The sequence below is a fragment of the Humibacter ginsengisoli genome (assembly GCF_054780095.1).
Genome location: NZ_BAAGWZ010000001.1, coordinates 57,672 through 115,342, shown reverse-complemented (window position 1 = coordinate 115,342; position 57,671 = coordinate 57,672). Strand labels below are relative to the sequence as shown.

Sequence of the window (57,671 nt, the reverse complement as noted above, 5' to 3'; positions counted from 1 at the left end):
GAACGGTCGACGGCGGCATCTCGATCCTCAGCGTCTGCCGCGCCGCGTCCACCGTGGGCTTGATCGTTGCGACGGACTGCGTCAGCAGCGCCGAGAGGTCGATCGGCTCGATGCGAAGCGCCAGCTCGTTCGTGCTCGTGCTCAGCAGGTCCCGGATGAGCGTGAGCATCTGCGTCGCGCTTCGCTGGATGTTCCTGAACTCCTTCGCGAAGCCGAGCGAGTCGACGTCGTAGCCGTCGTCGATCAGGTCCATGTAGCCGACGATCGAGGTCAGTGGTGTTCGCAGTTCGTGCGAGACGGTGGCCAGATACTCCTCCCGGATCTCGATCGCGTTGGCCAGGTCGGTCACGTCGTAAGTGACGACTGCCGAACCGAGTCGTTCACCGTTCGAGCGCGTGATCGAATGCGCCTCGGTGACGATGGCCCGCTGCTCGCCCCGGGGATCGCCCACCCAGTAGATGAGCCCGCGCTGATCGCCCTCGAGCGTCTCCGAGATGATGTTCTTGTCCTGCTTCACGCGCGTGCGTCGATCGGATGCGTACACGTGCTCGCTCCGGCCCGTCGCCGGGTCGAATCCCGTCAGCCCCAGCAGCCGTTCGACCATGCGGTTGTGCAGAACCGGATGGTTCTCCGTGTCGTAGAAGAGAACTCCCACGTTGACGGCATCCGCGATCGACCGCACGACCACGCTCAGGTCGCCCATCTCGTCCACGAGCTTCTTCAGCTTCGCCGAGGTTTCTTGCAGCTCCTGTTCGTTGCGCTCCTGGCGGTCACGCATCCACAACTCGAAGGCGGCACGGCCGATCTGGGTGGCGATCCACGACACGATGAACCGTTCGAGCGAAGTGCGCGCCGGCTGCGCCGCATCGTCGGCAAGGAGCAGCGCACCCGTTCCGTAGTTCTCGAACTCGATGGGTACGAGCATCACGCGCCGAGTGCGCCGGTCGAAGAGGTCGCGAACGAGGTTGGAATCCTCCTCGCTCACCAGATCGATGATGGGCTTCTCGCGCGGCCACCCCGGCGCCGGCGCCGAAGACGCCGACTCGGTCGCACGGCGTGCGGCGAAAGCGGCCACCCGCTCGAACAGATCGGGCGAGTCCCCGCCAGGCGACCTCCACAGAAGCGGGGTCGCTGAGCCGTCTCGGTCATCCGGGTCGGCCGGGATCACGACGGCCGCCGCATGCACGTTGAGAACGCGCCGCGCCCCAACGGTCACCCGCTCCGCCAGCTCGGCGATCGATTCGGCGGTGTGAACCTCCCACATGAGCCCGATGGTCTCGCTGCGAAGGCGATCGGCATCCAGCGACCGGACTCGTTTGCGCTCGGATCGCTCTCTCAAGAGCGCGATGCGCGACGCGAGCTCCTGCGGAACCCGCTCGAGGAGCACGTAGTCGCGGTCGACCGCAGAGACCACGGACTCACGGTCGATCCGGTCGATCGACTCCGCCACCGACAACACCGGGCCACGGATGTCGGCACCCATCCCGACCTCGATCGTGACCGCCGCACCGAGATCGGCGACGGCCACGGCCGAGCGCACCGTCTCGGCGCACGATAGGCAGTCGACGACGACCGTCACGCTCGGCGCCGCCCCGGCTCCGGAGTGCTCCGCCGCAGGCTCGCTGCGCACGATTGTCTCAGACATCATCCACGCTCCTCTCCGAGCGTCGCCCACGCGATCGCCCTCAAGCGTTTCACCGCTCCTTGAGCCGGGTGGCAGCGACGTCCGTGCCCCCGAGCCGCAGCGTCACCTCAAGTCTCGCACGGAGCTCTCTACTCTCCTGAGGCACTCTTGAGCAAGGCATGCGGCCAATCGGTGGGCGGGCGGGGCAGACTGACTGTGTTCCCGCAAGAGAACGACCGATTGGAAGGCTCTCCCACCCGAATGGGACAGCCGGCGGACGATCGATTATGGGGGCGCCTTCAACCCGAATGAAGGCGCCCCCTCTCCCCCGGTCTGAGACGTGCCTCAACCCGAATGCGGCCCGAAGACCAATGGGCGCGTCGTAACGACAACAGTATGGAGAACTACAGGCTATCTGCCCGAGCCGGTAGTTCACCACATAACGGCGAATCTCGCGCGTTTCGTCGTGCCCCAAAGTGGGGGCGAGCGGCAAACGATTTCCAGGCATACCTATGACCGGCGCACTGCCGCCAGGCGGTATCCGACGCCCCGCACCGTCTCGATGAGGTACGGAGAAGCCGGATTGTCCGCGAGCTTCTTACGCAGGTTCCCGATGTGGACTTCGACCCCACGTCGATCGGCGTCCCCCACGTACGGGTTCGTGACGTAACCGTCTCCGCGCAACAATCGCGCCAGGTCGTCCTTGCTCCGAACATTGCGACCGGAGGTCAGGAGCGCGTGCAGCAGCTCGAACTCACTGCGGGTGAGCTCGAGCTCAGTGCCTTCCCTCATCACGATCCGGGTGTCCGGATCGAGCACGACGCCGTTGTGCTCGAGTACGGCGCCTCCGGCGGACTCTGAGGCATCCATCGCTCCGCCGCCTCCGGCGCGCGCATGCGGGTGTGCGCCTACGGATGGCTGACCATCCGGCAACTCGACGATGCGCGGTCTGCGCAGCATCGCCTCAGCACGAGCGCGCAGCTCGCGCGGCCGGAACGGTTTCAGCACGTAGTCGTCAGCTCCGACGCCGAGCCCCTGGAGCGCATCGATCTCCTCGTCGCGCGCGGTGACCATCATGATGTACGCGCTGCTGATCGCCCTGATGCGTTTCGCCGTCTCGAAGCCGTCGATACCGGGCATGGCGACATCCACCGTCACGAGAACCGGCTGGCGCTCGGCCACCCGGGCGACGCCGTCCATCCCGTTCGAGACGGCGATCACCTCGAGCCCCATCTGTTCCAGCACGGTGCCGATCAGTTCGCGGATGACGGCGTCGTCTTCGATGACGACGGCGCATTCCCTCTGGACCGCTCCCATGCGCATTCCCCCTCGACCGCTCCCATGGTCGGAAGCGTAGCAACCGCTCGGCATCGATCCGCGTGACGAGCCTTTTTCATCAATACGCGCTGAACCGACCGGTCCACGCCTATTCTGGTATTTCGATGACACAGGCGCGGGGGGCAGCACGGCGAGAGGAGATCGTACTCGCCGCTGCCGAGGAGTTCGATGAACTCGGATACGCCGCCTCGTCGCTGTCGAGCATCGCCGCCCGGTTGGACCGGACCAAGGGTGCGATGAGCTACCACTTCTCGGCCAAGGAGCAGCTCGCACGCGAACTCGTGGTGCGCCACAACGGTCTGTGGGACGACGTGCTGGACCGCATCAAAGCCGATGGCCTCCTCGGGCTCGAGGCGATGGTGCTGCTCTCGTTCATCGTCGCCACTCGGTTCCGCGACGATGTACTGGTGCGTGCGGCTGTTCGTCTGCAACACGACGCCGGCCTGCGCGATGTCGACCTGCCGACCCCGTTCGTGGGCTGGACGAAGATCACCCTCGATCTTCTGACGGAAGCCGGTGCATCCGTCACCCTTCCATCTGGCCTCGACCTGCCGGGCGCCGCGGAAGTGCTCGTCGAAGCCTTCACCGGGCTCCAGCAGGTGGCGCATCGCCTCACCGGTGCCAGAGACATCCACGCCCGCGTGGAGCGGTACTGGCTGCTCATCCTGCCCGGTCTGGGAATCGCGAACCCGGACCAACTCGTCACCCGGTTGCGCGCCGAATCACAGCACTACTGAGGTGCAGGTGCACTGAGCGCGTCCAGGCATAGGCCTCGCGGCAGCTTGTCGTGGCTACCCCTCGGGTTGGGGACTTTGCAATCCTTCAGACGCGCGTCTAGATTGGGGAGTCTCAGCCCGAGGAGAAGGATCGTCGCATGGTCAGCCAGCCGATGCCGCATGAGCGGCCCACGCCCACGACGCGTTCGCGGGTTTCCGGATCCGACCGGCCGGCCGTGGCGCGGTGAGCCCTGGCATCCACCGGAGTGCGGTCGTCATCGAAGACGACGATGAGATCCGGAACCTCGTCTCAGCGGTGCTCGAACGCGCCGACCTGTATGTCGTCGCGGCGGCCAACGGGCTCGACGGGCTCGCCGCAGTGCGCGCGGCGCATCCGGTGGTCGTGACCGTGGACCTGCGGATGCCCGGCATCGGCGGAGTCGAGACCATCCGTCGCATCCGGGCGATCAGCGACGCGCTCATCGTAGTGCTGAGCGCGGTCACCGCGCGGCATGAGGAGGAGGCGAGCCTGCACGCCGGCGCAGATGTCTATATGGTCAAGCCGTTCCGCCCGCGCGATTTGCAGCGACGCATCGACGAGCGCCTGCGCTCCCTGTCCGACGCCTGACACTCGGTCTGAAGCCCCTCAGGCCGGCAGCGGCCGCACGAGCTCCTCGAGCGAGTCGAACCTGCCGTCCTCCGCGAGCTGGGCGAACAGGAACACCTCCTGGCGAAACATCCCGCCGTCGCGCTGAGTCACGAGGATCACGTGCCGCTCTGCGTACGCCGATCCCTGCGACACCTCGTCGAGCACGGTGATCTCGACGTGGTCGACGTGGGGACGCAGCCGCGTCATCTGATCGGCGAAGGCCGCGCGATCGATCCACTCGCCGTTCGTGCTCTGACGATAAGAGTCGGTGAAATGGCGAGCGAGGACATCCTCGACAGAGACGGCCTGGTCGGCAAGCAGTTCTTTCAGCGCTGCAGCGATCGATGCCATACGGGTCCTTCACGATCGATTGGGGGCAGTAGAGATCACCGTATCGCGCCTCGGGGCCCTTCGATCAGCAAGGTTGGCGCTGGATCGCCGCAGAAACGAGGCCCATCGGTTCAGCTGCGCGGTGCGAGCGGCTGCTCGATCGGCATGACGGGCCAGTCACGCTCGGCCGCCACCTCGAGCATGACCGGGTCGGACCCTACGACGACCGGATTGCCCACGCGTTCCAGCAGGGACAGGTCGCTGGAGTGATCTCCATAGCCCCAGCTCGACGTCGCTTCATCAGCGGATGCGAGGTACTCCTCGACCACGCGGCTCTTGTCGTCGCCGATCATCGCCTGACTGATCTCGCCCGTGAAGCGCCCGTCGAGCACTTCGAGTTCCGTGCAGTACAGACGCTCGACCCCGAGGTCGGCGGCCAGCGGCTCCAACGGTGCCGCGAACGATCCCGAGACGAGCACGACGTGATCGCCGGCATCCTGATGCTCCCGAAGTCGCTGGAGCACGTTCGCCCGGTAGAAGTCCGGATGAGCTGATGCCTCGGCATACCACGTGCGGCCTGCCTCACGTACCCGCTCCGCAGGCTGACCGCCCCAGATGCTGAAGTAGAGGCGGTTGAACTCCGCCCGGTCCAGTTGCACCACCTTGGCGGCAAGCGCGCGGAGATCGTCTTGCGAGATCATCGACGGCACCAGACCCCGGTAGTACAGCAGGAACGACTCCAGGGTGCGCACCGAGACCAGCGTCTCGTCGACGTCGAAGAAGGCCACGGCTCGGGGAGATGGCACTGAAGATCAACCTTTCATCTCGTAGAGAACGTTCGTGATGGCCGCTTCATCTTGCATGACGGCGGCGACATCGTCGATGCTCTTGATCGCACCGTAGTTGTTCAGGATGATCGCGTACGCGATCCGATGGCCGTTGCGAGCATCCACGTAGCCGGCAAGGTTCTGGGCGACGAGCGCGCCGTCGGTGACGGTCGTTCCCGTCTTGCCGTATACGTGCCCCTTCGCCGCAAGGTCGCGGCCCGTCTCGGCGAGTGAACCATCCACGCCGAGCAGCGGCAGCGCTTGCCGGTAGGGGTCGGCAACGGATGTCTTGCTCATGTATCTCAGCATGTCGACGATCGCCCTAGGTGTCGCCTTGCTGTCCGGGCTGCCGCTACCGTTCGTCGGAAAGTCGAACGATGTGCCTGGGATACCGTCGTGGATCAGCGCGCGGCGCTCGGCGGCGAGCGCGCCCTTGATCGTCTTCTGCCCCTTCGTCAGCCCGTACTGCGTGAGCGCGAGGTTGGCGCCGAGGTTGAGGCTGACCTTCAGGATCAGCTTCGCCTGGTCCGCGTACTGCGGCGAGATGTAGGAGGCGACTCGTTTGCTCGCTGCGTAGTGAGACGACGCCGGCAGGTCCGCAGTGGGGTTGGCCTCCACCGCCGGCGCTGCGACCGTCACACCCGCCTGCTGGAGCGACTGGACGAACGCCGATCGCGCGAAGCTCTCCGGGTCGTCCATGCGGAACGTGCCCACGAACTGGTGGTCGCCGGACAGCGGCGCCTTGTAGTCGACGGGAATCGTCCCCGACAGCGTTCCGGTGCACGAAGGCGTTCCCACACAGTTCACGACGCCCTTGACCGAGCTACCGTTCGGCGTCTTCCCCTCCGGGATCGCCACGGTCGCGTCCGTTCCGGCAGCGGTCGTCATCACGGTACCGGTGACCGCGAACGCCGGGGTCTTGGGCCGGTAGTCGATGGTGGCGGGCTGGCCGGGCTGAGTGGGCGTGATGGTCACGTCGAGCATGTTCTCGTTCAGCATCGTCGGCGTGATCAGGAGCTGCTGATTGGGTACGCGATACGGGGTGAAGAGCCGATCGTCGACAGCGACGTCGCCGTCGATCTTCGTGATCCCGGATGCCTTGACCTGCTTCGCCAGGTCGTTCAAGGCGGTCAGCGGGTCTTGCGGTGTGAGGATGCCCGTGCCCAGGTTGTTCGCGTCGTTGTGGTCGAACGGCGTGTACGCGATGCCTCCGTCTGCTGTGCGGCGACCGCCGAGAGTGAGGTCTCCTGCGCCCACGAAGACGAGGTCGCCGTGCAGCACGCCGGACGTGTCGACGGTTCCGTCGCGGTAGACGCCTGTGGTCGTCGTGTGATCGGCTCCCAGCGTGTCGAGCGCGAGGCCCACCGAGAACAGCTTGCGGGTCGAACCCGTGAACGCGAGCTTGTCGGCACTCTGTTCGGCGACCGCCGCGCCCGTCGTGAGGTCCACCGCCAGCATGCTCCAACTGCCGTTGGCGTACGCCGGCTTGTCCATGATCTTCTTGATCGCCGCGGGCAGGCCCACCGGGGTCGGCGTGGCCGGAGAAGGAGCGGTGCATCCTGTCACCACGAGCACCGCCGCGACGGCTGAGGCCATCGCCAGCGGACGAGCACTCCGCGGCATCACGGCACCTCCCGTTCTGCGCAGGCCACCCACCCCCGCTGAAGAGGTGAGAGAACGTGTGCAGCCGAAGCCTAGCCCCGCCGGTCTGGACCGCCTGACCCTCCAATGGGTGGTTTTCGATGCCGTAACCCCTATCCCCGGTGGCCTGCCCGAGCGTAGTGTTCCGCTGGGCCGTCGCGACGGGAGCGGCGGCGGGACAAGGGAGCACCCATGAAGCGCAGATCGCTCGTCTCAATCACGCTCGCCATCGCTGGAGCCGCCGCCCTCGCGGTCTCGGCGTCGGCGCCGGCGCTTGCGGCCACACCGAGCACGGCCAGCCCCAGTACGAACTGGGTGTACACCGTCCATCCGTTCGTCGAGAAGGCCGGGCTGCCCGCCAGCGCGATCAAGCCGTCGCTGACACCGGCGGACTGCCTCGCGCAGTCGGAAGGCGCCGTCGCCTGCCAGACGCCGCAGAGCATCCGCGCCGCCTATGACATTCCGGCGACGATCGACGGAACCGCGGCCGGCACCGGGCAGACCATCGTCATCGTCGACGCTTTCGGAAGCCCGACCGTGCAGTCCGACCTCGCGACGTTCTCGCAGTCCTTCGGGCTCCCTGCGCCCGACCTGACCGTCTACTACCCCGGCGGCAAGCCGACGTGGAACGGTCGCGGCACGCAGACCGGCTGGGCCGAGGAGACCTCCCTCGACGTGCAGTGGGCGCATGCGGTCGCGCCGGGCGCGAAGATCGCGCTCGTCGTGGCGGCGAACGACCACGGAGCCTCCATCGACAACGCGGTGCGGTACGCGGTGGACAACCACCTCGGCAACGTGCTGTCGATGAGCTACGGCGAAGCGGACAACCTCATCGCCTCGCCGCACGCCAACAACGGGCAGACGACGCAGGCGCAGAAGTCGTTCGTGAAGGCGGCCGCTGAGGGCATGTCGCTGTTCGCCTCATCCGGTGACGACGGCTCGGACAACGGCGCGGGCTACGCGAACTTCGGGTATCCGGCATCCGACCCGAACGTGACCGCGGTCGGCGGCACGAACCTGTGGGCCGGCAGCGGCCTCGACCTGCCGCGCGAGACCGTGTGGGGCGACTACGCCAGTTGCCCGCTGTCGTGTGCATTCGGCGTCATCGGCGAGACAGGCGGCGCGCAGAGCCTCTTCCTCGCCAAGGGCGGATCGGACGTCGCCTACAACGCCAGTGTGTACACGGGCGTGCTCACCTACCTCGGGTTCCTGGGCGGCGACAACAACGGGTTCTACTACTTCGGTGGAACCTCGGCCGGTTCCCCGCAGTGGGCGGCGCTGACGGCGGACGTCATCCAGGCGACCGGTCACTCGGTCGGCAACGTCGGTCAGCAGGCATCCGCGTGGGCATCGAAGGGTCTGCTGCACGATGTGACCCAGGGCAGCAACTCGACGGCCACGTTCAGCGGCGGCTACTCCGGTGCGACCGGATGGGACCGGCCGACGGGATGGGGCACCCCCGACGTGGGAGCGATCATCAGCGCCTTGCAGTGATCCTGCTCGGCTGAGACGCAGCGCGGCCCCGGTGTTCTTCGGATGCCGGGGCCGCGCCTCTGCGCGGACTTCACTGCTGACCCGTCGGCTAGGGCGCCCCGCCGCGGTAGCGTCGGACTACGTGCGGTTCCGCTGAGAGGGGTCGTCATGATGACGGATGTTCCCGTGTCCACGCTGGTCGAGCTGGTCGGAGCGGACGTGGTCTCTCTCGATCCCGACGTGCTTGCACGGTACCGCTGGGACAACGCGGAGGAGAGCGACGCCCAGACCCCGCTGGCCGTTGCACGGCCGCGCGACGCCGGCCAGGTGCAGGAGATCGTGCGGTGGGCGAGTCGCAACCGCGTGCCGGTCGTGCCGCGCGGAGCGGGCAGCGGCCTCTCCGGCGGTGCCGAGGGTCTCGGCGGCGCCGTCACGATCAGCATGGAGCGGATGCGCGCCATCCAGATCGATCCGCGTGCCCATACGGCGACCGTCGAGCCGGGATTGTTCAACGCGGAGGTGAAGGCCGCGGCCGCCGAGTACGGGCTCTGGTACCCGCCCGACCCGTCGTCGTTCGAGATCTGCTCGATCGGCGGCAACATCGCGACGAACGCCGGCGGTCTGTGCTGCGTCAAGTACGGCGTGACCACCGACTACGTGCTCGGCCTCGACGTCGTGCTCGCCGACGGCACCCTCGTGAGGCTGGGCGGGCCGCAGATCAAGGACACCGCCGGGCTGTCGCTCGTCAAGCTGTTCGTCGGCAGCGAGGGGACGCTCGGCATCGTGACCCGCGCGATCCTGCGTCTCGTACCGGCTCGTGGCGAGCCGTCGACACTCGTGGCCACCTTCGATTCGGTCGAGAACGCCACAGAAGCGGTCGTGGCCATCCGTCAGGTCATCCGCCCGGCGATGCTGGAGTTCATGGACCGCGAATCGACCTGCGCGGTCTGCGACTACTCCGGCGAAGACCTGGACCGGGATGCCGCGGCGATGCTGATCATCCAGTCGGATGCTCCGGAGCCGGTGCGCTCGCAGGAGATCGCACGTATGGATGAGATCTGCCGCGCACACGCGCCCATCCTCACGCACGTGTGCTCGGTCGCGGAGGAGGGCGAGAGGTATGCGGCGGCGCGGCGTGCGGTGTTCCCTGCGCTGGCTGCACACGGCAAGCTCATGTACGGGGACGTCGGAGTGCAGATCCCCCTCCTCCCGCAGCTAGTGAACGGCATCACCGAGATCGGCCGGCGCCACGGCATGGACGTCTCGGTGTGCGCGCACGCCGGCGACGGCAACACGCATCCCAATGTCGTCTTCGATCCCGATGAGCCCGGAGCTGAGGAGCGCGCGACCACAGTGTTCCGCCAGATCATGGACCTCGCCATCTCGCTCGGCGGCACGATCACGGGCGAGCACGGCGTCGGCCGGGCGAAGCGCGACTCGCTTCCCGATCAGCTCGGGCCTGACGTCATGCTGCTCACCCGGCGCATCAAGGACGCGCTCGACCCGGACGGGATATTGAACCCCGGCGTAATGATCTAGGCGGTTTTGCTCGGTGCCTCGGCGCCAGGAACGCGAAGCTGGCCGTATCGCTCCATGCGGTGCCAGCGCAGATGCATGCCGGCGACCGCGGTGAAGACGGACTGGATGACGACCAGGTACATCAGCTGCCGGTACACGACCTGCTGGAGCGGCAGAGTCCAGAGCGGGCGAAGCGACTCACGGTCCATCCGGAACGCGTAAGCGGCCATCGTCAGCTGCACGGCGAGGAAGCCGAGCCAGACCAGGGCGACCCGCACCGGGTCGAGGAAGACCAGGCCGTACAGCGCGAAGACATCCACGACGGGAGCGAACAGCGGAAGCAGCACCTGGAGCACGAGAAGGTAGGTGAGGCCGCGCCGGCCCAGCTTTCCGGCCGCACCTCGTTGCAGCAGCGCTCCGCGGTGCTTCCACATCGCCTGCAAGGTGCCGTAGCACCAGCGGTAGCGCTGCTTCCAGAGCGCGCCGATGCTGGCCGGTGCCTCGGTCCAGGCGAGTGCGTTGTCTTGATAGACCACCCGCCAGCCGTCCCTGCATAACGACATCGTGAGGTCCGTGTCTTCGGCAAGCGTGTCGTCGCTGACGCCGCCGACCCTGGTGAGCGCTTCGCGACGGAAGGCGCCGATCGCGCCAGGCACTGTCGGCATGCACTCGGCGACGTCGAACAGCCGGCGGTCGAGGTTGAAGCCGACGACGTATTCGATGTGCTGCCAGGCACCGAGCACGCCTCGCCGGTTGGCGACCTTCGTGTTGCCCGAGACAGCCCCGACCTCGCGCTTCGCCAGCGGCTGAATGAGCTTGGTGACGGTGTCCGGTTCGAAGACGGTGTCGCCGTCGACCATGACGATGATGTCGTTGCTGGATGCCGCGATGCCGGTGTTGAGTGCTGCCGGCTTGCCGCCGTTCGGACGGCGGATGACCCTGACACCGGGAAGGGCGAGTGCCTCGACGATGTCGGCCGTGCCGTCCGTCGATCCGTCGTCGACGACGATGATCTCGACCGGATGCCGTGAGCCGGCGATGGAGCGCACCGCCGCCTCGATCCCGAGCGCTTCGTTGTACGCCGGCACGATGACCGTCACGAGCTCGGTCAACGGCGGTTCCGTGGCGACGCCGTGTTGGTGGCGTCCTGCACGAGCGCGCCGGTGATGCCGTGAGGCGACGGCGACCACGAGGACGGCGCGAGCGAAGGTCACGATCCCGGCCACGATCAGGGCGATGCTCAGGAAGCCGCCCAGGAAGTCGGCCGCCTGCAGGGCCCAGACGAGCGCGGCGTCGGCCGTCCGCTGAAGGGGAGGAACGGTAGCCATGGTTCGAAGATCGAGCGCGTCGCCCACCGAGGTGACTCGCAGCTTCTGACCGGCCCACGTCGTGAGCGCGGAGTTCAGGGCGGCCACCGTCTGGGACCGGTCACCACCGCCGTCGTGCATGAGCACGACGTGTCCCTTCGCGCCGGGCGCCGTTACGGCGCGCGCGATCGCCCTGGCGCCCGGCCGCTCCCAGTCCTTGCTATCCAGGGAGGACAGCACCGTGATGTACCCGTCGTTCCCGGTGGACTGCATGACTTTCCAGCTGGCGTTGTCGACCGCCGCATTGCTCGCGCTGTACGGCGGACGCAGCAGCACGCTCGTTCGCCCTGTGATCCCGGCGACGACATCCTGATCGCCCGTGATCTCCAGCTGGCGCCGCCAGGCCGGTGCCGTGTCCAGATTCACGTGGGTCAGCGTGTGGATGCCGATCTCGTTGCCGTCGGCCAGGATCTGCCGGATCAGGTCGGGGTGCTGGAGCGCGGCAGAGCCGACCACGAAGAACGTGGCGTGGGCGTGATGGGCACGAAGCGCCGCGAGGATCTTCGGCGTCCACGTGGGGTCCGGCCCGTCGTCGAACGTCAGCGCGATGGAGTTGCGCGGCGGGCTAGCGGTGCGCACGTGGTCGCCCCGCGTGTCGACCACCGGCCCGCCCTTCAGAACCGAGGCCGGAACCGCAGACGCATCCCCTGCCGCAACGGCGGCGTCGTTGCTGATGCCGGAGAGGTGGTTCAGGTACCCCTGCGCGATGAGCCCGCTGGCGAGAATCAGCATCGACAGGCCGAGGATTACCCAGTGGATGCGTGGATGTCGAGCGTGAGCCGTTCGTCTCATCGATGCGGAGGCGGCGTCGGGTGCGTGGTCGGCCTGGGAGCGGACCCGCTCTGCCCGTGCGTGGGCGAGGCACTCGGGCTCGGCGACGGCGAGGACGATGTCTGCGGAGCGGGTGTGGCCGGGGCGATCGGTGCGGTGACCGACACCGGCGCCGCTGCACCACCGGCATCCGCCGAGCCGGAACCGCCGCCCGCTGACGGTGCTGAAGGCGGCGCCGAGTTCTTCGGTACGGGGCCGCCAGGGGCCGGCGTGCGTGTCGGTGCCGCCGCCGGGGCATGACCGATCAGTCCGCTCGGGAAGCCCGGGATCGAGAGACGAGGACCGATCCCCACGCCGAGCACAAGCAGTGCCACGACGACGAGTGCGCCACTTCCGAGCGCGACTGCGACGACCCGAAGAAGCCTGAGCCTGCGGCCGGTGGGGTCCACGAAGACAGGAGCAGTCCGCCCCTTTCGCTCACGAAGACTTTCCCGCCGCATCGTGTCCGATAGCCTAAACCACCCCCTCTCTGGGGGCACTGGGAAGAGGATGCGCGCATCCGCAGGGCCGAGCGCTGACAGGAACGGCTGCGCCGGCGCATCCCGAACCCCGATGTCATGATTGAGGCGATGAGCGGCGCGAGGTATCTGTTCGCCGCGGTGCCGCTTCGACTGGCAAGTGCCGGGACGGCTGCCGCGCTTCCCGTTCTAGCGGTGCAGCAGGTGCACAGCGTCGCGATCGGTGGCGGACTCGTCGCCGCCTCGCTCGCCCCAAGCGTGCTCGCCGCTCCGATCGCCGGTGTCTTGCTCGACCGAAGCAGGCATCCCACTCGGCTCATGGTGCTGTCCGGATTCGTCACCGCCGTCGCGTTCACCATCGCCGCCTTCCTCGGCGTGCTGCCGACATCCGTCGTCGCCATCGCCCTCATCGTGGCCGGCGCCGTCACCCCGTTCTTCATGGGCGGGATGTCGAGCTTCGTCACGGATGCCATCCCCGGCCGCCCCGAACGAGCGTTCGGCACCGACGCGCTCGCCTACAACATCGGCAGCGTCGCCGGACCCGCCATCGCCGCTGCTGCGATCACCGTCGGCTCCGGCCGGGTCTCGATGCTCGCCCTCGCCGGGATCGCCGTCATCGGCATGATCGCTTGCGTGCTGTTGCGGCTTTCCCCGCACCCGGAGCACCCCGATCGGCCCAGCGTGTTCCGTGAGATCGCGCGGGGCTCCCGCTTCATCGCCACCCATCGACCGCTCGCCGTCGTGACCTGGTCGGGCACGCTCAATCAACTCGGCCAGGGGGCATTGCCGATCGCCGCGGTCGGGATCGCCGTCGCGACCACGCGGAACGAGAGCGACGCCGCCTGGATCGTCACCTCCTTCGCGATCGGCGCTCTCCTCGGCTCGCTCGCGGTGACCATGCGGCCGATCCACCGCATGCCCGCCGCCACGGTCATGGCCGTGGCAGCCGTCGTGACCGGGCTGCTGACGATCGTGGCCGCGATCGTGCCCGGGCTGCCCGGTGCCATCGTGCTCATCGGCGTCTCAGGGATCGCGACGGGACCCGGCGTCGCCGCGATGCTTCTGCTTCGAACGAAACACAGCCCGCGACCCCTTCGCTCGCAGGTCTTCACCGTGGCCGCGGGGCTGCGCGCCACCGCCGCCGCCGTCGGCGCCGGTCTCGCGGGACTCGTGGCATCCGGTGCGGCCGGACTGCTGCTGGCTCTGATCGGTGCCAGCTGGATCGCGTCCGCCGTCATCCTCGCCGCCTACCCACGGCCGACGGTGGCTGCCGACGGCGCCTCGGACGACGCCGTGATCTGACAGCAGAACGACCCGGCGGGCACGTCATCCACTAAGGGTCGGAGGCAGGTGCAACGCTCTGATCGTGAAATGCTGCTGCCCCGGATGCGACGACCAGGCGGTCGCCGACGCTCCCGTGCCGCTCTGCCCGGCGCATCTCGCAGCGGCCGGCGACTTCTCCGGGCGGCTCTTCGGCGTGGAGGACGTGCTGCCCTCCCCGTGCCTCGCGTGCGGATCCCGAGTCGGCATCCGCTACGGCTCCGGCCTGATCTGCGCCGTCTGCGAGTGGAGGTACGGGACGGTGCCGGATGACGAACTGCCACCGCCACGGGTGGAGGTGGTCTACTACATCAGGTTCGACGACCGCATGAAGATCGGCACCACCGCGAACCTCGGTCAGCGCATGCGGCAGCTGTGGCACGACGAGCTCGTGGCGCTGGAGCTCGGCGGACGGGCCAAGGAACGCCAGCGACACGAGCAGTTCGCGCAGTGGCGGCTGGGCACCAGTGAGTGGTTCAGCCTGGCGCCAGCGCTTCTCGACCATGTGCGTGCGCTGAGCGCTGGCGTGGACGATCCGTGGGCGCTGCACGCGAGATGGATGAGCGAAGCGATCGCCGCGCGGGCGTGAGCAGTCGGGCCGATTCGGCCAAGCGCCGCGACCGCGCAAAATGTAATAAGCACGAACATTTATAGGATAATCTTGCCGCGAGGAGGGAAGGCGATGCAGGCATCCGGCTCTCCCTCCGACCCGATCGGGGAGCCCGGGATCCCGCGGCGATTCGCGGCGCTGCGCAACCGGGACTCTCGCCCGTACCTCTTCACATCCGGCCTGTCGATGATGGCCGACAACACCGAGCACGTGATCACGTACTGGGTGCTCTGGCAGACTTTCCACTCCCCCGCCCTGGTCGGCTTTCAGGTGATCAGCCACTGGTTGCCGTTCCTGCTGTTGTCGGTGTGGACGGGCACACTGGCGGAGAAGTACGACTGTCGCAAGCTCATCCAGGTGGCACAGGGCCTGTTCATGCTCGTCTCCGCCCTCTGGGGTGTGCTGTTCCTCACCGGGACGCTGCAGGTGTGGGAGGCCTGTGTGCTGCTCGTGCTGCACGGGATGGCCGGCTCGATCTGGGGGCCCGCCGAGCAGCTCATGCTCCACGACTTCGTGGACCGCAACGAGCTGCCGAGCGCGGTGCGTCTCAACGCCACGTTCCAGAGCCTGGGCATCCTCTTCGGGCCTGTCGTAGGCTCCGCCCTACTGCTCTGGCTCGGTCCCACCGGCGGCATCTTCGTGAACGTCCTGCTCTATTTGCCGATGACCATCCTGATGTGGCGCACCCGGTTCACCGGCCACATTCGGGATGCCGGACTGATCGAAAGCGCGCCGCGAGTACGTTTCAGAGACACGTTCACGGTGCTTCGCCGCATCCGTTCGAACCACATGATCGTGGGAATGATCATCATCTCCGGCCTCACGGCCGTGACGATCGGGAACGCTCTGCCGTCGTCGATGCCCGCCTTCGCCTCGCGACTCGGCACCGGCTCGGGAGGCGGCCTGACCTACGGCATGCTGCTGTTCGCGATGGGCTTCGGCGGCGTCGCAGGCGGATTCCTGCTCGAGGCCACGGGAATCATGCGGCCGTCCGTGCGTACCGCGGTCATCTCCACCGTCGTCTTCGGCGGAGCGACCCTCGTTCTCGCCTTGACCAGCAACTACGCTCTGGCACTCGCCTCGCTCGTAGTGGCCGGATGCGGCGAGATCGCCTCACTCTCGATCACGCAGAGCGTCGTGCAGCTGCAGGCACCGCCCGGCGAACGCGGTCGGACACTGGGCGTGTACAGCATGTTCGCTTCCGGGCTGCGCACGGGCGGCGGCGTCACCCTCGGTGTGCTCGGCGTGCTGATCGGCGTCATCCCCACGATCGGTGTCTTCTCGGCCGTGCTCACGGTCGGCGCTCTCGGCGCCTGGTGGATCGCGGCGCGGCCGGCCGCATCGAAGCGGCAGACCGGCGCGTAGCTCACTGACCGGCTCCCCGCGCCGGTCCTCCGCCTGAACTGCACTCGGCGCCCGCCGGCACGACGAGCGCGTCGACCCGGATGACCACATCCTTTCCACTCGGGGCGAATTCGAACCCGATGGAATTGTCTTGCTTCTGCGGAGGGCGCTCGAAGACGGCCGACACTCCGTCGGTACTGGTCAGCGTCCCATCGAACACCAGACCGGCGACCGGGTGCGCCGTGAGCCACGCCTTGGCCGCATCCGCATCAGGCGCGGCCACCGACCACCATTTGGTTGCCGACACCAGCCAGTCGCACGCGACTTCCTCCGCGGGCTCCTTCGGGCCGGATGCCGGTGCCGCGTCGAGAACGCGCGCGCCCTGTGGTGGCGTGACCGAGTCGATCCACTTCTGCGCGAGCGCAACCGCGTCGGGATCGGGCGGCGGGGTGCCGGTGGCGAAGGGGATGGTGCCGGGGACGGTCGTCGCCACAACGGCCGGCGAGGATGCGGTCACCTCCGGACCGCCGGGATTGACTGTGCCCGTGCACCCGGCGAGCGCGACGACGCATGCGACGCCGGCGACGCTGAGAAGCGCCCTCTTTCGCGTGCCGATTCGCATCATCCCTCCCCGCGAATGCTCGCACACTCGAGCCAGCGGGCGCGGCTCAATCGAGCCGGCGGCTCAACTCTTTCGCGTCAGCTTGTAGTGGAGACGCACTGCGGTCGTCGAACGGAAGCGCAGGGTGTGGTCTGTTCTCACGACGCCCTCGTCGTCCAAGTAGAGGTGGAACTTCTCGTGCAACGGGACGCGCGCCGCATGCGTTCGACCGTTCTTCTCGACCGCGATGTACGCGCCGTCCGACCCGAAGGGACCGGGCAGCGAGTTCAACTCGAGCCCGCCATCTGACAATGCGCGTGGGCGCAGGAAGACCTGGACGTTGCCGGACTCGAGCGGAAAGCTGACGTGCACGCTGGGCTGCTCGGTGCCGGGCAAGGTTGTCGTCCGGTAGTAGCCGCTGTAGACGTAGGCGCCGGTGGATCGAAGAGTGCGGATCCACCCTGCTCCGTGCTGCCTTCCATCCGGCGCCACGATCGCCGCGACTTCGCTGTCCATGCCGAGCGCGACATCCAGGGGGCGTGTCGGAATCGTCAGCTGTCGTACCCGCCGACCGAAGTACCGGGCGACGAGATCTCCCGCGGGTCGCATGAAGGGGTTCCATTGCGTCCAGACCTCCATCCGCCACTGCGCCGTGTGCTCGTAGAAGTCGCGGATCTCAGGATGCACCTCCCTCGCGTCGAACGTGGGCCCGTCGAGCGCAGAGAAGTCGGGGAGCAGGCCGGCTTCCTCGTCGCCGCGCCGGACTGATGCGCCGACCGCGTCTGCGGCATCCGTCAGCCAGTCGTCACCGACTACCGAACGCCTGTGCATCGGAGCATCGAGCCAGCGATCGACGTCGAGGTGGACGCGTCGGCCCGTGACGCGCCAGTACGTACGAGTCGCGCGATCGACGTACGACATCAGCTCGGCCATGGAAGCCCCAGCCTTTCTGGTCTTCAGCCGAGACGGTAGACCGAGACGTGGCTGTGCGACTCGGCCGTGAACGGCCCCCGATTCCAGTCCGCCCAACGGGACTCCAGGTGGAACCCGGCCAATCGCGCCATGAGGTCGAGCTCGCTCGGCCAGATGTACCGATGCGGCGTGCGGAAGACCTCCGCCTGCCGCCCTCCGTCGACGTCTGCCTCGAAGTGAAAGTGATGCGACACCACTCGCTGCTGGAGCACATCCACCGTGTCGACGAGTAGGTAGCCCGGCTCGCTGACTTCGACCGTCCCGCCGTGCCCCAGCGGCAGCGCGCGCAGCTGGGGGACCCAGAGTTCGATCACGAAGCATCCACCCGGCCGCAAGTGACGTGCGGCGTTCTTGAAGCACTCGACCTGCTCCTCTTGCGTCAACAGGTTGGAGATGGTGTTGAAGACGAGGTAGGCCAGGGCGAAACCGGTGCCCGCGGATGCCGTCGCCATGTCGCCGAGCACGACGGGAATCCGGTCTTCGCCGACCTTCTCGCGAAGACGGGCGACCATCGCTTGCGACAGCTCGATTCCGGATACCGCAACACCGGACTCAGCCAGAGGAATGGCGACGCGCCCAGTGCCGATGGCGAACTCCACGGCGCGGCCGCGTGCCGCCAGCTCGTTCAGCACCTCAACCGTCGGCCCGAGAACCTCCGGGCTGAACATGCCCTCGCCAGGGGTGTCGTAGCTCTGCGCCGCATGCGCATCCCAGAGCTGTTGCTGATCGACCACTACGCCATCCTGGCTTGCGCTGACGAGGGGTGCAATCAGAACGAACGGGCAGGCGACGGCTCTCGATCAGGCAGGGACAAACCTGGCACCGTCGGTGCACGGCGGTGCCAGGGCGGTGTTACTTGAGCTATCAGCCTGTCGCGAGCAACGCATCCAGTCGGTCGAGCTGTTGCGACCATCCGGGCTCGAGGCCGGCAAGCATCGGGGCGGCCGATTGATCAGCCTCGCTCACGCGGATGGCAAGATGGACCGTTGTCTCGGAGCTGCCTTCCAACTCCACGTCAATCTCGACGCGGAACAGTGCGCGACCTTGGTCGTCCAGCGGAGAAAGCTCGAACCTCAACCGCTTCTCTGTCTCGACCTCCTGCACTGAGCCAGCGGATGCATACATGGAGCCGTCCGCTTCACGCAGTACGAGTTGAACGGCTGCTCCCGTCGTCGGTTGGATCGCGCACCGCACCACCTCGAAGTGTCGAGGCGCCCACCATCGCTGGGCAACGCCTGCATCGGTCCAGGCGGCCCAGACGGCCGCGACTGGAGCATGAATGCGTCGCTCGAGCTTGATATCCGCCGTCAACGCCGCACCGGTGCCGGAATGCTTTTGAGCATCGGCCACGCTCGTTGCGTAGGCGACGAGCGTCCGATCGTCCTCGGTCTCGGTACCCATCCGGTCGAACCACGTGGCGAGGTGCCGCAGAGCGTGCCTGTTGAGGCTGGCAAGCCTGCGACGCCCCAGCCGCTGCACCCTGACCACCCCCACCGATTCGAGGGCTTGCAGGTGCTTCGTGGTCTGAGGCTGCAGTGCGCCGAGCGCGGCGGCCACTTCGCCCACCGTTCGTGGCCCGTCCGCAAGCAGCGTGACGATGCGATACCGGGTCGGCTCACCGATCGTCGCGAAGATTTGTTGCGCGTCCACATCCCCTCCCCCGGCAGAATAGTGGTGATTGACATATTCGTCGCGACGAATATATTCTCTCTCGTGTCGCCTCATCAACCGACTGCCGGGCTCCGGCATCCACGACAGGAGATCATCGTGAAGACCATCGAACGCACCGTTTCTGCGCGGCCCGAGACGATTTGGCAGCTCTGGACCACATCCGACGGCATTTCACACTGGTGGGCACCGGATGGCTTTCGCACCGACGTCGACAGCCTCGACCTGGCACCTGGAGGCGAGCTCGTCTACACAATGACCGCGGAGGCGCCTGACCAGGTCGCCTTCCTCGAGCAGAACGGCTTGCCGCTCAGCACTCGATCGCGCAAGTTCTTCACCGAGCTCGAGCCACCGAAGCGGATCGCCTACCGCTCCATCATCGACTTCGTTCCGAACCATGAGCCGTACGAGCAGCTCACGGTTGTGGACCTCGAGCCTGCCGGAGCGGGCACGCGGATCGTCATGCAGGTAGAGGAAATGCACGACGACGTCTGGACGGAACGCCTCCTCGCCGGCCGAGCGAACGAGTTGGCGAACCTTGCCCGTCTGGTCGATTGACGAATCCGCCCTTACAACGACCCGGGCACGCGAGCGCTGTCACCGGCCGCGCTTAAGGTGCGTGGTGTGGCGGAACCGGTGGATCAGTGGTGGGCGAGGCGGCAGTTCTCGCGCGGCACGGAGGTGCCGTATCCCGTCGGGACATATCGGGAGGCGTGGGCATCCTTTCCTGCGTTGATCCGCCAGTACCACCCGGATCTGAACGGCGGATTCACCTTGTCCCAGATCCCTCCCGCGGCGGAGGTGCTGCTGCAATGGCAGTGCGAGGCCGGCCACATCTTCGTGGCGACACCCAGCGAGCAGCGCGACCGGCCCGGGCAGCGGCGCCGGCGTTCCGCGTGGTGCCCCGAGTGCACGCGGCTGGCGGTCTCGCGTGCGAATCCACGACTGAGTGTCGTTCGGGATGCGCCGATCGGGAGTCCGACTCCGTCGCCACGGTCTGCGCGAACGCGTCGGCCAGCCCGTCGAATCTGTGACAAGACGCCGGCGCTCCCTGCAGGAACACCGTTTGCCAGCGACTGTGCCCCGAAACCGGCGTCGGCGGTCGAAACCGAGTTGCGTGCGGGTCTCGAGGCGCGACTTGCGTTGACGACCGGCCTGAACGCCATCCGCATCGCCCGACCGTTCTTCGACCATGTGGAGGTGTGGCCCGACATCCTGTTACCCGAACTGCGCGTGGCGCTCGAGTACGACAGCACCGGCCGGCACGGGCTCGAGCACGTCGGCAAGCGGCAGCAGGTCGACGAGCGCAAGGATCGCGCTGTGCGCTCGTCGGGATGGGAGGTGGTGCGCGTGCGGACCGGTCGCCTTCCCGCGCTCGGAGCGCACGACATCATCGCATCGGGTCTGACTAAGAACACCTACGTGCGGATCATCGATGAACTCCGCGCGATCCGCGGTTCGCTGTTCGTCGACGCCTACCTGCGTTGACGTGACCGAACCCCGCCGCCGGACGCATTGAGGTCGCCCCGCCGAAGGCGAGGTCCCGGGTCGTGGGGGCTACTCGTGTTCGGGCAGCAGCGGAGCGGACAGGCCCGGATCGCGCCCGAGGTGCGCGGCCCTGGACACCGAGGTTGCTCCGAAGCGGTCCCGCACTGCGTCGACCACCGTGTCGAGACGGGATCCGTCACCCCAGTCGATCGGCAGCTCCGGTTGGATGCTGTCGGCGTAGCCGAGGTGCGACAACGAGATGCCGATGAGGGTGATGCCGCGTTGCTCGACCACCGGCCGGGCCGCGGCGAGCAGGCCTTGCGCGACCGTGAGCAGCACCGCGGTGCGATCCGTGGGCGAGCGGAGCGTACGCGACCTGGTGGCTTTCGCGTAGTCGCCGTAACGCAAACGCAGCACGACGGTACGGCACATCCGGTCTTTGTCGCGCAGCCGGCGAGCGAGCCGATCGACGATCTGCGTGAGGATGAGCCCGAGTTCCTCGGCGGTGCGAGGACGCGTGCCGAGCGCCCGTTGCGATCCGATGGACCCACGGTGCCGCGTCGTGTCGACCGGACGCGGATCCCTCAACCGGGCCAGCGCGTGCACGTGCGCGCCGACCGCCTTGCCCAGCGCCCTTCGAGCGGTGTCCTCTTCCAGCTCGGCCAGCTGGCCGACGGTGTGAACGCCGAGCCGGTGCAGCTTCTCTGCCGTGACGGCGCCGACTCCCCACAACCGCTCGACCGGCAACGGAAGTAGGAATTCCTCCTCACGATCGGGTTGGACAACGAGGAGCCCGTCGGGCTTGCTCACCGCGCTGGCGACCTTCGCAAGGAACTTCGTACGCGCCACCCCGACCGAAATCGCGAGCCCCACCTCGGAGCGAACCCGTTCCCGCAGGCGCACCGCGATCTGCTCCGGTGTGCCGGCTATGCGTCGAAGACCGCCCACCTCCAGGAACGCCTCATCGATGGAGAGACCCTCGACAAGGGGCGTCGTGTCACGGAAGATCGCGAACACGTCCTTGCTCGCTGCGGAATAGGCATCCATACGCGGCGGCACCACGACGGCATCCGGGCACAGGTCGCGCGCCTGACGCCCGCCCATCGCGGTGCGCACGCCGCGCGCCTTCGCCTCGTAGCTGGCCGCCAGCACGACTCCGCCACCGACGATGACCGGCCGTCCGCGCAGCTGCGGGGCATCGCGCTGCTCGACGGAGGCGTAGAACGCGTCCAGGTCGGCGTGCAGCACGGTTGCTTCGCCACGCATGCCAGCCTCCTCGCGCTCGTAGGTTTGTTCGAATCATCGCACGCGCGGCTGACATCTCCCAGGGCTAGCTCATCGTGGAGCGGATCGCTCCCCTTCGGCGTACGGGGCCAGTACGCCGGCGAGCGCTGCTGTGTACGGCGTCTCCACACCTGATTCAGCTCCCATTCGGATGACCGAGCCGGCAAGCCAGGGAAGCTCGAGCCGATGGCCATGCTGCAGATCGTGGAGCATCGACGAACTCATCTGCGGCGGCAAGGTGTCGCAGAACTCGAGCTGCTGCTCGGCGAAGTCGCCTGGAAGCTTCGCTCCGGCGGCGCCTCCCACCGCCGTCGCCTCCGCGAGCACCTCGTACAGCACCTGACGAGCATCCGGGTTGTCGCGAAGCACGCCGATCGGCTGACGTGCGGCGCTTGTCACCGTGGAGAGACCGACGAGGAAGACGAACTTGCGCCACAGCACGCTTGTGATGTCGTGGCTCAGCTCGGTCTCGATTCCGGCACCGCGGAAGGCGTCGAGGATCTGTTCGGATCGAGGGCTCTGCCGCCCGTCGTATTCGCCGAACACGATCCGCGCGAGCGCTCCGGTGTGACGGATCACGCCGGGCGCCTCGATCGACGCCGAGATGTAACAGGCGCCGCCGAGGATGCTTTCTCTCGGCAGGTACCGGCCGAGCGTCTCATCTTTCTGCACGCCGTTCTGGAGAGAGATCACGGCGGCACCGCTCGCCGCAAGAGGCACGAGGCGCTGAGCGATGTCGTCGGTGTCCCAGAGCTTGACCGCGATGAGCACCAGGTCGGCATCGTGGACCTGGCCGAGATCGTCGGTCGCGCGAACGTCGGTGAGAACTCTCGGGGCGAGCTCGCTTTCGACTCGGAGCCCATGGGCACGCATGGCGGCCAGGTGGTCGCCTCTGGCGATGAACACGACATCCTGCCCGCCGGCCGCGAGCTGAGCCCCGAAATAGCCGCCCACTCCCCCGGCTCCCACGACGACGATCTTCACGTGATTGCTCCTCTCGCCTCAGCGCGGTTGGTCGTCGGCAGAAGCAGGTCGAGCTGGAACCCGGCATCGGTGCGCTGAGCCTGGACCGTGCCGCCGTGCGCCTCGACGATTCCGCGCACGATGGCCAGCCCGAGGCCCGCTCCGGCCGGTGTGCGACCTTCCGAGTCGTGGGTGCGCGCCGCATCCGCCCGCCAACCGACATCGAACATACGACCGAGGTTCTCCGCCGCAACCCCGGGGCCCTGGTCGATGACGCTCAAGATGAGCTGGTCGTCATCGAGTGCGTCGGCACGGATGAGCACGGTGCTGTCGTCCGGACTGTGCCGCAGGCTGTTGGCCAGGAGGTTCCCGATCGCGCGCGTCAGTTCCCTCGGGTCGGCCCAGAGAACTCGCCCGCCGACGCCGTCCTGCGCGACAGTGATGCCACGCGCCACGGCGATCGGCTGCACGTCGGCGACGGCATCGCTGACGAGGTCGAGGAGGACGACGGGCTCAGGGTGCAGCTCCAAGGTGCCGGTCTGAAGCCTGGAGAGCTCGAAGAGATCCCCGACCATCTGGTTGAGAGTGTCGACCTTGGCACGGATCACCTTCACGTACGCCGCAGTGTCCGGTGCCGTTCCCTCCTCGAGCGCTTCTGCCATCGCTCCCATACCGGCGAGGGGCGTGCGCAGGTCATGGGAGATCCAGGCGAAGAACTGCCTGCGCGCGGCATCCAGTTCGGCGATCTGAGCGCGCGCCTCGGCGAGCCGGGTCGAGGTCTCGGCGAGTTCGGCCGAGACGTCGTCGAGCTCACGCCATCCCGTGGCCACCGGCTCCACCACGTCGCCGGCGCCGATGCGTCGCGTATCGTCGATCAGCGCCGCGGCCGAGATCCGTGCGCTGCGTCCCGTGATGACCCAGGTCGCAGCCATGCTGAGCGCGGCCGAGATCGCGATCACCCAGCTCAAGACGACGACATCGTGGCCGGCAAGGTACATCTCGGCGGCCACGGCAAGCGTGGAGACGATCACCGACAGCAGCGCTCCGGCGAGAATCACCGCGGAACGGAGACCGACGCTCCGACGTCGGCTGAGCCGGAGCGCGAGCAGCGTCGCACCGGTCACGAACGCGGTAGCAGCCAGCGTGGTGCCGGCGATGAGCGCGAGTTGCGGCATGCCTAGCACGGCGCCCCCTCCTCCACCGTGAAGCGGTAACCGGCGCCCCACTCGGTGTGCAGGAAGCTCGGGATGCGGGCATCCGGTTCGATCTTCTCCCGCAGCCGTCGCACGTGCACGGTGACGTTCGACGCGTCACCGAAATCCCATTGCCAGACTTCGCGCAAGATCTCCTCACGGCTGATCACGCGACCCGGGTTGCGAACCAGATAGAGGAACAGCTCGTACTCGCGGGTCGTCAGAGCGATCTCCTGCTCGCCGGCCCAGACACGCCGGTGCGCGGCGTCGACCCGGAAACGGCCGGCCGTGAACGTCAACGGCGCCGCGGTGCTGCTTCGCCGCAGCTGTGCGTTCACCCGCAGTTGCAGCTCCCGCAACGAGAAAGGCTTGCCGAGGTAGTCGTCAGCGCCGCGCTCGAGACCATCGATCCGTTGCTCCACGCCGTCGAGCGCGGTGAGCATGATGATCGGAACGTCGGAGATCCGCCGGATGCGCCTGCACAGCTCATCGCCGTCGAGACCCGGCAGCATCCGGTCCAGGATCAGCAGGTCGGGCATCCGCTTCTCGATCTGGTGCCAGGCTTCCCGGCCGTCGGCGAACGGCTGAACCTCGCAGCCGGCGGCGCGCAGATGATCGGCGACAACGGTGCGCACCGCTGGGTCGTCTTCCACGACCGTCACGCGTGCGCCTGTCTGCATGACTTCGAGCGTAAGCGGGGCGCCGGTGCTCTGCGCCCGCCAATTCTTACAGCTCCGAAATGTTCGCTTACAGATCCGAAATCTTTGCCGGATGCGGGCGCCGCCGTTGGTTCACTTGCCCCGAACGCCATCCATCTCTCAGGAGCAAACACATGAAAGCCCTCTCTCGACTCGGTCTCGCCACCATCGCCACGGCCGCCTTCGTCGGCATCGGTGTCACGGCCGCGAACGCCACGCCCGCGCAGCATCCAGCGCCTCCCGGCGGCACCGTCTTCGTGCAGACGGATGGACTCTCGGGCAACCAGATCGTCAGCTACGATCGCCTGGCCGACGGGACCCTGCGGCAGGCCGGGATCTATGACACCGGCGGCAACGGCGTGGCGCTGAACGGGTCGGTCGTCGATCACCTCGCCTCGCAGAGCTCCCTGGTACGAAGCGGACAGAGCCTGTTCGCGGTCAACGGCGGCAGCAACTCCGTCACCTCCTTCACCGTCGCCGGCGACAAGCTGATCCGCCGTCAGGTGGTCGACTCCGACGGCCAGGCACCCGTCTCGATCGCGGCATACGGCCATCTGGTCTATGTGCTGAACGCACGCGGCGGCGGCTCCATCCAGGGCTACCTCAACCTCGGTGGCAACCTCATCGCCGTGCCTGGATGGCACCGCGATCTCGGCCTGGACCCGAACGCCACACCCGAGTTCACCAGCACGCCTGCCCAGATCGCCTTCACTCCGGATGGATCGAAGCTCGTGATCTCCACGAAGGGCGGCACCAGCGCCTTCGACGTCTTCTCGCTCGGCCTCCTCGGCCCCTCGCTCCAACCCGTCGTCAGCACCTTCGCAGGCGACGTTCCGTTCGGCTTCCAGTTCGACGCGACCGGTCGCCTGATCGCCAGCGAGGCCGGCCCGAGCGCCGTCGCGAGCTTCACCGTCAACCCCGATGGCACCGTGACGAAGGATGCCGAGCTCACCACCGGGCAGAAGGCCACCTGCTGGATCGTCGTCGACGGAGACCGCGTCTACGCGTCCAACGCGGGCAGCGGCACTCTGAGCGGCTACCAGATCGGCCAAGACGGGTCGCTCAGCTCGATCGGCGTTACCGGTACGGATGCGGGGACCGTCGACGCCGCCGTCAGCGCTGATGGCCACTATCTGTATGTTCAGACGGGTGCTGCCGGAATCGTCGACGAATTCGAGGTCGGGAGCACCGGCATCCTGCAGGAGATCGGATCGGTGACCGTGCCGAACGGCATCGGCGGTGAAGGAATCGTCGCCGGCTGAGTTCTGCAACGACGGCCGGGGCTGACGCGTCTGTCAGCCCCGGCCGTTCTCTTGTCGCGATCCGATTGTTCCGGCGCCGAGCCTGCCGACTGCACCGGGTTTCGCGTGAGAATGTCAGCCATGGCATTGAGGCGATGGGCTCAGACCTTCGCGGGCGGACGGTTCGCGTCGGGCATGGCGCGACTGAATGCACGGCATCCGTGGAGTCACAACGACCACTTCCACGCCTGGATCCTGGCGAATCTCCCTCCCCGGCGCCGTGCAGCGCTCGATGTCGGCTGCGGTCGCGGCGAGCTTCTGGCGGCCTTGTCTCCCTACTTCGTGACTGTGCAGGGGAACGACATCGACGCCGGGATGCGAGAGCAGGCGACGGCCCGCTGCACCGGGCTGTCCAACGTGACGGTCCGCGACGGGGAATGGACCGACGTTCCGGGGCCGGTTGACGCGGTGACCATGATCGCGGTCCTTCATCACCTCGACATCGCCGCAGCACTGCACCACGTTCGTCGCATTCTGGCTCCCGGTGGGCGATTCCTCGCCGTCGGTCTTGCCCGGCCGGTGAGCGCTGTAGACCATCTGTGGGACCTCGCGTCCATGGTGACCAATCCCATGATCGGCTATGTCAAGCACCCGTGGCTGGCCGTCGGGAGCCCGAAGCCCGCGCCTTTTCCCGTTCGAGACCCGACGATGTCATTCGACGAGCTGAAGAAGACGGTCGTGAAGATCATGCCGGGAGCCGTGATGCGCCATCACCTCGCGTTTCGGCATACCATCCTCTGGACGAAGCCCGCGTAACCACGGCGGCGGGCGCCAGCTGTCCGCTGGGCGCACCAGCTCGCATCCGTGCGGGACGACGCGAGCCGGTCAGGGCCCGGTCGCCACAGGGCACGAGTTGGTGCCGAGATAGGGCAGCGCCTTCGAGCCGACGACGATGCCGAAGGGCACGCTCGTGCAACTGGAGCCGTCCACCTTTCCGGTAGCGGTGTCGGTGAAGATCATGGCCCCACGGGTCGCGCCGGAAATCGTCGCACCCTCGATATCCGGGGTCGCCGAGCCCGCGGCCTGGATCGCGAACTCGCCCCCTGTGAACACGTCACTCGTGACGGCCGGCGCTGCCGTATCGAGCGCGGCGACGCCGACCGTGTTGTCGCTGAAGTGACTGTCACGAACGGCGCCGGTGCTGCTGCCCGAGAAGCAGACCCCGCATCCTCCGTTCGAGGTGATGGTGAGACGGCGCAAGCTCGCCGCCTGTCCGACCGAGAGGATGATGCCTCCCCCCTCGTTGCCGTCCACTGTCGAGTCCGTCATCTCAAGGGTCGTGCCATGAGTTCCGGCGCCCTCGCTCGAGGACATCAAAACACCGATGCCGTCGGAGCTCCCGGCGGGCGGTGCGGGGGCCGGCGACCCGGCGCTCGCGGCGGCGCCGCCCTTTGCAGCGGCCCCGCTCACGCGCACCTGGGTGAGCTCGAGCGACGATGTCGGACCGCCGATGATCACGTCCCCTGAGGATGCTCCGCTGTGCACGACGGCGAGGCTTCGGAACTCGACACGGCCGTCGGTGAGGTCGACGACACCGGCACCGCCGGCGGTGGTGTCGATCGTGGTCGCCCCGATGCCCGCACCGACGATGCTGACCGCGTCGAGTAGGACGAGCGTGTCACTGAGTCGGTATCTTCCTGCGGCCAGCTGCATCGTCGAGCCGGGGGCGAGCCCGGCGACCACTGTGCGCAAGTCCGCTCCGGCGGGCACGTCGACCGTCTGGGCCTGCGTGCGAGCGGTTCCGTCGAGCGAGGCCGTGAGTTTGAGGAGCACCGCCTGCGCGATGGGCCCGTTCGCGGTGACTCCGCGGAGCCCCTTGTCGAGCCGGGCCCGGAAGTCGGTAAGGCTGCACTTGCCCGCCGCGACGCTTCTCTGCGCTGCACCGACGGCCGCCTGCAGGCGCGCGCCGTTCGTCGACGATGCGGCACCCCGCCCGCTGGCAGGAGGCGACGAGGGTGACGAGGACGACGGGTTCGGCGAGGCGAGCGCGGAGCCGTAGGCGGTGACGTATTGCTGAACGGATGCCACGAGCTCGGTGCTCGCTGCAGTGCAGCCGAGAACGGCCGACGCGGACCCGCTCGGGGCGCCCGTTCTCGACGGTGCACCGGCACTGCACCCGGACAGCACGATCGCGGCGCACAACGCCGCGATCAGCCGTACAGGGTGCCAGTGCGTCATGTGTTCAATCTAAGGCGTGCCTGCCTGCGCCGACGCCTCGAGAAGCGGGCCGTGGATGCGGCGACGAGGAGCAGCAGCGGGAGAAGTAGTAGCAGCAGCAGCGGCGATGAGGGATCCTGCCGCTGCCCGCTTGTGGCGTAGCCCCGTACGCTCGCCAGCAGAGTGGAGATGGTGACGGCACCCGACTTCTTCCCGTTGCCGTTGCGACTGCTGCCGGCCTCGGCGATCGCGTTGGCCGTGGCGCTGCTGGTCGACGTGGCGCCGGCACCGCCACCCTTTCCCTTGCCGTTGTTCCCGGTCGTCCCGCTACCCGACGTCGTAGCGACCGTGCCCGCGGTGGGCGTGACGGGGGTCGTGCTGCCCGAGACGGTCTCGGTCGGCGCGCTCGGGTCGTAGGTGGCGGGCAGCGGAGCCTGGTCGATCGGCCCGCCTTCGATGTGCCCGACGGGCTGCGGATCGGTCGGCCCACCGGTCTGGTCGGAGGTGACGAGACCCAGCTCACCCGCCGAAACGGTCAGCAGCGGATCGGCGCCCTCGACGATGCCGAGCAGCGTCAGGAGCGACTGCAGCGACGGGGAGTGGTTGCGGCTGATCGTCGGCTGCCCGTTCGGCGAGAACGGGACGAGGAAGGTGTTCAGCTCGCCGCTCCAGTCGATCAGGCTGTCGCCGCTCGTGTTGGCGATCAGCACGTCGTATCCGGCGCCGCCGAAGGCGATGTCCTCGTAGGTCGAATCGGTGTCGGGCTTGTCGTTGGCGAAGCCGTCGGTGGCGAGGTTGTCGTCGGCGTTGAGGAGGTCGTCGCCCGTACCGCCGAACAGCATGTCGTTGCCCGTGCCGCCGACGATCCAGTCGTTGCCGAGGTCGCCGAAGATCACGTCGTTGCCGTCGCTGGCGGTCTCGGAGGTCTGCGTGCAGTTGCCCTTCTTGTCCGCTGCGGTGCACGAGGGAACGAGCGGACCTTGGCTCGCATCGTTGTCGAGGAAGAAGAGGTAGGTCTCGTCGCCCGTGCGGTTCAGGGTGCCGTCGGCGTTCAGGGTGATCCTCGTCCGCGGGTCGTTCGGGTCGTAGAGCGTGAACTCATCCGTCGTGGAGTTGAAGCCCAGCAGGGTTCCGTCGTTGAACGGGTGGTTCCAATCCACCTCGACGAGCGTGCCGTCGAGCCCGGGCGCCCACGAGGTGGGCAGGGCCTCGGCGCCGCTGATCGCGTCGCTGCCGGCGCCACCGTGCAGGAAGTCATTGCCGTCGCCGCCGAAGATCACGTCGTTCTCGACCTTCGGGGCGGGCATCGTCACGGTCGGGTCGGTGGGATCCGCGGTGGTCAGGTTCAGTTCGTCGGCCGGCTCCAGAAGGGTCTTGAACAGCTGCCCGGTCGCCAGGACGGTGGTCTGGATCTTGTCGCCAGAGTCCGCGATGGTGACCTCTGTGTTCGCGGAGGTGACGCCCATGAGCGGCTCGGTCATGCCGTTGCGGCTGGTGAGGATGGTGCCGTCGTCGCCGAGGATGCCATCGGTGCCGGTGCCGCCGTCGAGGAAGTCGTCGCCCCAGCCGCCGATGATGTCGTCGTCGCCCGCGTCGCCGTACACCACGTCGTTGCCACCGCCGGCGTAGATGGTGTCGTCTCCCGCCCCGCCGTGGATCTCGTCTGCGCCCCAGACGTCGACAGTCCCGGTGCCTGCAGTCGCGGCATCCGCCGGGGTGAAGCCCGGGAAGTCCGTCGGCACGAGGTCGGGGCCGCCCGGCGTGTAGTCGAGCAGTACGACGGCGCGGGGCACGAGCCCGCTGTCGTAGGTGAAGTGCAGCAGGGCGTCATTCGCATCCACCAGGCGCACGATGTCGCCGTTATCGCCGACGATGACGTCGGAGTCGCTGGCGGTTCCCGGCGTGTTGTCGCTGTATCCCGTGTCGGCGCCCGTGCTGCCGAAGATCAGGTCGTTCCCGTCGGGGCGCTCTTCCATGGTGGTGCGGCCGAAGAAGTCGCTCGAGCCACCGATGATGTCGTCGTCGCCGCCGTCGCCGAAGATCGTGTCGTTGCCCCCGCCGCCCTCGATGTAGTCGTTGCCGTCGTCGGCGGTGACGACCGAGGGGATGACGCACAGGCCGGCCGCGGAACGGGAGGCGATGACATCCGTGCTCGCCTTCTGCGCCGCCGTGCACGGCCCGACCGCGTCGGTCCCGTCGGCTGTGTCGATGCTTCCGTCGCCCTGGATCGTGTCATCGCCGAGCTCGCCGAAGATCACGTCGTCGCCGCCACCGCCGGCGATGTAGTCGCTGCCGTACGCGGTCTGGTCGGTCTGCTGTGCGAGGAGGTCGTCGTCTTGGAAGGCGATGACGAAGTCGGCCCACCACGCACTGCCGCCCGGCTGGTTCTCCGGGGTCGCTCCTGCCGTCGGCGGAAGGTCGACGGCGCCGGTCGTCGGGTCGTAGATGGTGGTGCCGTCGAGCGTCTGGAAACGCAGGCTTGCGAAGTCGCCGAAGTTCGTCGTGCGGTCGATGGTGACGTTGTCGCCGAAGACGAGGTCGCTGCCCTCGCCTCCGTCGAGCCGGTCGCCACCGGTGCCGCCGATGACGATGTCGTCGCCCGCGCCGGCGTGCACGGTGTCGGCTCCGCCGATGGTGTCGTCGATGACGGCGACCTTGAGCAGCTCGAGTGCGCCTGATTCGGCGCCGAAGGTGAGGCTCGCGTGGTCGCCGACGACGACGTCGTCGCCCGCGCCGCTCGCGATGGTGTCATCGCCGGCACCGCCGAGGATCACGTCGGTGCCGGAGCCCGATGTGATGGTGTCGTTCCCGCCGTCTGCAGGGTCGGTCGTGGTGAGGATGCCGGCCGAGATGGGCAGGGTGCCCCAGGTGGCCGTCGAGCTGTTGTTCGCGGAGTATCGGCCGTTGTCGCCGAGCACGATGTTCTGTCCGTCGCCGGCATTCACGGTGTCGGCGCCGTCGCCGCCGAACACCAGGTCGTCGCCGGCTCCCGTGGAGACGGTGTCGTTCCCGCCGACCGTGGGTGCTGTCGTGACGGCGACGCCGACCAGGTGGTCCTGAGCATCCGTGAAGTCGCCGGTGCCGCCGTTTCCGCTGACCGCGACCGCGGCCGCTTCGAGTGCGATGAGCTGGTCAGGGGTCAGGGCCGTGTCGCCGAGCGGGAGCTGCGGTACGGCGCCCTGCTCGAACCAGAGCACCAGGCCCCGGTCGCCGAACACCAGGTCGTCGCCCTGGCCCGCCGTGATGCGGTCGTCGCCCTGGCCGCCGAAGATCACGAGCGGCAAGGTCGAGGCACTCGCGTCGACCGTGTCGTCATCACTCAGCGCCGGGTCGGCGATGGGGCCGGATGCCGGGACCGTGAACTCGGGCACCGCGGTCGTGCGGGTGACATCGACGACGACGTAGGAGGGGCCGTCGTCGGCCGTGAGGTCGGCAGGCTCGCCGGTTGCGGGGTCGGCGCGTCCCAGGTCGTGAGCCGACCCGGGGTCGAAGCTCAGGACTCCGCCCACGACCGAGCAGACTTGCGTCTCTGGCCCGCACAGCTCGACGCCGTTCACGAACACGCGCGCCGAGTCGCCCGGCTGAAGGCTCACCTGCTGCATGCCGGACTCGAAGCCCTGCGTCACGAGCTCCGTCGTGAGGGTGACGTCGACGGTGTCGCCCGGCTGCAGCGAGTCGAACAGCCCGACGGTGTCGAGCTCGCCGTGCACGACGAAGCGGCTGAGGTCGAGTGGCTTCCCGTCGACGGTGACCGAGACGGTGGATGCCGGGATCAGCGCCCCGTCGCCCGTCGCGAGCGAAGTGGGCAGCGGCAGTTCGTTGTTGTCCGGCCCCTGGGTGTCGAGAATGAAGAATCCGTCCTGTCCGTCTGTCAGCCCGGTCGTCACGTTGTCGTCACCGAGGCCGGTGTTCAGCCACGTGGTCTGACGCGTGCCCGCGCGGTAGAAGGTGCCGTCGACGGCGAAGGAGTCCGCGCCGGATCCGGACCAGATGCGGATGCCCGGGTCGAGTCGCCCGTCGGCTGCCGCGCGCCACGTGATCGAGCCCGTCGCGAGGCCGACGAGGGAGATCTCCGGCGCCCCGCCGAGGAAGCCCTCGCCCGCGGTCACGGCGGCGTCACGCGCGGACGCTTCTGCGACGGAATCCGTCATCAGCACATTCGCGTCGCCCGCCACGCTCGCCTCATCGCTGATCAGCAGGCTGTTCGCGTCGCCTGTGCCGAAGTCGAGGTTGAGGGTGCCGAGGATGCCGTCGAGCTCGCCGGCCAGGAACTGGGGGTGCGCACCGAGGGGCTCGTTCGCGAGCGAGGAGACGAACACGCTGTCGTCGCCTGCGCTGAGCGAGACGTTGGTCTGCGCAGACGTGCCCTGTACGTTCAGCACGTCGTCGCCGCTGCCGAGCGAGACATCCATCGTCTCCAGGCCGGCGAATTCGACACCGTGCTGCCGCGCTGTCGAGAACGCGGCCGTGGTTTCGGTGAGGGTGGCGGCGCTGCCGATCGCGGAGAGGCCGATGGTGACGGGGTTCGCGGGGTCCGCGTTCACCTCGCCGCGGAATCCGATCAGGAACTCGCCGCCGAGCTGCCACACGTACACGCTCGGTGCACACGCGGTCGTGGGCGGCGTGCCGCTGCCGCACAGCTCGGACACGCCGGGGTCGTCTCCGGCGGTCTGCGGGAAGAGCAGGAGCTGCAGGGCGAGCTGCAGGGCAGCCGCCGACTCGCCCGCGACGACGGTGACCGCGCCGATGCCGGTGGTGATGCCGCCGATGGTGGCGTTGAGCATGAGCGTGTACGCCGAGCCGTCGGCGGGCGGCGTGACCGAGTAGATCCGGTCGAGCGGGCGGCCGAGCTCATCCGGCGATGTGCGAGCAGTCACGTCGGAGGTGGTGAGCGAGGTCTGCGTCAGCGTGGCATCCACTGCGCTCGTCTCTGCGCTGTCGTCGATCACCGCGGTGTCGTTCCCGGAACCGCCGTCGAGAGCGAGCAGCGCGGAGAGCATCGTGAGGAGGTGGCTCGCCGTGTCGACGTCGAACGTGTCGTCGCCTGCGCCGCCGTCGATGAGGGTGTGGCCGGAGAGCGAGACGACGTTGAAGGTGTCGTCGCCTGCGCCGCCGTCGATCTCGGTGGTGCCGTCGTGCGTCGTATCGATGGTGAATCTGTCGGCGCCGGAGCCGAGGTCGATCCGCAGGTCTTCGAGGCCGGTGTAGTCGATGCCGCCGAAGAAGCGCATGCCGTCGATCGTGACGCCGGCGTCCATGCCGAGGCCGGAGAGGTTGTCGAGACCGGTGAGCGGGTCGATGCCCAGCACGTCGGCCGGGTCGTTCGCCGGGCTGTCGGCGTCGTCAACCGTGAGCGTGTCGACCTGACCGGACTCGATCTCGTCAGTGCTCGGGGCCGTGGCCGGCAGCGGGTGGCCGGAGGACTCGCCGGGCAGCAGCACGGGAAGGTAGGAGTCGAGGTCGGGCACATCGAACGGATCGGGGTCGTCGCCGCCGTTCACGCTGAGCGGACCCTGCACGCCCATCGCCCGCTCCGGCAGGTGCGGGAACTCCTGCAGATCGCCGCCGTTGACGACGCCGTCGTCGAGTGCACGCACCGTGATGTTCTGCACCACGTTCCAGTTCGCGGCGGTGAACGTGAGCGAGATCGAGAACCCGTCCGCGCTGACCGTCTCGAAGGCCGCGTTGGCGGGGTCGGCGATGAACTGCAGCTGGATGCCGTCGCAGATGCTCTGGCCGAGGCCGCACTGGGTCGAGCCCGGCGTGAGGTCGAGGCTCCGTGTCGCCGTAGCGGTCAGCGTCACGGTCACCGTGCCACCGTCGGCCGGGGCCTGTGTCAGACGCACCCCGATCGAGTCGGTCGCGCCGTATTCGTCGCCTGTGGCGCCTTCGACCAGGCGGGTCGAGCCGTTCGTCTGGGTCACGACCACGTCGGGTGTGTCGGTGTCGTACACGAGGACCGGGACGGAGGCGACCGTGACGCCAGGGACGTCGGTGACGACGACCTGGGTCGAGCCGAGCGTGAACAGCGCGGCACCCCACGCGTCGGTGAGAGTGATCTCGTTCGCGGTGTTCGAGGCGATCGTGCGCACGAACGTCGAGCCGGTCCTGCCGACGATGCGCAGGGTGGCGCCGACCAGCGCGCCGGGCGTGAGCGTCGCGCCGGTCACCGTGAGGGTGTCGATCTCACCGAAGCCGTCACCCGGGTCGGACTGCGTCACTGCGGTGACGGTGAGGACGCCTGCCGGCGCGGTGGCCGGTGCCTGGTAGCCGAAGATCTCGAAGGCGTCACCTGCGACCGGCAGGGTGTCGAACGGGGTGTCGACCGTGATCACGTTGATGGTCGCGCCGTCGACGGTCTCGACCGCGACGGCGAGCACGGAGCGCACCTGTCCAGCACCGGCGCCGGAGGTCATGACGACCGTGTACCCGACGAGCCCACCGTCGACCGGAGTGCCCGCGAAGGTGAACTCGTCATCGCGGCCCGTCGTGCCGGCCACCGTACCGGTGATGGCGTCGGCGCCGTTCGCGGAGACCACCACCGTCGCCGTGATGTCGAGGATGTGCTGGCCCTCGACGACGCCGTCGGCGGGCGCCAGCACCTCGAGCTCGATCGGCGCGGTCGCGTCTGAACCGGTGAAGGTGAGCGTGACGGAGGATGCCCAGGCGCCGGAGTTCCCCACCCGGAGCTGCAGCCCTTCGGGTGCCGTCACGACGACGGTCACCGCGCCGCTGATCACGGCACCGCGAGGCAGCTGCACCGTGAAGGTCGAGATCTCGTCGTTCGCGGTCGTGGCCGCGCCGGGGTCGGTCGTCTCGACGACCGTGTTGCCGTTGGGGTCCGGTGTGACGACGACCGCTGGCTCCTGGGCGTCGATCACTCTGACCGCAACGTCGTTGACTTCGATGCCGTTGTAGGAGCCCGGGGTGCCGTCGGCCCTCGTCGAGTTCACCGCGACCTGCAGTGCCGCCGCCTGCGTGCCCTCGGGGAGCAGGTCGAACGCGGCTCGGACGAACAGCGTCTGCCCGGCCGTCGAGCCCGCCGCGAAGAAGAGCGTCGCACTCGTGCCCCAGTGGATGCCGTCGGCCGACAGCTCGACCGTGGTCGAGACGCTGGGGTCGTCGCTTTCGATCGGGGCGGAGATGGTCACAGAGACCTCGGCGTCCGGCGCTAGCGTCGGCCGTACGGTGAGCTGCTCCGTCACCCCCGGCGTGGCCTCGTTCACGGTGAGTTCCGGAGATCCGTCGGCGGGTGCGATCACGATCGCGGGCGAGTCGGCGTCGACGATCTCGGCGGCGACACCGTCGACCGAGACGTTCTTCCAGGCATCCGTCAGCCCGGATGTCGTCTCGACGGCCGACGAGTCGATCAGCCCGGTGTGGCCGAGGCCGTCGTTGGATTCGACCGGCTGGGCGTTGCCGCCGACCTGGACGGTGTCGCTGCCGTCTCCGCCGAAGATCTGGGTGTCGACGCCGGGGTTCGTGGAGAGCACGTAGAAGGTGTCGTTGCCCTGCAGGCCCTCGATCTTCAGGTCCTCGACGTTCGTGTAGGTGATGTACCGCCCGGCGCCGTACACCGCGTTGTTCGTGATGACGTACTGGTCGCCGAACTCGGTGCCGATCACGATCACTGTGTCGAATCCGTCGCCGCCGTCGACCGCGACGGGCGCGTTCATCGCGTAGGCGATCAGGTCACTGCCAGCGCCCGCGTTGACCTCGCTCGTCTGCGACTGAAGGGCGAAGCTCTCGATGATGAAGGTGTCGTCGCCGTCGTCGCCGTTGAGGGCGAGCACGGCGAGGTTGTGGAAGACGTTGAAGGTGTCGTCGCCGTCGTCGCCGTTGATCGTGGCGGCGAAGGAGATGCCGTTGCTGAGGTCGCCGCGCGTTGTCGCCGCGAAGTCGGCCGGCGGGATGCCGAACATGGCGGTCGGAACGTAGTTCGTGTACAGCTGGCCGACGTCGAACGTGTCATCGCCGGCGCCGCCGTTGATCGTCACCGCCGCGGAGGTGTCGTCGAGGGCGAAGAAGTCGTTGCCGCTGCCGCCGTTGACGACGACGCTGCCGCCGAGTGCGCCGGGGTACTCGACCTCTTCGGCCGCGGTGAAGGCGCCGGTGCCGGCCTGCGGGGCGGAGAGCAACGCGACGAGGTTCCGGCGCAGCAGGAACGTGTCGCCGAGGTCGGAGCCGTTCACGATGAGGTTGTTCACGCCGCCGTCGCTGTTGCTGTCGACCACGTCGATCAACGAGTCGCCGTTGCCGAACAGGTTGACGAGGAAGTTGTCGGAGCCGCTGTCGCCGTTCAGGGTCAGCGTGTTGCCGGCGAAGGGGTTGGGTGTGCCGTCGGGGTCGGCGATGCCGTTCGTGACCAGCCAGTCGTCGCCGGTCCCGCCGCTCACGCTCGTGGTGCCTCCGATGGCCTCCACATCGACGCGGTCATCGCCGGCGCCGGTGTCGATCGTGGTGGTGCCGGCAATGGTGTCCTCGACGTCGAGGGCGTCGTCTCCCGAGCCGAGGGAGAGTGCGAAGCTCTCGAACGCCGTGTAGTCGATGAGCCCGTCGCTCCCCTCGGCGAAGCCGGTAGCGAGCGGCTGTGCGCCGGGCGCGGCCGACGCGGTGAGCGGGTGCAGCGCCGAGGACTGCACGCCGACGATCGGATCCGCCCATCCGGAGTCACCCGCGAGCGCCCCGGCGTAGGTGATCACCCAGACGCCGCCCTCACCGGTGACGAGGACGTTGCCGGCGCCGAGCACGGCGGCGAGCGCGTTCTGCACCGTGAGTGCCGAGGCGTTGTAGTCGATCTCGGCCGTGGTCGCCTCTGTGGTCGCGCCGTTCACGCCGGCGACGTCGACGGTGATGGTGAACCGGCCACCGAAGGCACCCGCGACGGTGACGGTCTGCACCAGGCTGGGCCGCGCGTGCGAGCCGTTCAGGTTGGTGCCGAGGCCGGAGATCGAGTCGTCCGTGACCGTGCCGATACGGTCGGTGGTCGCGCCGGTGTCGATGACGTCGAGCGTGTCACTGCCTGTGCCCGCGTCGATCGTGAGGAACGAGCCGATGCCGTTCAGCGTCGCGTCGGTGCCCGAGACGGTCGCCGTGTCGTCGCCGGCGCCGAGCTCGACGGAGGTGGGTCCGCTGACGGTCTCGATGTCGACCGTGTCGTTGCCGGGGCCGGCGTTGAGATCGGTGGTGCGGGATGCGCCGTTGTGCGTGCTCTCGATGGTGAAGGTGTCGTCTCCCGAGCCTTCGGTGATGCCCAGCGACTCGAAGTCCAGGTAGTCGGCGCCGGCGGCGGACATCCCCAAGCCCCTCAACTGCGTCGAGGTCAGCGTGCCGGTACGACCGACGGTGTCGCCGGAGTCATCGAAGCTGAGCGCGTCGATTCCGATGCCGCCGTCGATAGACAGCAGGGCCTGGATGCCGGTGAGCACGCCGCCCGTGTTGGCGATCAGCGTCGGGGCGCCTGTGGCGTCGTCGGCGGGCGCCGCGAGGCTGCCGACGGCGATCTCGTCGTTGCCGTCGCCCGCATTGATGGTGTGGACGACGTCGATCGAGTTCACGAACACGCGGTCTGCTCCGGCACCCGTGTTGATGGTGACCGACTGGATGCCGGTGTGGTCGATCGTGGTCGATGCCGGGTTGCGGTCCGGGTCCCACTCGGTGGAGACGATCTGGTCGGTGCCGCTCGCATCGGTTCCGATGGCGACGTCCTCGCGCAGGCTCGTGCCGTCGACCTCGAGGCTGTTCGTTCCGGCGCCGCCGTCGATCGAGTCGCTGGACCCGGCGGAGTCGAGGGTCGAGATGACGAACTGATCGTCGCCGCCGAGACCGTCGAGCGTCGCGGCACCCGTCCAGCCGACCACCTGGAATCTCCGGCCGTTCGCGACGAGCGCGCCCGTTGCGTTGCCCACGAAGAAGGTGTTGTCTCCGGCCCCGCCGGTGAGCACCGCGTTCTCGAAGATGCCGCCGAGGTTCTCGACGGTGGCTGACGAGAACGTCGCGGTGGTCGGGTTGCCGGCGGAGCTCGTTGTGGTCGCGGTGCCGATCACGAGAAGGTTGTCGGTCAGCTCGAAGTCGCTGTCGAAGGTCTCGATCAGGGTGTCGTCCCCACCGGCATCCGTGAAGGTGTCGGTGCCGGCGCCACCCGTGACGGTGTCGTTTCCGAGACCGCTGTCGATCACGTCGTTGAAGGGCGAGCCGATGACCCGGTCGTTCCCGTCACCGGATTCGAGCGTCAGTGCGAGCTGGTCGGCCGTCTCACCCGATGCGTCGATGATGTCGTCGCCGCCGAAGGTCTCGACGGTGAGCGCGTCGCCTTCTGCCCGAACGCCGTGGGCGATGACGACCGAGTATCCCGTCCCTCCGGCGACGGGCTGGAGCGATACGTCCGTGGCGGTGACCGGGATCGGTGCGCTCGGGTTCGGCACTGTGGTGAACGCGGGCACGGTCGACACGGTCGCCCGTGTGGCGACGGTCTGGCTGCCCTCGACGGTGACCTTGTCGGCCGACCCGTCGGATGCCGGCGACACGGCGCCGAGGTCGAGGTTCAGCGTCGACAGCCCTGAGCCGGTGAGGTCGCCCACCGTGATCGTGTCGGCCCCTGCACCCGCACCGATCGTGACGGTCTCGACGTTCGTGAGCGTCTGCGAGCTCGAGCCGGCTCCGATGTCGAGGGTGTTCGCGCTGGGCGTGGACACGTCGATCGTGTCGTTCGTCGCGCCGAAGACGGCCTGCAGAGTGTCGCTGCCGTCGCCCCCGTCCACGGTCACCGAGTGCGGCGCCGTCTCGTCGATGGCGAACAGGTCGTCGCCCGCGTCGCCCTCGTACGACCCTGCGAGCCCTTCGAAGCTGTCGTCCCCGGCGCCGCCGATCAGCGTGTCGGTGTCGCTGCTGCCGATCAGGATGTCGTTCCCGGCGCCGCCGTCGAGCTTTGCGGTCCCGCTGCCGACGTGCTGCAGAACATCGTCGCCGGCCCCGCCGGTCACGGTCGCGTCGCCCACCACCGTGATGAGGTCGATTCCGGGGCCTCCGTCGATGGTCGTGGTGCCGCTGGCCGCGACGCCGGCATCGTCGACGATGTTGCTGTCGTTGTTCGCCGCGTCGGAGCCTGCGGCCTCCGTGCCGCCGAGGGTGATGGTGAGCGGCACCGTGACGGACGGGTTGACGTAGAGCTGGTCGTTGCCGTCGCCGAAGTCGCCCTTGATGCCGCTGACGTGCTTGTAGACCTGGGTGCGGCCGTACGCGGTGATCTGGATCGTGGCGTCGCCTGGACCGCCGCCGATCTGCGTGATGTTGTAGGTCTCGTCCGGAGAGCCGGTGCCGATGTTGCGCGCCGCAGCGAGGCTGCCGACGTTCAGGATGAGCTCGCGGGGGGTCGAATCGGTGCTGTCCCATGTGCGGTTGCCGGAGGTGCCGTCCGACGCCAGGTACACGGGCGGCGGGAGCTGCAGCACACCGAGCTGGATCCTCACGGTGCCGCCGATGCTGAAGAAGAGGAAGTGCACCTCGACGTGCACGCTCAGCACGATCGGCACCTCGCCGTTGTCGTTGGCGTCACCCGTGTCGAGCGAGAACGATGCGTCGACGCTGATTCCGGCGAGGCTGATGCCGAAGGCCCGCACCGAGGCATCCCCGCCGATGCTGAGGAAGAAGCGGTACTCGTCGCTTCCGTTGAGCGTGTAGTGCTGTGAGGTCACCTGCACGTGGAAGTCGCCGACGATCCCGTAGTCGGAGCTGCCGAGCACGAGCCGGCCCGAGAGCTCGAGGTCGAAGTTGCCCAGGGAATCGAGGCTGATGCTGCCGGAGAGCGACGCGATACCGAAGAAGTCGAGCGACGCGTTCGCCGACAGGCTCCAGTACTCCTGGCCGTCGTTGTTCGTGACCGTGATGCTGAAGCCGGCGTCGAGGTTGAAGATCTTGAGGATCGACAGGGTGCCGGTCAGCGACAGCATGAAGCCGCTCTGCACCGTGATCGGGCTCGTGCCGCCATTGTTGAACGTGACGGCGGCGCCGGTCGTGTTGATCGCCAGCGTGCCGGATGCGCTGATCGAGAAGATGGCGGCGTCTGCAGTCGCCGTCACTGCCAGGCTCAGCACGATGCCGTTGCTGAAGATTCCGACAGCGCCGTCGGCCGAGAATGACAGGCCGCCGATACTGAAGGCGATCTGCAGGGTCATCTCGAACCCGCCGGGGCCGGCCTCGATGAAGACCATGCCGCTGCCCTGGATGACTCCGAAGATGTCGACGGTCGCGGTGACGCTGAGCTCGAAGCCGACCGGTACCGACGTCGGGGTGCCGTTCACGTCGAACTGGACGGTCGACCCGGTCGTGTTCAGGGCGAATGTCGCGCTTCCGGCGATCGTGAAGTCACTGCCGACGCCCAAGCTCACGGTCACGTTGGCGAAGGCGACGACGCCCGCGCTGCTCGCCATGAAGTGACCCGTGATCGCGACGTCGCCGAGCGGGTTCAGGGCCGCCTTCCCGGTCACTGCCAGGTCGAAGCCGAAGTTGCCAGGAGCGGCGCTGAGGTTCAGTGTGGCGCTGCCTGTGATGGTGAGCGTGGTGCCGATGATCACGGAGCCGGCCAGGTGCACCATGAGGCTGTCTGCGGCGATGGTCTCGTCTTGCACCACCGGGTTGCCCTGTGCGTCGAGCACGAAGCCGCCGAAGACCCCGTTCGTCTCCTGCACGGCGAAGGTCTGCACCGTCTTGTCGGTGGAGAGCGTGTTGATCTCGACGAGCAGCTGGCCGGTGAACGAGAGATCGGGGATCGCGCTGCCGAGCGTGAGCTGCACGCGGCCCACGACGCCGGAGTCGAGAGGGTTCTGCGTGTCGATGTACAGCGCGAGAGCGATCTCACCAGTGACCGAGCCGAACACGGGCAGAGTCGCTCCGACGTTCCCGTCGAGCTGCAGCACGGCGTTGCCCGAGCCGTCGACGCTCGCGGTGATTCCGATGGTGCCGATGAGCGTCAGCGCCCCGTTGCCGATGTTCAGCGTCGCGTTGACGATCGCCTTGACGTACACCGCGCCGCCCGCTGGGGCGTTGGGATCGCGCTTGCCGTCGAGCCCAGGCGCCGCGCCGAAGATCGTGATCGTGCCTGGGTCGTTCGCGCCGAGTGTCGCGGCGAACGAGTCGGGGACGGTGAACACCACGTCGTGCATGGTCGTGTTGAACCACACGGTGACGGATCCGCTCGCGCTGAGCCCGGTGATCCCGTCGAGCCCGATGTCGCCGCCCGCACCGACGGATACCCGCCCGGCGACGCCGTCGCTTTCGACCACGAGCAGCGCCGAGACGCTGCCGTAGTGCACCTGCGCGGCGCCGATGCCGAACGACAGGTCGCCCTGCGCGAAGATGTCGAGCTCGAAGCTTCCCTGGGTCTGCAGGTGGATGTCGATGGCTCCGTCGAGGTCGAGGAGCTGCGTCGTCGTTCCCGGCGCGGTGACCGCCAGCACGCCCGAGAGCTGCAGATCGAAGCTGCCGCCTTGCAGGTTGTACGTCTTCGTGACATCCGTGCCGTTCTGGCCGATGCCCTTCAGCGTGATCGTCTCGTCCTTCTCGACTCCGGTCGTGTTGATCGCGAGTACACCGGTCACGTCGAGGTCGATGCCGTACTTCTGCAGGCCGGAGAAGTTCGTCTGCAGCGCCGCGACACCCCACAGGCCGGGAGTGGAGGTCGTGGTGTCGCCGAGGTCGAGCACGAACTCGCCGCTCGTCGCCCCGACGGTACCGAGGCCGATGACGCTGAGCTCGCCGTCGAAGGTGAGCGTGAACACGTCGCGGGTGGTGTCGACCTCGAGGGTGACGTTTGCGGTGAGGTCGACGATCGGGTCGCTGACACCGGGCAGCTGCAGCAGCAGCTCACCGGAGATGTCGATGAAGAACGACTGGGCCGGCTGGAGCAGCGTGAAGCTCGAGCTGCCCGCCGTGCCGAGGTTGCCGTCGCTGTCCTTCCATGTTCCGGCGACGACGCCGACCGTCACCGGTCCTGCCGCGAGGTTGCCCGTGAACATGTACCGGAACTCGTCCGGGCCGACCTGGACGACCGGGACGGTGTCGGGTGTGAGCCCGGCGATCGGCGCGAGCTCGTCGCCGTTGACGGATGCCGCGTCGACGCTGCCGGTCGCCGGCGTGTAGTTCATGTCGAACCATGCGCGGGCGTAAAGAGTCGTCCAGTCGCCCGAGCTCACGGCATCCGTGAACGGCGTCTCGACCGTCGCCTTGTTCGTCGCGTGGCCGTTCGCGGTGATGTCGGCCGCTGCGTTCGGGTCGCCGTCGGTGTCGCCGCTCATGTCGGCCCAGCTGTTGGGCAGGAGCGTGAGGGTGAGCTTCTCGGGGTTGCCCTTGTTGTCCAGCAGCCAGCCGGTGAAGAAGTACCGGTAGGTGTCGGTCGTGCCGGGGACCAGCACGGGGGCGCCCACGAGCTGGATGGCACTGTTCGGCTTGTCCGGCATCGCGAGCGTGAACTCGGCTGGGCTGTCGAGGATGGTCGTCGGATCGGCGTTCGGGAAGGTGACGTCGACCCAGCTGCGTCCGTTGAAGTCGAGGGAAGACAGCTGCTGCCCGTTCGACGGGTCGGCGATGGCGCTGATGGTCTGTGCGACCGTGAAGGTCTCGCTCTGTGCCAGGTCGGCGATTCCGGACAGGTCGCGGAAGCCGCCGGCTGCGAAGGACAGCGTGTAGAGGCCGGGGGTGAGATCGGATTCGAGCGCGTAGCGCCAGATGTCGGTGCCCGGCTCGCGCACCGGGCTGCCGAGCGCGACGACGGCGCCGGATGGGCCGGTGAGGGTGAACTCGTTGCCGTCGATGGTGGCGGGGTCGATGTCGAAACCGTCGGTCGGGTGGTAGTCGATCTCGAGGTAGCCCTGGCCGTTGATGAAGCCGATGCCGACAGAGCCGTTGTTGAGGGAGGCGGTGGTCGGGTTGCCGTTCGCGTCCGTCGCGGACGTGTTCACGATGTCGCCGGAGGTGCCGGTGACGGTGAAGCCGAGGGTGCTGGTGAAGCCCGCAGGCGGAGCGCGTGCGCCGCTCGTGATCACGGTGCTCAGGTCGATGGTGAGCGTGACCGGGCCGGGGGCGAATGCACCCGCCAGTACGAACATGTACTGGTCGCCGCCGAGCCCGACGACCTGGCTGATCGAGACGCCGGCCGCGCCAGCACCCCCGAGCGTCGCCCATGACGGGGCGCCGCTTCCGGTGATGTCGAGACCGCCGGGCAGGTTGTCGACGTCGACGATCAGGAAGTTGTTCTTGTCGGTCGTTCCGTTCTCTGCGAACGTCTCCGGCGACGGCGCGTCTGCACCGTTGGCGTCGGAAGCGCCGGCATCCACCCCGGCGGCGTACTGGGGCTGCACCGTGAGGCTCCCGGCCTTGGTCGGATCGCTCGACGGGCCGAAGGTGGGAGCTGCGGTGCCTGCCGTCTGTGCACCGATGTACGTGACGATCACCGGAATCGAGTAGGTGCCGCTCGCGTCGGGCAGCAACGGCTGGCCGGACGGGTCGATGGTGACCCGCCAGTCGCTCGCCGCCAGGGCTTTGCCGTTCGAGTCGAATCCGGTGGCCCCGGTGGCCGGAATCGCGAGCTGGATGCCGGCCGTGTTCGGGTCGGCGTCCTGGAACAGCGCACCGAGTTGCGGCAGCGTCGAGGCGTCGAGCACGAATCCGGCGGGGAGGTTCGACGCCGACAGGGTGAGCGTGATGGTGGAGGAGCCGCTGGCCGTGACGGTGAGCGTCGGCGCCGGCGTCGGCGCGAAGTCGAAGGACCACGAGCCGGGGAGGAAGGTCAGGGTCACGTCGCCGCTCCCCCATTGGCCGGTGAGGAAGTAGCGGTAGATGAGCGAGCCATCCGCGTTCGTGCCGATCAGCACCGGCGCCCGGGAGGAGTCGGGAACCATGGTGCCGGCTCCCGGTCCGCTCAGCGTGAACTCGGGTGCGGCATCCGTGATCGACGCGGGGTCGACCTGCACGACACCGCCCGAGGCGTCCTTGCCCTGTGCGTAGGTGACGTCGACGTAGTCGCGGTCGTTCAGCGCATTCACGTCGATGCTGGCGCCGTCGCCCGGGTCGGCGAGCGTCACGGTCGCGCCCGTGACCGTGAACGAGAGCGTGAGGTCGGCGTTCGCCGCGCCGGTGATGCTTCCTGACGTGAGGTTCGCGAAGTAGTTGGACGGCAGCTCGAGGCTTGCGACGCCGACGGGGATTCCGTCGGGAAGCGTGTTCGGGAGGTCGAAGGTGTAGCGCAGAGTCGTCACACCGGACATCGCCATCGCGTCGGCCAGCAGGGTGTCGTCGTCGAGCCCGGCGGCGTCGGCTGCCGTGACCGTGCTGTTCACGAGCATCAGCGAGTCGAAGACGACCACCGTGTTGCCGTTCGCATCGACGTAGGTCACTTGCCGGTCGGGGCACATGCCGGATGCCGCCGGGTCGCCGGCGGAATTGCACGCGACCATGACGGTGCCGCCGACGTGCAGCGCGAAGTACCGCACACCGGAATCCGTCGTCACCGAGATCACCGGAACACCGCCGGCGAGCGTGATCTTCGTGCCGGAGCCGGCCTTCGCACCGCCGACCATCAGGGTGAGCGGGACGGCGTTCGACCCGGACTGCTCGCCGAGCAGCGTCGCCCAGTCGATTTCGGCACCCGCCGGAGCGTGGAAGCTCACGTCGATGTAGTGCGAGCCGCCGGCATCCGTCGTGTTCAGCTGCCCCTGGTCGATGCTGCCGTTCGTGCCGACCGGGTCCGTGATGTCAGCGGTCGGCGGCGTCGCGGCGCCCGGCGTGGCAGAGCCGCCGCCCGGCACGTCGAACGTCACCTCCTGCCCACTCGAGTCGCGGAATCCCATGTCGAGCTTGCCGTCGATGGTGAGGATGCGCACCTGGTCGGGGATGTCGGCGAGGAACAGGATGACGACCTTGCCGTCTTGTACATCGGACAGGTCGGCGTACAGCCGGCCGGAGAGCGACAGCGCGTTGTCTGCGAAGTTCAGCTTGCCCTGGATGAGGAACTTGCCGTCGGTCGAGATGGCGATGTTCACCTGCCCGTTGAAGACGGCCTGGGACGTGAACAGCGAGTAGATCGTCGCGGAGCCGGTGATGGTCATCGGCGCGGTGAAGGCGGCGAGGAATCCGCCCATCGACGGGTTCTTCGCGATCTGCTTGGCCTGGGCCGCGACCTGCTGCTGCAGGGTCGCGAGCCAGGTGTCGGCGCTCTGGTTCGTGGGCGCGCCGATCTGCACGTTGCGCAGCGCGGTCGGGTCGTCCTCGCTCGGCAGGGTCGAGAAGAACTGGACGCCCGCCGAGAAGTCGTTCATCACGAGGCCGATCTGCGGAACGAGCAGCACCCCGCCGGGCACTTCGATGTCGAGGTACACCTGAAGCGGGCCGAGCTGCGAGAGGCCGATGCGAATGGTGAACCCGCTCATGCCTGCGATCGAGAAGCCGCCCTGCAGGCCGAGGTAGAACACTCTCTGCGCGACCGTGGTGGTCTCGTCGGTCGGCTGGATGATGTTGCCGTTCGCGTCGAGCCGCTCGATGCCACCGACCAGGCCGGCATTGATCTCACCGCCGAACAGGTTCCCCGACACGGTCACGCCGAGCGAGTCGATCTGGGTGATCGGGTTCTGCCCTTGCAGCAGCAGTTCGGGGTCGATGTGGATGCCCTGGATCGAACCCGAGAAGTCGAGGCCGGACAAGCCGTTGAGGCCGGTGACGCTCGCTGACAGGATCAGCTCGAAGTCGCCCGGGTCGCTGATGCCGTCGGGGAAGCTGACGCCGATCGAGTCGATGTGAATCGGTAGCCAACTCGGCCATTGGAACGAGCCGCCCGTCGCCGAGCCGACCGAGATCGTGATGCCGAAGCCCTTCAGGGTCTTGAAGGTGCCGTCGCCCAGGAACTCGAAGTTCGTCGCCGTACCGGTGAGCGCGAGCGGGCCGACCGTGACCTTCGCGCCGACCGACTGGAACGACACGAGAGGCTGGTCGGCCGCGGCGCCCGTGTTCAGCACGAATCCCGTCGCCGACAGGGTCAGGAAGCTGCCGAGCTTGATCGTCATCGTGTCGACGTCGAGCTGGAACGCCTTGACCGTGCCGTCTGCACCGAAGTCGATCTGCGCGCGCAGTGCGTCGGTGTTCGGTGTGCCATCGGGGTTCACATCGGTCGCGGAGTTGCTGTCGCTCAAGGTCGCCGTGACCGCCTGCCCCGGGAAGAGCGTTGCGCCGCTCGTCGCGAAGAAGATCGAGCCGGTGAAGACCGGCGCCTGGCCGAAGGTAACGGACAGGTTGTCGACGCCGACGGTGAGGCTCTTCAGGGTCAGGATGCCGAACAGGTTGATGGCGCCGTCGGACGACGCCGATCCGGGCGTGGCGGCGAGGTTGTTCTGCGTGCCAGCGCCGGTCTGCGACAGTCCTGGCGCGTAGGTGAGCGATGCCTCGCCGATCTGGAAGCCGTCGTCGAAGACGACGAGTCCGGGGATCATCGTCGCGTCGGATGCCGCGGCCGGCTGCAGCGGGTTCGGTGTGCTCGCCGGGTCGGGCGCCGGCATGGTCGACGGGTCGACGTTGGCGCCCGTCTTCGTGTCGAACGGCGAGAGCTTGCCTGTCACGTTGAGCTTCGGCAGCGTGATCGTGGCGGTGTTGATCTGCACGAGCTTCTGATGACCGGTCTTCGGGTCGAAGTTCGGGTCGTACTGAATCTGGATGCCCTGCGCCGACAGTGTCACGACGTCGGGGATCGTCGCGGTGAGCCCGGCCGCCGTGATCGACCACTTGCCGGTCGGCGCGACGCTCAGATGGCCGGACAGAGCCCCGAGCACGTCGACCGAGAGACCGAAGCTTCCGGACAGCCCGGTCAGCGCGACCTTCACGCCCGAGCCGGACTGCGCCGGCTTCATGCTCGTGGCACCCGCGGTGGTTCCGCTGGTCGAGCTCGTCTGCGGGGCCTGACCGAAGTTCAAGGTTGCCGCGTTGACGTTCAGCACGACCGTGACGACGAGCTTGCCGTCGCTGAACCCGACGTCGCCGAGGCCGATGCTCGGTCCGTTGAGTGTGAGCGGGCCGAGGTTGAAGTTGCCGGAACCGGTGGTCGAGCCGGGTGCAGCGGGGTCGAGCGTGATGGTCGAGCTCTGGCCGGGAATGTCGTCGCCGACCGGGATGCCCGTCGCGGGAGCGCCGAGCGTGGTCCAGGCGGGGGTCGCGACCCCGTTCGTGATCGAGCCGAGGAAGTTCACGGTCAGCGTGCCCTGCTGGAACAGCGGCGTCGCGCCGGTCGAGTCGGTGTCGACGAGGAAGTAGCGGTAGGTGAGGCTCGTGGAGGTGCCCGCCTTGCCGCTGATGAGCACCGGCGCGCCACCGAGCAGGACTGGGGCGCCCGCGACACCGTCGGCGCCCAGCTCGACGCCGTCGAGAGCGGTGCCGCCGAGGGTGAACTCGGGGCCGGCATCCGTGATGGAGGCGGGATCGATCGGGGTGCCGTCGAGGCTCGTGAAGGTGACGTCGAGGTAGCCGCGCGCGTTGAGGTCGGCGGGCCGCATCGTCGTGCCGCCGCCGATGAGCTGTGCGATCGGGCCGGGCAGCTGGCCCGCCTGGGCGACGACGTAGAAGCGGTCGACGCCTGCGAGGTTGCTGGCGCCGTGCGTGTCGTGGAAGGCGCCGCCGGTGAAGTGCACCTCCCACACGCCGACGAGGGCTCCGCTGCCGGCGGGCAACCCGCTCACCGAGTACACCCACGTGTTGACCTTGCCTGCCACCTTCGTGCCCTTGCCGACGGTGAAGCCCGGGGTACCGGACAGCTGGTTGCCGTTGAGGAACACAGTGAACGGCGCTGTCGCAAGCTGGCTGTCGTCGAAGCCGAACCCGTTGAGGTCGTTGTAGGCGACCTCGATGCACGGGGCGCCGTTCGTGCAGTCGCTGCCCGACGGCGGACTGCGCAGGTCGCCCTCCGTGACGACGGCGCCGTTCATCGGGCTGGCGAGGTCGGCCGTCGGGAACAGCAGCGGCGGGGTCGTGGTGGTTGCCGCGTCAAGGGCTGCGAGCTGGGCGGAAGCGGATGCCTGCACATCGGGCGAGGCGGCCCCGGGACCGAAGGTCAGGCTGCTGAACTGCGGGAAGAGCGAGAAGCCCGTCACCTGGAAGCTGCTGAGCCGGAATCCGCTCTGCGGGCTGATCGAGAACGCGGCCGAGCCGGAGAGCTGCGCGATGCCGGTGTTGTCGAGGGCGAGCGACACGGTAGCGCCGATGACCGCGAGATCGAGGGTGCCGTCTGGTTCCCGCGCGACGGCGAGGGAGCCGCTGATGTCGAGCATGCCCGGCACCCAGATGTCGAGGCCGGTCGCGACAAAGCTGAACGTGTCGGGCTGCACCAGGCCGGCGGTGCCGTCGGTGGCGGCCGGGCAGCTCCCCGAGGTGCCGGGAGCGGTCACGCACACGGCGGTCGCGCCCGTGTTCACCTGGAAGGTGACCGTGCCGGCGATCCCGAGCCCGTCGAGACCGACGAGAGCGAGGTCGCCCGTGACGAGGATCGCGAAGCTCGAGCTCGCACCGCTCGTCTCGTGGAACAGGACGGACGCGTTCGTGATGAGCAGGCCCACGGCGTCGGGGTTCGTGGTGTTGTCGGCGTTCAGTGCCGGCCCCTCGCCGACGAAGACCTTGAGCTTCGTGCCGGCGAAGTTTCCGCTGCCGTCGATCGCGAAGTTGCCCTCGATCTCGAGGAGGTTCTCGAAGTTGAAGGAGACGTCGTCGGCGACGATCGAGATGTCCGAGGCCGGAGTGCCGCCCGGGCCCGCCACGATGCTCACCTGCACGCCTCCGACCGACACGGTCTCGTCGACGGCCGCGTTCGTCGTGTTGACGGTGACACCGACGGTGCCTGCCGAGAGCTGGATGCCGCCGAAGCTGAACCCTGCGCCGGCGGTGCCCTGCAGTGTGGCCGCGAACCCCGACGTGCTCGTCTTCGTCGCCGGAAGGAAGACGAGGGCGCCGACGAGGTCGCTGACGATCGGGGTCGCGTCACAGGTCGACGCGGTCGTTCCTGTGCAGTTGTCGTACAGCGAGATGCCCGACATGGCGACGGTGACGAGCGTCGCGCCCGCGGCATCCGTGGACTTCTGGAACAGGAAGTTCCCGTTCAGGTCGACGCCGGCGAAGGCGAGGTCGAGGTTGTCGGCCTCGAGCTGGAGGTACGGCCCGGCGGGCAGGTCGATCGTCTCCGGGGTGCCGGCGACCAGTACGGTCTGGTTCACCGCCGCGGAGTTCGTGTTGACGTTCAGCGCGAGAGTTCCGGAGATGCTGACGGGCAGGCCGTTCGTCGCAAGGGTGACCGTGGCCGTGCCGGAGACTCCGCCGGGCTGCACGACGAAGGCCCCAGAGCCGTTCGTCACGGTGAGGCCGGTGCCACCGGCACCGAGCGTGATGCTCAGCTGGTCGAATCCGACGGTGACGACCTTGACGCCTGCCGTTGTCTTCTGCTGCTGGAACGTGAACACGCCGCTCACGGTCTGACCCGCGATCGTGATCGTGTCGGGGTTCGCCGAGGACCCTGCGGTCACGGTGATGGACCCCGGGTTCAGCGTGTCCGTCTTCGTCGGGTCGGTGGGGCTCGGCAGCGTGACCGCGGCTGCCTCGGTGTTGATGCCCACGTCGACGCTGAGGCCGTTCTGGCCGAAGGACAGCGTGCTGCCGAGGGATGCCTGCAGCGCGGCACCGATCGTGACGGTGCCCTCGATGTCGGCGGCGATACCGGCGCCGGTGAGCTGGGCGGTGCCGTTCAGCGTGACGGTGAGCAGTGTGTCCGTGCCGTTGCCGAGCTCGAGCGCCATGTTCTCGAGGTCGATGGCGGTGGTCGTGCCGCTCTTCGTCACCGTGAATCCGCCGGTCAGCGTCTGCCCGGCGATGCCGAGCGTGACGTCGGTGCCGGCGATCTCGATGCCGACCGGCAGGTCCACCGTGGTGGTCGGGTCGCTGAGGCTCTGGATCGTCTGCGACTGCGATGTCGTGTTGACGCTGAGCTCGAAGGTGCCGGATGCCGTGATGTCGGGCACATCGAACGCGAGCTGCACGGTGAGCTCGCCGAACACGCCGCCGGTGGCATCGACGGTGAAGTCGCCTGCACCGTTCGTCAGCGAGATGACGGGCGCTCCCGCGGGGCCGAAGCCTGCTGCGACGTTCGCGAACGCGAGCGTGAGGCCGGCGCTGGTCTTCGTGATGCTGACATCGCCGGAGAGGCTCTGCCCGGCGATGCTGATGGCGATCCCCGTGGCGGCGACCTTCACGTACGGTCCCGCCGGCAGCGAGAGCAGCATGGTCCCGTCGCCGACGGGGATGTCCTCCGACACGGCCTGTGCGCCCTGGTTGAGATCGAGGCTGAGGGTCTGGACGCTCGCGGCGATCCGCCCGCCGATCGCGAGCGAAGCACCCGCCGAGACGTGCCCGGCGAAGCTGCCGTCGCCGAGCAGCAGGAGCGCGGTGCCGTTCGTGAGTGAGAACCCGGTGCCACCGTCCGCCGGGAGGGCGGAGTCGCTGCCGAGTTGCCCGACGAACGCCGTGACGTCGACAGCGCTGATCTCGAGGGTCGTGCCGTCGTCGCTCGTGCCGAGCGTGCCATCCGCACCCGGCGTCGCTGACTGCTCGAAGGTGAACTCGCCCGAGAGGCTGACCACGTCGCCGATGGACAGCGTCGCCGGGGTGCCTGCGCCGACCACGACCTTGACGAATGGACCGGCCGGCAGTGCGGTCCCGCCGACTGTGGTCGCCGTCTTCGTGGTGTTGAGCTGCAGTTCGCCGGACGCCGAGAACGTGATGCCGGCAACGCCGATCAGAGCAACGGAGACCTGGGCGTCGGCCGCGACGCCCGCCGAGGTGATCACGATCGTGCTCGTCGTGTCGCCGGTGGTCGAGAGCTCGACACCTGCGGCACCGCTCTCCGCGTCGGCGGCCGTGCAGTCCACTGCCGTGCTGCCGGGTGCGCCGAGGAACGCGCAGAGGTTGGTCACGGTGATGGTCGTTGTGGCGGATGCGCCGGCGCCGGCCTGGGTGAAGCTGAAGTCGCCGCTGAGCTGCTGTCCGCCGATTGTCAGCGAGATGCCGGTGCCGCTGACGGCGACGCCGGCGGCGACCGTCGTGGCCGCCGCGGTCTGACCGTCGATGGTGATCGCGGGGACCGTCTGCGCTGCGCCCGTCGTGTTGATCGCCAGTTGCAGCGTGCCGCTGAGCGTGACACCCGGAACGTGGAACGCCACGGTGCCACCGACCGTTCCGGCCACACCCGCGGCGCCATTCGGGGCGATCACGAGTGCTCCGTGCCCGTCGCTCAGGGTGAGCACGCCGCCGCCGAGGCTCAGCCCCACGTTCGACAGGGCGATCACGGTCTGCGTCTGTGCGGCATCCGATCCGGTCTGCGTCGTCGCTTGCTCGATCGCGACGTTCCCCGTCAGCTTCTGGCCGTCGATCGATACGACCACGTCGTCGGCCTCGACGCGCAGGAACGGTCCGGCCTGGAGGTCGAGGGCGACGGTCTGGCCGCCGACGGTGACGGACTGGCTCACCGCGTGCGCCGCCCGGTTGATGGACAGGGCGAAGCTGCCGGACACCTGGAAGTCGGAGGGCAGGAGGCTCGAAAGGTTCACGGTGCCGGAGAGCTGCGCAGCGAGCCCGCCCGCGGCTCCCGGGCTGCCGGAAGCGCCGGCGGCGGCCGGAACGAGCACGAGGAGGCCCGCGACGCCGCTCATGAGCTGGTCGCCACCGAGAGTCAGCGACCCGCCGGTGACCGCGAGGACCGTCTCGGCCTGGCCACCCGAGCCGGTGCGCTGGATGAGGACCGACGCGGTGAGCGTCGCTCCTCCGATGGTGACGGTCGCGGGCGAGACGCCGTCTGTTCCGGTGACGGTGACCTGGAAGAAGGGACCGGCAGGCAGGCGTACGGCCGTGCTGTCGTCGCCCGGCGTGGTGTCGAACGTCGCGGCCGTCGCGCCGGTGTTGAGTTCGATCTCGACCTGGCCGCTGAGCTTCGCGTCACCGAGTTGCACGGTGCCGTCGGGCGACCCGCCGCCGAGGTCGACGGTGAGCCCGCCAACGAGTCCGGCCGGGGTGGCGTCGAGGTTGCCGGAGAAGTCGAGCTCGGCGATTCCAGGGAGGTCGAGCTTGCCGCCGGTGAGGGCGACGCTGACGTCGCCGCCCGACTTCGTCACCGTCAGAGTTCCGATCGTGAGCGCCTGGCCGGCAACGGTGAGAGTCAGGCCCGTGCCGGTGAAGCTGACGAGGAGCGCGCTGGTGTTCGCCGGGTCGGGCGCGATGGAGAGCGCGACGGTGCCGCTGAGCGTCACCGACGGCACGTTCAGCACGACCGTGCCGGAGATCGTCGCGGTGGGCAGCGAACCGGTCGCGATGGTGAAGGTGCCCGCCCCGTCCGTGAGGCTGACGATGGGCGTGACACCGCCGAAGCTCGCGCTGACGTTGCTGAGGGTGACCGTGGTCGTGGTGACCGGCGGCGTGCCGTTCGTCGTCTGCGTGACCGCGACATCCGCCGTGATCGACTGGCCGGCGATGCCGAGCGTGATGCCGGTGCCGTCGAACTCGACCGAGACGTCGGCCGGGATGTTGAGCGGGACCGGGGTCAGCCCGCCGGTGTCGATCTGAGCGTCCACCGCTGCACCGGTCGTGTTGATCGTGAAACCGACCGCGCCGCCGAGCGTGATCCCGACGCTCGGGTCGATCGCGACCGTGCCGGAGAAGCGGGCGGCGATGCCGGCGGACGTGACGACCAGGGCGCCCGTGCCGCCGGTCAGGCTCACCGGCCCGAGCGTGACGGAGAGGTCGGTCACGGCGACGTCGAGTTCGGTCGAGGGCGTCGCGCCCGGTGCCGCGCCAGGTGGCGGCGGGACCGACACCCGCTCGAGCGCGAACGCGCCGGAGACCGTCACGCCGCCGACCGCCAGCTGGGCGAGGTTCGTCGCATCCGCAGGGTTCGCCGCGTTCGCGACGCCGAGCACGACGCGTACGCTGTGCGCCGCGATGATGTCGTTGTTCGATCCGGTCGCCGCGGCGCCCGTCGTGTTGAGCTGCACGCTCGCGTCGCCGGCCGGCACGGTCAGTGCGACGCCCGATGGACCACCCGCGCCCAGGGTGACACCGGCAGCGACATCCACGACGACGCCGGCTTTCGAGACGGTGATCGACCCGTGCGAGATGTCCACGTCGAGCGCGAACGTTCCCGCCGCGACACTGAACTTCACGTCGTCGGCCGTGACCGCGACCTCATCCGACCCGGACGGCGGGCTGATCGGCGTGATGTCCGAGCCGAGCTTCACCGCGAAGGTGCTCGTCGCGGAATCGAACGTGAACCCGAATGCACCGGTGAGGGCGAGGCCGGACACCCCGAAGTCGAGGTCGCCGACGACGTTCAGCACGCCGCCCGTGACGTCGACATCCAGCGTGCCGCTCAGCGTGACGCCGGAGATGCCCACGAGGGCGACGTTGCCGCTCGCCTGGATCGCGGAGTGGTCCGAGCTGAAGGTGCCGTTGACATCCGTGAGCAGCAGTCCGACGGCGCTCGGGTTGGGCACGGAGTTGCCCGCGTCGAGGAAGGCCGGTCCTGAGCCGATGAACACCGTCGAATTCGAGAGCGTCACCGTTCCGCCGCTGGACGCCCCGACGGTGCCGATGATCTGAACGACGTTGTCGATGACAACGCTGGCGGTGACGGTCGCCGACACGAACGGGGTCACCGTGCCGTTCGCCACGGTCGCCACCTGGTCAGGGGAGGTGAAGTGCAGAGCGATCACCGTGCCCGCAACGGTGATCGATGTGTCGATCGGCTGCTGCGAGCTGTTGAACATGACGGATGCGCTCGCCGAGGCGGTGAATCCGCTCGAGCTGGCGTCCACCGACCCCGAGAAGCTGCCGGCGACGCCTCCGTCGGTGCCGCCCGCCGTCGTCGGCGAGACGATCTCGAACGCGCCGGTGACGTCGTTCAGCGTCAGGGCGGCTCCGGAGGTCGTGGACCCGGCCGCGCCGAGCGAGACGGTGACGCCCGACATCCCGATCAGGGTCTGGGTGGATGCCACCTGCTGCAGAACCTGCGGCCCGCTGGTCCCTGACAGCACGAGGTCCGCATCGGTGTCGGTGTCCACGTTGGCGACGACCGCCCCGTTTCCGCCGACGGTCGACAGGCGGGTACCGGTGTCGAACGGGGTGCCGGAGCCGGCGCTGCCCAGGTTGCGGAAGACGAAGGTGCCTGTGGTGTCGGCGCCGGCGCCGGTCTCGGTGAGGACGAGATCGGTGTGGCCGTCGCCGTCGGTGTCCCCGAGGGCGAGCCCGTAGTGCGACGCGAGCGCGAACGCCGGTGCGAGCGCGACCGGCTCGCCGAGGTGCGCCGGAACCGCCGCGACGGGAGGAGTGGCGGAGCTGTTGGCGGCCACCGCGGCCACGCCCAGGTAGACGACAGGGGCCGTGCCGAGCTGCGCTCCGATCACGTCGGGCAGCCCGTCTCCGTTGACGTCGCCGACGACGACGGATGCGCTGTGCCCCGGAGCGGCGAAGGCTGCGGCGGCCTTCAGTCCCTTCCATGTGCTGGTGGTGACCCCGTTCGTCGTCGTGAGCGTGTCGCCGAGGTTCATCGCCACGCTGTCGCCGGTGGATGCCGCGTCGGAGTTGCCGATGAACACGTCGAGGTGCGAGTCGCGGTCGATGTCCACGAGGGCGATGGCGGTCGCATCGGGTGCCGAGAAGCCCGACGTGCTGGCCGCTGTCGGGCCGAAGCCGGACCACGCGGTCTTCGCGCCGACACCCGCGAACACCTCGACGGCCAGCGTCGGACCGCCGACGACGACGTCGACGATGCCGTCTCCGGTGAGGTCGCCGACGGCGGCCGTCGTCGCGCCCGGCGTGGCGAGCGTGGTCGATCCGGTTCCGGTGGTGTCGGGCGTGTCGGCGAAACCGTTCCAGGTCGCCTTCGACCCGGGGACGGCCGGGTTGGCGGGTGTCGTGCCGAGGTTGCGCAGCACGGCGGTCTTGTCTCCGACGAGCAGCAGGTCGGGCAGGCCGTCGCCGTCGACGTCGGCGATGACGATGGATGCCACGTTCTCGGTGGCCACGGCGCTCGGCAGCGTCACCGTCGTCTGCGTGTAGCTGAGGGCATCCGGGCCTCCGCTCGCGCTCGGCGTGGCCGTGCCGAGCAGGACCTGGATGCCTGCAGCGGTCGCCGTCACGATGTCGGGCGTGCCGTCGCCGTTGACGTCACCGACGGCGACGGCGTTGCTCGGAGTCGTCGAGAATCCGGCGACCGCGCTGAACGATGAGCCCCCGCCGCGCTGCACGGCGAACGAGCCCTTGAACGTGAACGCGCTGTCGACGGAGAGCGACGCGTTCGTGAGCGAGAGACTGAACAGCGGCCCGGCGGCCTCCTTCAGCGTGACGGGAGTGGTGACATCGACGGCCGCGACGCCGGTGTTGATGTCCAGGGCGATGCTGCCGCCGAGCGTGATGCCGCTGGGCAGGGCGAAGATGCTCTGGTTCGCGGCATTGGTCAGATCTCCCGTCAGGTGCGCGGCAACGCCGGCGCTCGTGACGAGAACGGTGCCTCCCCAGCCGAAGGTCGAGTCGATGTGCACGAACGAGCCGATGGTCAGCGTCATGTTCGTCACGCCGATCAGCACCGAGGTCGAGCCGCTCGCGGTGGACACCTTCACCGTGAAGTCGCCGCCGATCGTCTGGCCCGCGATGTCGAGTTGCACGCCTGTGCCGCTGAGTTGCACGGTGCCGGGGTCGAGGTCGACCGTGGTCGGCGGGGTGGTGCTGGAATCGGTCACGACGGACTGCGATGTGCCCGTCGTGTTCAGCTCGACCATGAGCGATCCGAGGAACGAGACGCCGGGCACGTCGACGGCGACCTTCCCGGAGATCTCGCCGAACACACCGCCGGCCACGTCATCTGCGGTCGTGGCCGTGTCGGCGCCCTGTGAGGGGACGAGCGTGAACGAGCCGTTCAGGTCGTCCGCGCTCACGAGCGGGGTGCCACCGGCCGTGAAGTCGAGCTCTCCACCCGAGATCGAGACCGCGACGCCCGCGGCGCCCGAACTGAACGAGATCGACGCCGCCGAAAGCGTCTGCCCGGCAACGCCCAGCGTCACGTTCGTGCCGGTCACCGTCACCGTCGGGTCCGGCGACACGGCGGTCGTGTCGAACATCACCGAGAAGGTGCCCCCGAGGGTGACGCTCGGCACGTTCACGAGCGCGACGGTTCCGGTGACGCTGCCGACCAGCGCGTCGCTCACGGTGCTGGTCGTCTGGTCGGAGTTCGTCACGATGACCGTGCCGATGGTGACGTCGGCCGAGCCGTTCGTGAGCCGCAGCAGCTCAGTCGAGGTGGTGCCGAGCAGCACGGTCACATTCTTCGCCGCGATGTGAACGGTGCCGGCCTGCTGGGTGACGGTGAAGTCGCCGCTGACCTTCTGGCCGGCGAGCCGCGCGATGATGCCGGTGCCGCTGAGCTCGACGTACGGGCCCGCTGGGAGATTCAGTGAGACATCCTGACCCGCGAGCTGCACGTCGGCGGTCTGCGCCGTCGCGAAGGTGTTCACCGCGAGCGACACCGCGCCCTCGAGGTCGAACGGCGAGCCCGCACCGAAGGAGAGCTGCGCGCTCATGGTTCCGGCGATGCCGCCCTTCGCGATCACGAGCAGACCGCTTCCGCCCGTGACGGATGCCATGTCGCCGAAGCTCAGAGACACGTCGCTGACCGCGACGGTGGTGACGGGCCCCGCGGCCGAGTTGTTCCGGGTGACCACGATGTTGCCCGTCAGTGTCTGACCGAGCACCGTGAGGGCGACGCCCGTGCCGCTGACCTGGAGTGTGCCCGTTGCGGTGTCGACGTCGAGGGCGATCGTGCCCGTGAGCGTCACGCCGGGGACCGCGATCGCCGCCGTGACGGCGATGCTGCCTGTGACGCCCGCGGCCGTGATCGTGAACTGGCCGTCGCCGGATTGCGTGAACGTCGCCGCCGAGCCGAGCGACAGCACGAGGTTCTGGGCGGCGACGGTCACCGTCGGCACGTCGTCGGCGGTTCCAGCGGTTCCGTCTGGCCCCGGCGCCGTCGACTCGGTGATCGTGAGGTCTCCGGACAGCGTCTGGCCGAGGATCGAGAGCTGGAGTCCCTTCCCGGTCAGCTGCAGGAACGGACCCTTGGTGAGCGTGAGCGTCGTCGGCACCCCGGCGACCGTGAAGGTCTCGTTCACCGCAGCATCCGTGGTGTTGACCTGCGCGCCGATCGTGCCAGAGACCGACACGTCGGGGATCGTGAGCGCGACCGTGCCCGA

At 68.4% G+C, this 57,671-nt stretch carries 28 protein-coding genes (2 of these 28 cut by a window edge); 12 read left to right on the top strand and 16 right to left on the bottom strand.

What is annotated here, in order from left to right:
• Together ACYVI5_RS00335 and ACYVI5_RS00330 are read right to left on the bottom strand one after the other, a co-directional pair.
• Positions 1-1,648 carry the 5' portion of a sensor histidine kinase gene (locus ACYVI5_RS00335; RefSeq protein WP_460578510.1) on the bottom strand. 386 nt of this gene lie to the left of the window's left edge, so 1,648 of the gene's 2,034 nt are visible here — the first part of the coding sequence; its start codon is at positions 1,646-1,648; its stop codon lies beyond the left edge, outside the window.
• Between the two features lie 486 nt (positions 1,649-2,134).
• Positions 2,135-2,941: a response regulator transcription factor gene (locus ACYVI5_RS00330; protein ID WP_460578509.1), complete on the bottom strand. Its 807-nt coding sequence runs from the start codon at positions 2,939-2,941 to the stop codon at positions 2,135-2,137.
• A 125-nt stretch (positions 2,942-3,066) separates the two neighbouring features.
• Here ACYVI5_RS00330 and ACYVI5_RS00325 point away from each other — a divergent pair, with 125 nt between their 5' ends.
• Together ACYVI5_RS00325 and ACYVI5_RS00320 are read left to right on the top strand one after the other, a co-directional pair.
• A complete protein-coding gene (locus ACYVI5_RS00325; RefSeq protein WP_460578508.1) occupies positions 3,067-3,699 on the top strand; it encodes a ScbR family autoregulator-binding transcription factor in 633 nt (210 codons plus the stop codon).
• Between the two features lie 223 nt (positions 3,700-3,922).
• On the top strand, positions 3,923-4,306 hold the full coding sequence (locus tag ACYVI5_RS00320; protein ID WP_460578507.1) for a response regulator transcription factor: 384 nt from the start codon (positions 3,923-3,925) through the stop codon (positions 4,304-4,306).
• 18 nt (positions 4,307-4,324) lie between these two features.
• On the opposite strand, the gene ACYVI5_RS00315 is transcribed toward ACYVI5_RS00320, so the two are convergent.
• The 3 genes from ACYVI5_RS00315 to dacB all read right to left on the bottom strand — a co-directional run bounded on the left by ACYVI5_RS00315 (position 4,325) and on the right by dacB (position 7,107).
• Positions 4,325-4,678 carry a hypothetical protein gene (locus ACYVI5_RS00315; protein WP_460578506.1) on the bottom strand — a complete coding sequence of 118 codons (354 nt, stop codon included), beginning with the start codon at positions 4,676-4,678 and terminating at the stop codon, positions 4,325-4,327.
• A gap of 110 nt (positions 4,679-4,788) precedes the next feature.
• Positions 4,789-5,463: an HAD family hydrolase gene (locus ACYVI5_RS00310; RefSeq protein ID WP_460578505.1), complete on the bottom strand. Its 675-nt coding sequence runs from the start codon at positions 5,461-5,463 to the stop codon at positions 4,789-4,791.
• Positions 5,464-5,469: 6 nt separating this feature from the next.
• Complete coding sequence (dacB, locus tag ACYVI5_RS00305) at positions 5,470-7,107, bottom strand: D-alanyl-D-alanine carboxypeptidase/D-alanyl-D-alanine endopeptidase (RefSeq protein ID WP_460578504.1); 1,638 nt, start codon at positions 7,105-7,107, stop codon at positions 5,470-5,472.
• Positions 7,108-7,317: 210 nt separating this feature from the next.
• Between dacB and ACYVI5_RS00300 the strand changes: the two genes are divergently transcribed.
• Both ACYVI5_RS00300 and ACYVI5_RS00295 read left to right on the top strand, forming a co-directional pair.
• A complete protein-coding gene (locus ACYVI5_RS00300; RefSeq protein ID WP_460578503.1) occupies positions 7,318-8,619 on the top strand; it encodes a S53 family peptidase in 1,302 nt (433 codons plus the stop codon).
• A gap of 165 nt (positions 8,620-8,784) precedes the next feature.
• Positions 8,785-10,137 carry an FAD-binding oxidoreductase gene (locus ACYVI5_RS00295; RefSeq protein WP_460578502.1) on the top strand — a complete coding sequence of 451 codons (1,353 nt, stop codon included), beginning with the start codon at positions 8,785-8,787 and terminating at the stop codon, positions 10,135-10,137.
• Here ACYVI5_RS00295 and ACYVI5_RS00290 read toward each other — a convergent pair.
• Complete coding sequence (locus tag ACYVI5_RS00290) at positions 10,134-12,215, bottom strand: bifunctional polysaccharide deacetylase/glycosyltransferase family 2 protein (RefSeq protein WP_460578501.1); 2,082 nt, start codon at positions 12,213-12,215, stop codon at positions 10,134-10,136. The genes ACYVI5_RS00295 and ACYVI5_RS00290 overlap by 4 nt on opposite strands.
• A gap of 33 nt (positions 12,216-12,248) precedes the next feature.
• Between ACYVI5_RS00290 and ACYVI5_RS00285 the strand changes: the two genes are divergently transcribed.
• From ACYVI5_RS00285 to ACYVI5_RS00270, 4 genes are all read left to right on the top strand, one after another.
• Entirely contained in the window at positions 12,249-12,554 is a 306-nt protein-coding gene (locus ACYVI5_RS00285) for a hypothetical protein (protein ID WP_460578500.1), read from the top strand.
• A gap of 329 nt (positions 12,555-12,883) precedes the next feature.
• Positions 12,884-14,074, top strand: a complete 1,191-nt coding sequence (locus ACYVI5_RS00280) for an MFS transporter (RefSeq protein ID WP_460578499.1) — start codon at positions 12,884-12,886, stop codon at positions 14,072-14,074.
• 64 nt (positions 14,075-14,138) lie between these two features.
• A complete protein-coding gene (locus tag ACYVI5_RS00275; RefSeq protein ID WP_460578498.1) occupies positions 14,139-14,681 on the top strand; it encodes a GIY-YIG nuclease family protein in 543 nt (180 codons plus the stop codon).
• Positions 14,682-14,774: 93 nt separating this feature from the next.
• Positions 14,775-16,067, top strand: coding sequence for an MFS transporter (locus ACYVI5_RS00270; RefSeq protein ID WP_460578497.1), 1,293 nt, complete (start codon positions 14,775-14,777; stop codon positions 16,065-16,067).
• 1 nt (position 16,068) lies between these two features.
• On the opposite strand, the gene ACYVI5_RS00265 is transcribed toward ACYVI5_RS00270, so the two are convergent.
• The 4 genes from ACYVI5_RS00265 to ACYVI5_RS00250 all read right to left on the bottom strand — a co-directional run bounded on the left by ACYVI5_RS00265 (position 16,069) and on the right by ACYVI5_RS00250 (position 19,368).
• The gene (locus ACYVI5_RS00265; RefSeq protein WP_460578496.1) at positions 16,069-16,668 is read right to left on the bottom strand and encodes a hypothetical protein; all 600 of its coding nucleotides are present in this window, start codon (positions 16,666-16,668) and stop codon (positions 16,069-16,071) included.
• Positions 16,669-16,731: 63 nt separating this feature from the next.
• A complete protein-coding gene (locus ACYVI5_RS00260) occupies positions 16,732-17,580 on the bottom strand; it encodes a hypothetical protein (RefSeq protein ID WP_460578495.1) in 849 nt (282 codons plus the stop codon).
• Between the two features lie 23 nt (positions 17,581-17,603).
• Positions 17,604-18,353 carry a class I SAM-dependent methyltransferase gene (locus ACYVI5_RS00255; RefSeq protein WP_460578494.1) on the bottom strand — a complete coding sequence of 250 codons (750 nt, stop codon included), beginning with the start codon at positions 18,351-18,353 and terminating at the stop codon, positions 17,604-17,606.
• A gap of 130 nt (positions 18,354-18,483) precedes the next feature.
• Positions 18,484-19,368, bottom strand: a complete 885-nt coding sequence (locus ACYVI5_RS00250; RefSeq protein WP_460578493.1) for a metalloregulator ArsR/SmtB family transcription factor — start codon at positions 19,366-19,368, stop codon at positions 18,484-18,486.
• A gap of 18 nt (positions 19,369-19,386) precedes the next feature.
• Between ACYVI5_RS00250 and ACYVI5_RS00245 the strand changes: the two genes are divergently transcribed.
• The gene (locus ACYVI5_RS00245; RefSeq protein ID WP_460578492.1) at positions 19,387-19,845 is read left to right on the top strand and encodes an SRPBCC family protein; all 459 of its coding nucleotides are present in this window, start codon (positions 19,387-19,389) and stop codon (positions 19,843-19,845) included.
• Positions 19,846-19,911: 66 nt separating this feature from the next.
• On the top strand, positions 19,912-20,775 hold the full coding sequence (locus ACYVI5_RS00240) for a zinc-ribbon domain-containing protein (RefSeq protein WP_460578491.1): 864 nt from the start codon (positions 19,912-19,914) through the stop codon (positions 20,773-20,775).
• Positions 20,776-20,844: 69 nt separating this feature from the next.
• Here the strand turns inward: ACYVI5_RS00240 and dinB are convergent, their stop codons facing one another.
• The 4 genes from dinB to ACYVI5_RS00220 all read right to left on the bottom strand — a co-directional run bounded on the left by dinB (position 20,845) and on the right by ACYVI5_RS00220 (position 24,895).
• Positions 20,845-22,041 (bottom strand): DNA polymerase IV, encoded by a 1,197-nt coding sequence (gene dinB, locus ACYVI5_RS00235; protein WP_460578490.1) that lies wholly within the window; start codon positions 22,039-22,041, stop codon positions 20,845-20,847.
• A 69-nt stretch (positions 22,042-22,110) separates the two neighbouring features.
• Complete coding sequence (locus ACYVI5_RS00230; RefSeq protein ID WP_460578489.1) at positions 22,111-23,043, bottom strand: ketopantoate reductase family protein; 933 nt, start codon at positions 23,041-23,043, stop codon at positions 22,111-22,113.
• A complete protein-coding gene (locus tag ACYVI5_RS00225; RefSeq protein WP_460533510.1) occupies positions 23,040-24,197 on the bottom strand; it encodes a sensor histidine kinase in 1,158 nt (385 codons plus the stop codon). Before ACYVI5_RS00225 ends, ACYVI5_RS00230 begins: the two co-directional genes overlap by 4 nt.
• 2 nt (positions 24,198-24,199) lie before the next feature.
• Positions 24,200-24,895, bottom strand: coding sequence for a response regulator transcription factor (locus ACYVI5_RS00220; protein WP_460578488.1), 696 nt, complete (start codon positions 24,893-24,895; stop codon positions 24,200-24,202).
• Between the two features lie 152 nt (positions 24,896-25,047).
• On the opposite strand from ACYVI5_RS00220, the gene ACYVI5_RS00215 reads away from it, so the two are divergent.
• The gene (locus tag ACYVI5_RS00215; RefSeq protein ID WP_460578487.1) at positions 25,048-26,175 is read left to right on the top strand and encodes a lactonase family protein; all 1,128 of its coding nucleotides are present in this window, start codon (positions 25,048-25,050) and stop codon (positions 26,173-26,175) included.
• Positions 26,176-26,295: 120 nt separating this feature from the next.
• Positions 26,296-26,970 carry a class I SAM-dependent methyltransferase gene (locus ACYVI5_RS00210; RefSeq protein WP_460578486.1) on the top strand — a complete coding sequence of 225 codons (675 nt, stop codon included), beginning with the start codon at positions 26,296-26,298 and terminating at the stop codon, positions 26,968-26,970.
• Positions 26,971-27,039: 69 nt separating this feature from the next.
• Here ACYVI5_RS00210 and ACYVI5_RS00205 read toward each other — a convergent pair whose 3' ends face one another.
• Positions 27,040-28,392, bottom strand: a complete 1,353-nt coding sequence (locus ACYVI5_RS00205) for a right-handed parallel beta-helix repeat-containing protein (protein WP_460578485.1) — start codon at positions 28,390-28,392, stop codon at positions 27,040-27,042.
• On the bottom strand, positions 28,389-57,671 hold the 3' portion of the coding sequence (locus ACYVI5_RS00200) for a beta strand repeat-containing protein (protein WP_460578484.1). It continues 8,883 nt past the right edge of the window; 29,283 of the gene's 38,166 nt are visible here — the last part of the coding sequence; its start codon lies beyond the right edge, outside the window; the stop codon is at positions 28,389-28,391. The genes ACYVI5_RS00205 and ACYVI5_RS00200 overlap by 4 nt, the downstream gene beginning before the upstream one ends.

Bases quoted from the DNA above. Each gene is read 5' to 3' on its own strand.
- ACYVI5_RS00330 (WP_460578509.1), bottom strand. From the start codon at position 2,941: ATGGGAGCGGTCCAGAGGGAATGCGCCGTCGTCATCGAAGACGACGCC.
- ACYVI5_RS00325 (WP_460578508.1), top strand. From the start codon at position 3,067: ATGACACAGGCGCGGGGGGCAGCACGGCGAGAGGAGATCGTACTCGCC.
- ACYVI5_RS00315 (WP_460578506.1), bottom strand. From the start codon at position 4,678: ATGGCATCGATCGCTGCAGCGCTGAAAGAACTGCTTGCCGACCAGGCC.
- dacB (WP_460578504.1), bottom strand. From the start codon at position 7,107: ATGCCGCGGAGTGCTCGTCCGCTGGCGATGGCCTCAGCCGTCGCGGCG.
- ACYVI5_RS00300 (WP_460578503.1), top strand. From the start codon at position 7,318: ATGAAGCGCAGATCGCTCGTCTCAATCACGCTCGCCATCGCTGGAGCC.
- ACYVI5_RS00290 (WP_460578501.1), bottom strand. From the start codon at position 12,215: ATGCTGATTCTCGCCAGCGGGCTCATCGCGCAGGGGTACCTGAACCAC.
- ACYVI5_RS00285 (WP_460578500.1), top strand. From the start codon at position 12,249: ATGTCGAGCGTGAGCCGTTCGTCTCATCGATGCGGAGGCGGCGTCGGG.
- ACYVI5_RS00280 (WP_460578499.1), top strand. From the start codon at position 12,884: ATGAGCGGCGCGAGGTATCTGTTCGCCGCGGTGCCGCTTCGACTGGCA.
- ACYVI5_RS00270 (WP_460578497.1), top strand. From the start codon at position 14,775: ATGCAGGCATCCGGCTCTCCCTCCGACCCGATCGGGGAGCCCGGGATC.
- ACYVI5_RS00265 (WP_460578496.1), bottom strand. From the start codon at position 16,668: ATGCGAATCGGCACGCGAAAGAGGGCGCTTCTCAGCGTCGCCGGCGTC.
- ACYVI5_RS00260 (WP_460578495.1), bottom strand. From the start codon at position 17,580: ATGGCCGAGCTGATGTCGTACGTCGATCGCGCGACTCGTACGTACTGG.
- ACYVI5_RS00250 (WP_460578493.1), bottom strand. From the start codon at position 19,368: ATGCCGGAGCCCGGCAGTCGGTTGATGAGGCGACACGAGAGAGAATAT.
- dinB (WP_460578490.1), bottom strand. From the start codon at position 22,041: ATGCGTGGCGAAGCAACCGTGCTGCACGCCGACCTGGACGCGTTCTAC.
- ACYVI5_RS00225 (WP_460533510.1), bottom strand. From the start codon at position 24,197: ATGCCGCAACTCGCGCTCATCGCCGGCACCACGCTGGCTGCTACCGCG.
- ACYVI5_RS00220 (WP_460578488.1), bottom strand. From the start codon at position 24,895: ATGCAGACAGGCGCACGCGTGACGGTCGTGGAAGACGACCCAGCGGTG.
- ACYVI5_RS00215 (WP_460578487.1), top strand. From the start codon at position 25,048: ATGAAAGCCCTCTCTCGACTCGGTCTCGCCACCATCGCCACGGCCGCC.
- ACYVI5_RS00210 (WP_460578486.1), top strand. From the start codon at position 26,296: ATGGCATTGAGGCGATGGGCTCAGACCTTCGCGGGCGGACGGTTCGCG.
- ACYVI5_RS00205 (WP_460578485.1), bottom strand. From the start codon at position 28,392: ATGACGCACTGGCACCCTGTACGGCTGATCGCGGCGTTGTGCGCCGCG.